We start from the raw sequence: 57,041 nt of genomic DNA on the forward strand, positions 1-57,041 counted from the left end.
GGTGGTTTTTTGCACACCTATCCGCAAAACAGCGGGGTCGAGCCGCTCGACTATGTCCAGCGAAACGCCGAAGTACTGGTGGTCGAGGGGGCGAAAACGCGTACAGACCTGCTCCCGTTGATTGCCGATGATGTCAGCATCCTGGTACTCAAACTGGGTCAAGGTTCAACGACCTGTCGGCTTACCAGAGCCGCGTGGTTGAAACTTGAATCGGTCATTGTCGATTGCCGCCATTCGCTCGACCACTCGCCCTCGGTTCCGGGAAAACTGATCTGGGATATCGTGGTTGCGGATCAGTTGTGGGCGAGCCGGGTCGATGAGCACTTGGTGATTGTGGATGCGGACAGCGGACACAGTTTGATCTTTCGCGACGTATTCTCGAGCGATGTCGTTTTGCAACGGAACGTATTTCTGACGATGAGCGGCTATCAGTCCTTCGCGGTGTCAACACTGGTGAGTGCCCTGGCCAGGAAGGGCAGTGTGTTACTCAAAGATATTTTGCCCACCGCAATAGTTGAAAAAATAGAAGGTTGAGTTCTGACAGCCACTGACACATTGCGCCTGTTCGATGTGTGAGTGGCTATCGGCTCTTTTTTTCTAAAGGACGAGGACAGGCAGCTTGCCGCGCTAATGACGAAGGTGGGTGTCACGGAACCAGATAGCCCTTCACCCCGGTAAAGATGATCTGCGCCGCCAACGCGCAGACGAACAACCCCATCAACCGGCTGACGATCTGCAAGCCCTGGTCACCGAGAATGCGCTCGATGCGGTTGGACAGATAAAGCACTACGCCGACGGTGAAACTGGCCAGGGCAATACTGAGAATGGCCGTGAGTTTGTCGTCCCAATGAGGCTGACTCACGCCCATCACCAGCAAGGCGCCGATGGTGCCGGGGCCGACCGTCAGGGGAATGGTCAGCGGGACGATGGTTACGTCCTGCTGCACGTTGTCGGTTTGCACCGCCGACTTGCCCTGTGCCATGCCCAGCGCCGAGATAAACAACACACTGCCGGCGCCGATGCGGAACGCGTCCACGGTGATGCCGAAGACACTGAAAATCACCCTCCCGAACAGGTACAGCAAGACGCTGGAGACCAGGGTGGCAGTCGCCACTTTCCAGGCCAGTCGACGTTGTTCCTTGCGCGAATAACCACGGGTCAGACTGATGAAGCAGGACAATACGAAGAACGGGCTGTAGAGCACCAGCATCTTCAGGTAAACGCTGAACAATACGTGGAGCATGGTTTCGACTCGCGGCATGAGAGGGTTGTAGCGGAGTCTATCAGTCGAATTAATCTTTGGGGCGGTGAACTGAGAAATCGCTCTATTTGTTTCGTGGTCTTGAAGTGTCAGTATTAAGTTTTAGGGGGGGTGAAGTATTAGTTGTTTGATTGCTTACATTAATAATGTTACATGTTCTTGTTTGAGGTTTCTGTTCTGTTTGGATATTGTTTTCTCGCGGGTTCAAGAGGAACTCGTCTAATTAATAAGGATTGATAATGATTGTTCATAATATTGAAGAGTGTAAAATTGCTGAGTGTGTACGCCGTCTGGAAGGCTATGAAGTGGATAATGTTTCCGCCCTTCGTGTACGCAGTTTTTCGGCGCCTGTTATTGAAGCGCCTGCCAAAGGCTCCGTTGTCGGTGAAGGTATCTTGTCGTTCACCGGAAATCTGAGTGATCAAAACCGGGAAGATGTTCAGCATGCCTTTCTTTTTGCAACGCTGGTAGCGAACAAGAAATACCCATACGAGTATCAGGGTAAAGAATGGTATTACCTGTTTGTGCAAGTCTTGACCGATGCGGGCTGGCTACCGACCCAGAAGTATTACAACGACATGAACATCGGCGGCAACACCGTGCGGATGGATCAACTGGTGCTGGAAATTCTGGGTGGCGTCATTGCCGGTATCGCCGTGCCGGGCTCGACTTCCGCCTTGATGCTGAAGGTGGCAGGGGACGCCATCACCGCGCTGAAAAAACGTGAAACTGCCTTGACCCTTTATGAGCGCAACCTGCTGGAGCACGGCGTGGGCGGTATTGCTGCCGGCACGTGTACCGAAATCAATAATGAAGTCACCCTGGCGCTAGGCACTGTCCGTTTCATTCGCAAAAACACCGCAACGCAAGTGCTGTTCGCGGATTGGGATTCACGCGAAGTGAAACTGTATCGCGGCGATTCGGTCTTCAGGAAAGTCCCTGCATTGGTGGAACAGACCCGTGCGACTATTCTCACGAAATTGGGTTTGAACGCAAAAACCAAGATCGATAACTACGATATTTGATTCGCTGTGTTTAAAGGGCGGCCGTTTACACGGCGGCCCTTTTTTCAGGCAAGGAATGTTTATGGTACGTCAATGTACTTTAATGGCTGTTGGTAATGCAGTTATTGCTGTCTCGAAAGTTGAAGGGCGTGAAATGTATGATGATCTCATTAACTCAACTCTGCTTGCGCAACTGGTGGCCAATAAAAAGATCGAGAACAAAACAGCGGATCAGTGGTATGACGCTTATGTGGGCGTGCTTGACGACTTCTGGATACGCAACTTGAAGTTTCGTCTGGATTTATCGCTTGAAAGTAATCCTGACGCCTCGCCGCTGGAGTGGGTAGTTGCCGCCATGCAGGGCAGCGGTGCGCAAGATCAGACTTTCGATAATTTTTTGCGGTACGCAGCCCGGATACCGCGCTCTGTACCCGCGATCAATGTTCTGTGTGACAACGCGCAGGAGTATTCCGGTGAAGAAGATGTGTCGCCTCGCCCACCCCTGAAGGCTGTGCGCTTGCTCGCGATCCTGGCGCAAAATCCGACGTCGTTCACGAGCGTGTATGTCGACTTTCAGACTCGGCAGGAGCTGACTCCGAACCCATGGTCGCAGCGCCTGAAGGTCGAAGAAATGCAAGGCCCCGTCTGTGTGCGTTACGCACGGGCCAATCTGTCCGAAACTCTTTACGCGCTCGCCCGCGAGACGCTTGCCCTGAAGATCAGGGATCGATTGCCTGACCACGTGACGACGCTGGTAAAAACTGCCGATATTGCTTTCTAGTGCCGCCCTCATCGCTCGATGCCTGATCAGGTCATGGCGCTAAGGCGGCTATACCCGCTTGCTCAAAACGTAGAGGCCGTGCGGTTCTGCTGATCGCGCTGCGCAACCCAATGCTCGATCAGGTCGCGCAGTTGCGACAGCTCGACCGGTTTGGCCATGTGCCCGTCCATACCGGCCTGGCGTGCACGTTCTTTGTGCTCGGCGAGGATGTGCGCGGTCAGTGCCACCACCGGCGTGCGAATCCGCTGATTACCGACTTCCCAGGCACGTAATTGCTGAGTCGCGGAGAAGCCGTCGAGGATCGGCATTTCGCAGTCCATCAGGACCAGGTCATACCGCTGGGCTTTCATCGCCTGCAAGGCTTCTTCGCCATTGCTGGCGGTATCCGGTTGCAGGTTGAGCTTGCCTAGCATGCCGCGAATCACCTTGGTCGAAATGCTGTTGTCTTCGGCCACCAGGATGCGGAAATCGCTTGGCACTTTCACCGGTAAAGTGGGGCCGATGGTCAGGTGCTGCGAGATGGAAAGGCCCTTGTTCCGCTGGTTCAGCTCATCGGCCAACGTCGTCTTGAGGGTATAGCCGGCCACCGGTTTGGCGAGGATGCGTTTGATCCCGGAGTTGCGCGCGATGATCTTGCTGGGCGCATTGCTGATGCCGGTGAGCATGATCAGCAGGATGTCGTGGTTCAGGCTCGGGTCTTCCTTGATCTTGGCCGCCAGTTGCATGCCGGTCATGCCGGGCATGTTCTGGTCCAGCAGGACCACGTCGAAGTAATCGCGCAAGTGAGCCTTGGTGCGCAGCAGCGCCAGCGCTTCCTTGCCGGAGGGTACGGCGCTGACATTCAGACCCCAGGCGCTGCACTGCTGCACCAGCACTTTGCGACACGTGTCGTTATCGTCCACCACCAATACCCGTGCACCCTGCAGTGGGCCATCAAGGTCAGACGTCGGGTGTTCGAGGCGGTCAGGGTCCAGCGGCAGGGTCAGCCACAAGGTGCTGCCCTGGTTGGCACCGCTCTTGATGCCGAACTCCCCTTGCATCAAGCGAATCAGCTGACGGGCGATCACCAGCCCCAGGTTGCCTCCCAAGCGGGTGGCCGAGAGGAAGTGCTTACTGTGCAGTTCGGCGTGCATCAATGCGTCGCGCTCTTCGGCGTCCATCGGCTCACCGCTGTCCTGCACGGCAATGCGCAAGCGCGGTTTGGCACTGCGCTCATCGAGCGCGACGACGATCAGGATTTCGCCTTCGTCGGTTTTCTTCAGGGCGTTTTCCAGCAGGCTCAGCAAGGTCTGACGCAGGCGCGTCGGGTCACCGCTGATGACGCGCGGCACTTGCGGCTGGATAAAGCTGATCAGCTCGACGTTCTGCTGTTCGGCCTTGGCGCGGAAGATGCTCAGGCAGTCTTCGATCAGCGCGTTGAGGTCGAACTGCACATCGTCCAGTTCGATCTGCCCGGATTCGAGCTTGGAGATGTCGAGAATCTCGTTGATCAGTGTCAGCAGTTCGTTGCCGGCACTGTGGATGGTCTGTACATAGTCGCGCTGCTTGACCGAGAGCGGCGTGCCCAGCAGCAGCTCGGTCATTCCCAGCACGCCATTCATCGGGGTGCGGATTTCGTGGCTGATTTTTGCCAGGAATTCGGCCTTGGCGTTGATCTCGGCGTTGCTGGCGGCCAGGTCGCGGCTGACGCTGAAACGGTCTTCGGTGATGCTGCGCTGACGTTCGCTCAAGGCAATGCTCATCAACAGGCCGCTGATACAGATGAACACCAGCAACGTGGTGATCAGGCCTTGAGGCTCCACCAGGGTCAGCCCCAGCAGGGCGGGCAGGATAATCAGCGTACCGGCGTTGAACACCACCATTGCCGCCACGAAAAGACGCGCCGGGCGATAGCCTTTTTGCCAGTGATAGGCGCTGACGAACAACATGGTCAGTCCCGCGAGGGCGACCAGCGCGTAGGTGATGATGTTCAGCGGCAGCGTGTTGACGAACAACAGCAGCAAGCCGCAGACACTGATGAACAGGATGTCGCCCAGCAGCAGCTTGTTCAGCGGGTGCGGGCCGAGCGGGGCGAAGAACCGGTAGGCGAACATAAGGCCGCAGGGTGCCGTCAGCAGCAGGGCGAGGTAAGCGCCCGGTGTCTGGACCGCATGCCAGTCCGGCAACCACGGGCCGGCCATGTTCAGCAGCAGGACCAGGCTGAGCATCAACAGCCCTTCGCAGCCCGCCAGCCAGAGACTGCTGCGTGAACGGGTGTAGGCATAACGAATGAGGTTGTGCAGGATCAGCATTGCGATACAGCCGAACAACAGTCCGTAGATCAGGGTCTGATTCTGATTGGCCGCGGTCATGACCGCCGACTGCAGGGTGATGTAAGGCCTCAACTGATGGTCGGAGACCAGTCGCAGGTAAACATCGAGAGGTTTTTCGTTTTGCGGCAGCGGCAACATGAAATCGCTGCTGGGCAGTGGCCGTTCAGCCTGGGGCTGGCCGGTGCCGGTGTTCAGTTGCTCGATCAGCGTGTCGCCGTCCAGCACATACAGATTGAGGTGGGACAGGTCGGGAGCGAACACCCGCAGCAACTGTTCATGCTTGCCGGGCGCGAGTCTGAAACGCAGCCATAACGCGCCATCGGGCTCGGCGGCGGTGAGGCGGTCGAGTTCAATGGGGCTGAATTGATTGGTGTAGCGAGCGGATCGGATGTCGCTGAGTTGCAGGTCGCCCTGTTCGTCGAGCAATACCGCCCAGCCACTGCCTTGCGCGGCCTGGGCCGGGAGCATGCAGAGCAAGGTCAGCAGAGTGACGGTGAATCCTATGGCAATCCTGAGCCAGCGCACGGCGAAATCCCTTCGTAGGTTGATGCCAGAATATAACTATGCGCGGCGCCGGAATAGTCCGGCAAGGGCCCGAAGCCCTTGCCTGGCCCAATGGCGTTCTTATTCCTGATTTTCGCCACGCTCGCGGGCAATGGCACGGTAGCCAATGTCCTTGCGATAGAAACAGCCTTCCCAGTCAATTTTGGCCGCCAGCTTGTAAGCCTGCTGTTGAGCGGCATCGACGCTGGCACCCATTGCCGTGGCGCAGAGTACCCGACCACCGGCCGTCACCACTTGACCGTCCTTGAGTGCAGTACCGGCGTGGAAGACTTTGCCTTCCAGTGCTGCAGCTGCATCGAGACCGTTGATGGCAACGCCTTTAGCGTAGTCACCAGGATAGCCGCCAGCCGCCAGCACGATGCCGACGCTCGGACGCGGATCCCATTGTGCTTCGACCTTGTCCAGGGCTTGCGCCAGCGCTGCTTCGACCAGTAACACCAGGCTCGACTGCAAACGCAGCATCACCGGTTGGGTCTCAGGGTCGCCGAAACGGCAGTTGAATTCGATGACTTTTGGGTTACCAGCCTTGTCGATCATCAGACCGGCGTACAGGAAACCGGTGTAGACATTGCCTTCCTCGGCCATGCCGCGCACGGTCGGCCAGATCACCAGGTCCATGACGCGCTTGTGCACGTCAGCGGTCACGACCGGGGCAGGGGAGTAGGCACCCATGCCGCCTGTGTTCGGACCGGTATCGCCGTCGCCGACGCGTTTGTGGTCCTGGCTGGTGGCCATCGGCAATACGTTCTTGCCGTCGACCATGACGATGAAACTGGCTTCTTCGCCGTCCAGGAACTCTTCGATCACCACGCGCGAACCGGCATCGCCGAAGGCGTTACCCGCCAGCATGTCGCGTACGGCGTCTTCGGCTTCGGTCAACGTCATGGCAACGATCACGCCTTTACCGGCGGCCAGGCCATCGGCCTTGATCACGATCGGTGCGCCTTTTTCACGCAGATAAGCCAGGGCTGGCTCGATCTCGGTGAAGTTCTGGTAGTCGGCCGTCGGGATCTTGTGGCGCGCCAGGAAATCCTTGGTGAAGGCTTTCGAGCCTTCCAGCTGAGCAGCGCCAGCGGTCGGACCGAAGCAGTCCAGGCCACGGGAGCGGAACAGATCGACGACGCCGGCGACCAGTGGCACTTCCGGGCCGACGATGGTCAGGGAAACATTCTTCTCGGCGAAGTCTGCAAGCTGTTCGAGTGCCAGCACGTCGATAGCGACGTTCTCGCACTTGGCTTCAATGGCGGTGCCGGCGTTGCCCGGGGCAACGAAAACCTTCTGCACGCGCGGATCCTGAGCCACTTTCCAGGCCAGGGCGTGTTCACGGCCACCGCTGCCAATGATCAAAACATTCATTTCAAAAACCTCAAAAATCTGTAAAGGCGCTGCAATCCCTTGTAGGAGCTGTCGAGTGCAACGAGGCTGCGATCTTTTGATTTTGCTTTAGAAAACCAGATCAAAAGATCGCAGCCTCGTTGCACTCGACAGCTCCTACAGGGGCGCGGTGTATCAGTGACGGAAGTGGCGCATGCCAGTAAAGACCATCGCGATGCCAGCCTCGTCGGCTGCAGCAATCACTTCGTTATCACGCATCGAGCCGCCTGGCTGGATCACCGCGGTGATGCCGACCTTGGCCGCGTTGTCCAGGCCGTCGCGGAATGGGAAGAACGCGTCGGAGGCCATCACCGAGCCTGCCACCTGCAAACCAGCGTGTTCAGCCTTGATCGCAGCAATGCGCGCGGAGTTCACGCGGCTCATCTGGCCGGCGCCGACACCGATGGTCTGACGGTTCTTGGCGTAGACGATGGCGTTGGACTTAACGTATTTGGCTACTTTCCAGGCGAAGATCAGGTCGTGGATCTCTTGCTCGGTCGGGGCGCGCTTGGTCACGACTTTCAGGTCGTCGGCACCGATCATGCCGATGTCGCGGCTCTGTACCAGCAGGCCACCGTTGACGCGTTTGTAGTCCCACGCAGCACCGCGATCAGCCGACCACTCGCCGCAGGCCAGCAGGCGCACGTTGGCTTTTGCCGCCACGATGGCGCGAGCTTCTTCGCTGACGGACGGGGCGATGATCACTTCGACGAACTGACGCTCGACGATGGCCTTGGCCGTTTCAGCATCCAGCTCGCGGTTGAAGGCGATGATGCCGCCGAACGCCGACTCGGTGTCGGTGGCGTAGGCCAGTTCGTAAGCCTGACGGATGCCACCTTCGGCGTCCGGGCTGACGGCCACGCCGCACGGGTTGGCGTGCTTGACGATCACGCAGGCCGGTTTGACGAAGCTCTTCACGCATTCCAGCGCGGCGTCGGTGTCGGCCACGTTGTTGTACGACAGCTCTTTACCTTGCAGTTGGGTCGCAGTGGCGATGCCAACTTCGGCAGGCTTGGCTTCAACGTAGAACGCCGCGCTCTGGTGCGGATTCTCGCCGTAGCGCATTTCCTGCGCCTTGACGAACTGGCTGTTGAAGGTGCGCGGGAATTCGCTGCGGCCTTCAGTGCTGAGGGTGTCAGCCGCCTGGTTCACGGTGCCCATGTAGTTGGCGATCATGCCGTCATAGGCGGCAGTGTGTTCGAAGGCCTTGAGCATCAGGTCGAAACGCTGAGCGTAGGTCAGACCGCCGGCCTTGAGGCTTTCAAGGACGCTGGTGTAGTCGCTGGCATTCACCACGATGGCCACGTCTTTGTGGTTTTTTGCAGCCGAACGGACCATGGTCGGGCCGCCGATATCGATGTTCTCGATTGCGGTCGGCAGGTCGCAGCCTGGCTTGTTGATGGTGGCTTCGAACGGGTACAGGTTGACCGCGACCAGATCGATCGGCTTGATGCCGTGCTCGTTCATGATGGCGTCGTCGATACCGCGACGACCGAGGATCCCGCCGTGGATTTTCGGGTGCAGGGTTTTTACCCGGCCGTCCATCATTTCTGCGAAACCGGTGTAATCCGCGACTTCCACTGCGGCAACACCGTTGTCGCGCAGCAGCTTGAACGTTCCGCCGGTGGAGAGGATCTCGACGCCCAGGGCTTCAAGCTCTTTGGCGAATTCGAGGATCCCGGTCTTGTCGGAAACGCTGATCAAGGCGCGGCGGATCGGCAGGCGGGTAGTCTGGTCGGTCATTTCAATTTCCATCAAAAGCAAAGGAGTCAGCAAAAAAGGCGACCGTTTTTACGCGGGCGCCTTTCTGGTTTGATTGAATGCTTACAGCAAATCGTACTGCTTGAGCTTCTTGCGCAGCGTGCCTCGGTTCAGTCCGAGCAGCTCGCTGGCCTTGGTCTGGTTGCCCTTGACGTAGTTCATCACGCACTCGAGCAGGGGAGCCTCGACTTCGGAGAGCACCAGGTTGTACACATCCGTGACGGCAGCGCCCTCAAGGTGGGCGAAATAATTGTGCAGCGCCTTCTCGACACTCCCGCGAAGGGTCTGACCTTCTTCGCTAGGCGTATTGAGGTGCTGTTTCAAATTCACGTTGTCGCTCACGGGTGTTGTTCCACTCACTAAAGTCTCGGTCATCATCGTCATGCGGCCACCTCGTCTCCGTCCCCTGTCAGGCTCTTGTAACGTTCGGCGAAGAAGCCCTGAACGTTGGCGCATTGTGCTTCCGTATCTTCCAAACGATTGAAGTGGGCGCGAAACTCCCTGGCGCCCGGCAAGGTTGCGAGATACCAGCCCACATGCTTTCGAGCAATGCGTACGCCCATGACGTCTCCATAGAAGACGTGCAGCGCAGCCAGATGCTCTAGCAGAATGCGTTCCACCTCGATCAGCTCCAGTGCCGGGAGTTTCTCGCCGGTACGCAGAAAATGATCGATCTCGCGAAAAATCCATGGCCGCCCCTGGGCGGCCCGGCCTACCAGCAGGCCATCGGCACCGGTCGCATCGAGCACGTACCGGGCCTTCTCTGGCGAATCGATATCGCCATTGGCAAAGACCGGAATAGACACGGCCTGCTTGATTGCGGCAATGGTGTCGTACTCGGCTTCGCCGGTGTACAGATCGGCACGGGTGCGGCCATGGACCGCCAACGCCGTAATGCCTGCCTGCTCGGCGATCTTCGCCACGGTCAGGCCGTTCTTGTTGTCCCGGTCCCAGCCGGTGCGGATCTTCAGGGTCACCGGCACATCAACCGCAGCCACTACGGCCTGCAGGATCTCGGTCACCAGTGCTTCATCTTTCAACAGTGCGGCCCCGGCGGCCTTGTTGCAGACTTTTTTCGCCGGACAGCCCATGTTGATATCAATAATCTGTGCGCCCAGTTCTACGTTGGCCCGGGCCGCATCCGCCAGCATCTGTGCATCACCACCGGCGATCTGTACCGAGCGGGGCTCGGGATCACCTTCGTGGATCATGCGCATCCGTGATTTGCGGGTGTTCCACAAGCTCATGTCGCTGGTGACCATTTCCGAGACTACAAGTCCTGCGCCCAGTCGCTTGCACAGCTGACGAAAGGGTTGGTCTGTGACCCCCGCCATCGGGGCGAGAATCAAGCCGTTGTGCAATGTGTAAGGACCGATGCGTACCGCCGACATAGGACTTCCCTGTTGTGGGGTCGGATCATGAGAGTTCGAAAAAGGGTTGGCATGATACCCGCTCTCGATGACTGGATAAAGGCTGAATTGAACAAAATCTGAACAGTTATTCTGTTATCGCCAGCGGTTTGGTATGAGCGGTCAAAGTCAGAAATATGCCGTCAAACCCGTAACACTGAACCGTTTCACTCGGGCGAATGAAAGCTCAGGCTGTAATTCACCGCTTTGGCGCCTGGATCGAGGATATCCAGTGCAATGTGGATCGGCGTTTGCGGAGGCATCTCCGCCATCCCTTCGAGATCGCCGTTGAGGTACTCGCCGGGTTTGAAGCGACGGCTGGCGATCAGGTGGCCGTTGAGGTCGGCAAAACGCAACTCCAGCAGCGGGAAAGGCTGGGAGAAGGGGGCGCGGTTGTAGATGATCGCGTCGACCACCAGTGCACCGCTGAAGTCCGGGTGGCTGCGGACCACCAGGTTGCTGCTTTTGATTTTGGCGATGTCGACTTTGGATGGCACGGTGCAGCCGATTTGCGGGCACAGTTGCTGGAACCACGGACGGTACTGGTCCTGACGCGCCAGTTCTTCGAAATGGTAGGCGATGTACTGGCCGGCGAGCGCGGCAGCGCCGAGCAGGATCAACAGCAGCCAGAAAAATCGGCGACCCCAGGGTGAGCGGCGCTTTTGCCAGTCCAGTTGCAGTGGGTCATCGGTCAGGTCTTGCAGGGCTTCAGCCCGGACAGCCGGCTCACGCTTTTTGCGCGGAGGCTCGATCGAGGGCAGATCGTCGTCGATGTCATCGGTTGCCGACAGGCGTTCGTGATGCATCGGTGCGTCGAGTGGGTCGTGCAGGCGCAGCTGTGGCGGCAGAGACTCGTCGTCCAGTTCCACCGGCTCCAGGGACAGCGAAGGTTCGGTGCGTGAGTATTTGCTCGGATCGAGTTCCAGCTCCGGCAAGTCGGCTTCAGCGGTCTGCGCACGATCGGCGGCCGATTCGCTGAACAGGCTGTCAGGCCACGGCGCTTCTGCGTGCTCGACGGTATCCCGGCTGGCACTCAGGTTGTCTTCGCGCTGTCGGCCGAATTCCGTGGTCGGCTGGATCTCCCGTTGTTCGAGGCGGGCGAGCTCTTCGTCCAGGTCCAGACTGTCCAGATCCAGCTCGGCCGCGGTCCATTGCTTTTGGCTGATGGCTCGCGGCTCCGGTGGTTCGACGATGGCCGGGGCAGCCGGCGTGATCGCGTCCTTGCCGGCCCGTTGCTCAAGTAGCTGCTTGGCGGCGTTGAACACCTGCAAACACGAGCCGCAACGAACCACTCCGCGGGCCACGCTCAATTGAGCATGGCTGACGCGGAAGCTGGTTTGGCAATGCGGGCACTGGGTGACGAAGCTGTCGGTCATGCGGCGATCCGGTTTATGCAGGCGCTCATTCTAGCGCCGACGGCCAGTGATGCGCACCCAGCCATCGCGATTGGCGATTGGGTCCAGATCGAAGTCCTGAGCGTAGGCTTTGGCGACGTCTTCACCTTGTTCGGCGAGGATGCCCGACAGCGCCAGACGACCACCGGATTTGACCAGGCTGGACAATTGCGGTGCCAGGGAAACCAGCGGGCCGGCAAGAATGTTGGCCACCAGCACGTCGGCCTGAACTTGCGGCAGATCTTGCGGCAGATACAGCGGGAAGAGTGCTTCGGCAATGTTGTTGCGCCCGGCGTTATCGCGGGAGGCTTCCAGGGCTTGCACGTCGATATCGGTACCGACGGCTTGCTTGGCGCCCAGCAGCAGGGCGGCAATCGCCAGAATCCCCGAGCCGCAGCCGAAGTCCAATACGTTGCAGTCCTTCAGGTCCTGGCCGTCGAGCCATTCCAGGCACAGCGCGGTAGTCGGGTGAGTGCCGGTGCCGAATGCCAGGCCCGGATCCAGCAGCAGATTCACGGCATCAGGCTCGGGCGCTGCGTGCCAGCTTGGAACGATCCACAGGCGCTGGCCGAAACGCATCGGCTGGAAACCGTCCATCCAGCTGCGTTCCCAGTCCTGGTCTTCGATGACTTCGCTGTGATGCTCGGGTAGCGGGCTGCCGGTCAGCAACTCAAGGTGGGCCAGCACGGTGACGGCTTCGGTGCCACCTTCGAACAGGGCCAGCAGGTGCGTGTGCGACCACAGCGGCGTGGTGTTGAGTTCCGGCTCGAAGATCGGCTGATCTTCGGCGTCCATGAAGGTCACCGATACGGCGCCCACTTCAAGGAAAGCGTCTTCGTAGGTTTCGGCTTGTTCTGGGCTGATGGCGAGACGGACTTGCAGCCAAGGCATGGCGGGCACCTTTGAAAAATATTAATTGCAGCCTAGCGGGCTGCGAGAAGCGCGCAAGTTTACGCGAGCGCGGAGGGTTTGTGGGAGTGGCTTGGCCTGCATCCACTGCACGGCTCCTGATTCACACCGAACCCTGTGGGAGCGAGCTTGCTCGCGATGATGGCGGCACATTCAGCAAAGACGTCGGCTGACACACCGCCATCGCGAGCAAGCTCGCTCCCACAGGGGATGTGTGCTGCTTGATGAAATGTCCAGAAACAACAAAGCCGCCCGAAGGCGGCTTTGTTGATTGGGTCGAAGCTTAGTGCTTTTCGCCAGCCAGCTTGTGTTCCAGGTAGTGGATGTTGATTCCACCTTTGCAGAAGCCTTCGTCGCGGACCAGATCGCGGTGCAGCGGGATGTTGGTCTTGATCCCGTCGACAACGATTTCGTCCAGCGCATTGCGCATGCGCGCCAGGGCTTCGTCACGGGTTGCGCCGTAGGTGATCAGCTTGCCGATCAACGAATCGTAGTTCGGCGGAACGGCATAGCCACTGTACAGGTGCGAATCGACGCGAACGCCGTTGCCGCCTGGTGCGTGGAAGTGCTTGACTGTGCCTGGGCTCGGCATGAAAGTTTTCGGGTCTTCGGCGTTGATTCGGCATTCCAGTGCATGACCGCGGATAACCACGTCTTCCTGGGTGTACGACAGCTTGTTGCCAGCGGCGATGCTGAGCATCTCCTTGACGATGTCGATGCCGGTGACCATTTCCGAAACCGGGTGCTCAACCTGAACGCGGGTGTTCATTTCGATGAAATAGAACGCGCCGTTCTCGTACAGGAACTCGAAAGTACCCGCGCCACGGTAATTGATGTCGATGCAAGCCTTGACGCAGCGTGCGAGGACTTCAGCCCGTGCCTTCTCGTCGATGCCCGGTGCCGGCGCTTCTTCGAGAACTTTCTGGTGACGACGTTGCAGCGAGCAATCGCGGTCGCCCAGATGGATGGCGTGGCCCTGGCCGTCGGAAAGTACCTGAACTTCCACGTGACGTGGGTTGGTCAGGAATTTTTCCAGATAGACCATCGGGTTGCCGAACGCCGCGCCAGCTTCGGAGCGGGTCAGTTTCGCCGAGGAGATCAGGTCTTCTTCTTTATGCACAACGCGCATGCCGCGACCACCACCACCGCCAGCGGCTTTGATGATCACCGGGTAACCGACTTCGCGACCGATGCGCAGAGCGGTTTCTTCGTCTTCAGGCAGCGGGCCGTCGGAACCCGGAACGGTTGGAACGCCCGCAGCGATCATGGCGTGCTTGGCCGATACCTTGTCGCCCATCAGGCGAATGGTGTCGGCTTTCGGGCCAATGAACGCGAAGCCGGAGTTCTCGACCTGTTCAGCGAAATCAGCGTTTTCCGCAAGGAAGCCGTAGCCTGGGTGAATGGCGGTAGCGCCGGTCACTTCGGCCGCGGCGATGATTGCCGGGATGTGCAGGTAAGAGTGCGCGGCCGAGGCCGGGCCGATGCAGACGGATTCGTCTGCCAGACCCAGGTGCATCAGCTCTTTGTCGGCCTTGGAGTAAACGGCGACAGTCTTGATGTCCATCTCTTTGCAGGCACGCAGAATCCGCAGGGCAATCTCACCGCGGTTGGCGATCAGAACTTTTTCCAACTTCGCAGTCATCAAAGTCTCTCCGCGGTTCAAACGATGGTGTACAGCGGTTGGTCATACTCAACCGGCTGGCCGTCTTCGACGAGGATAGATTCGATCACACCGCTGGTTTCAGCTTCGATGTGGTTCATCATCTTCATGGCTTCGACGATGCACAGGGTGTCGCCTTTCTTCACGGTCTGGCCGACTTCAACGAAGGACGGCGAGGATGGCGAAGATTTGCGATAGAAGGTGCCGACCATAGGCGAACGGGCAACGGTGCCGTTCAGAACTGGCGCAGCGGGAGCCGCAGGTGCAGCAGCGGCAACCGGGGCGGCAGCGACAGGCGCCGGCGCCGGCGCATGCATTGGAGCCGGTGCATAGTACTGCTGAGCCGGGGTCTTGCTGTGACGGCTGATGCGTACGGACTCTTCGCCTTCCTTGATCTCGAGCTCGTCGATGCCGGACTCTTCCAGCAGTTCGATCAGTTTCTTAACTTTACGGATATCCATGAATCATCAACTCCCAAGGGTCGGTCAGGGGCGTTTAACGCTTGTTGTTCAAGCCGTTGCCTGTCTTTCAAGCTGCTCTAGTGCGGCCTCCAGGGCCAGTCGATAACCGCTGGCGCCAAGGCCGCAGATCACTCCCACCGCTACGTCGGAGAAGTAAGAGTGATGGCGGAAAGGTTCGCGTTTGTGCACGTTAGACAAATGCACTTCGATGAATGGGATGCTCACCGCCAGCAGCGCGTCACGTAATGCGACACTTGTGTGCGTAAAAGCTGCTGGGTTGATCAGAATGAAGTCCACACCTTCGCTGCGGGCAGCGTGGATGCGGTCGATCAATTCGTACTCGGCGTTGCTTTGCAGGTGCAGCAAATGGTGGCCGGCTTCACGGGCACGGCGTTCCAGGTCCTGGTTGATCTGCGCCAGTGTCGTAGCGCCGTAGGTGCCCGGTTCACGGGTGCCGAGCATGTTCAGGTTGGGTCCGTGCAGAACCAGTAGCGTCGCCATCTGCTGTTCCTTGTTATCTGTGTGCAATTGTCAGAACCCGGCGACTATGCCGCAAAGCCTTTGTGACTGTCCAGTTCTATGCAATAGCCAGCACGATGGCCGATGTTTGCGCGAAATATGTGACCGGGTTATTAAATCCGGTCATTTGCTTTCGCAACACGTTCGGCGAAGTCGGTGGCGTTGATCTCGCCGATCACTCGCACATCGGTGTGTTCGACGCCGTCCTTGCCGAATAACATCAGCGCTGGCGGGCCAAACAATTTGTAGCGGTCAAGCAAGGCGCGTTGCTCGGCGTTGCTGGCGGTGATGTCGAAGCGAATCAGTCGATAGCCTTTGAGGCGTTCGACGACCCTGGCGTCGTTGAGCACCTTATGTTCGATGACTTTGCAACTGATGCACCAGTCGGCGTACCAGTCGAGCAGCAGCGGGGTGCCCGATGATTTGGCTTCGGCGAGGACGCGGTCCAGGTCTGCCGGGGTGCTGACGGTTTGCCAGGCGCTGCTGTTTTGCGGTTGCTCATTGCCGGCAATCGTGCGCGGCTGGCCAATCGGATTGAGCGGATCGGTCTGGCCGCTGAACGCTCCAAACCAACACGCCAGCGCATAAAACAGCAGGAACATCCCCAGCAACTGACTCAGGCGTTTTCTCGGCGGTTTGTAGACGAACTCCAGCGCGCCCATGAACAACCCGACGCCACCGGCCAGCAAGCCGATCAGCAGCAACGTGATCTGGCCCGGCAGTACTCGACTGAGCAGACCGATCGCCAGCCCCAGCAACAAAACGCCAATCGCGTTTTTCACATAGATCAGCCAGGGTCCGCTTTTCGGCAGCCAGGCGGCGCCACCAGTGGCGACCAGCAACAGCGGTGCACCCATGCCAAGGCCGAGCATGAACAATTTCAGACCGCCGCCCAATGCATCGCCACTGGCGCTGATGTACAGCAGCGCGCCGGCCAGCGGTGCCGAGACGCAGGGCGACACCAACAGGCTGGAAACCACGCCGAGCACGGCGGCGCCCCACAACGAACCGCCTTTGGTGCGACCGGCGATCCGATCCAGCCGACTGCTGATAGCGTGAGGCAGCTTGAGTTCGAAGACGCCAAACATCGCCAAGGCAAACAGCGCAAAAAACATCGCGAATGGTACCAGCACCCACGCCGATTGCAGCCGCGCCTGAAGATTGAGTTGTGCGCCGAACATCCCCATCAACGCCCCGAGCAGGGCGAAGCAGGCGGCCATTGGCAGCACGTAGGCCAAAGATAGATTGAAGCCGCGTAACCCCCCCGCCTGACCACGCAACACCACGCCGGACAGAATCGGCAGCATCGGCAGCACGCACGGTGTGAACGTCAGGCCCAGGCCAGCAAGGAAAAACAGCGCCAGTTCGCGCCAGCTCCAGGCCGGGGGCGCGCCTGTGCGGCCATCAATACTCAGGCGCTCGGTCTCGGGTGGATAGCACAAGCCTTTGTCGGCGCAACCCTGATACGTAACCACCAGGGTGAAAGCGCGTTGATCGGTGCGTGGCAGTTCGACTTCGAGAATGCCGTGGTAGACCTCGACATCACCGAAATACTCATCGTGCTTCTGTTCGCCCTTGGGCAGTTGCGCGGCGCCCAGGCCTGCATCGGCCGGGTCGGCGCGAAACTGAAAGCGGTGCCGGTAGAGGTAATAGCCTTCGGTGGCAACGAAACGCAGCTTGATCGATTGCGGTGTGCTTTCTACCAGGCTCAGCTGAAAGGCTTCACGCACCGGCAGGAAGTCGGCGCTGTTGTTGATCGAGCCCAACGTCGAGCTGGGCCGACTGTCCAGCAAACCGGCGGCGGCGGTGGCCGGCAGGGCGAGCACTAAAAACAACAGGCAGAGCAAACGGCGCATGACAATCTCGCGTATCGAAAGTGAAGGCATGATAGCGGACAGTCGGCGGGCGTGCAGGGCCGGGAATTCTGTGGTGATTGTTCTGGCGCTATCGCGAGCAAGCTCGCTCCCACAGGGGAACGCATTCCAAATGTGGGAGCGAGCTTGCTCGCGAAGGCGATCTTTCAGACGCGGAAGGCTTGGACGGCTGTATGCAGTCGTCCACCCAGCACCAACAAATGTTCCCCTTGCTCACGCCCCTGACCAATGCGCAGCAAGTTATCCCCACCCAATTGGTGAATCCGCTCACTGTGATCGCGGATTTCGCTGACGGCGCCACTCTGCTGAGCGGTGACATCAGCGATGCGTACGGCGGTGTCGGAAATGGTCTGGATCGCGCCGACGATTTTATCCAGCGCACCGTCGGCGGCCTGGGCCTGATTGGCAGTGGCTTCGGCGTGTTCGACCTGGGCGCGCATGCCTTCCACCGATTGTCGCGCCGCGGTTTGCAAACCGGCGATCAGGGTCTGGATTTCTGCCGTGGCGCCAGCGGTGCGTTGCGCCAGTGAGCGAACTTCTTCGGCCACCACCGCAAATCCACGGCCCATTTCCCCGGCACGAGCCGCTTCGATCGCGGCGTTCAGAGCCAGCAGGTTGGTCTGGTCGGCAATCGAGCGGATCACTGTCAGCACGCCGCCAATGGTTGCCGACTCTTCGGCCAGGTGTTCGATCATTTGCGCGTTGCCTTGCACTTCGCCGACCAGCGCGTGCAGCCCGGTGAGGCTCAAGCCGATGACTTTCTGGCCGTGCTCCACCGCCAGCCCGGCATGGCGGCTGGCGTTGGCCGCCTGGCTGGCATCGCCGGCAACCTGTTGAATGGTCGCTTCCAGTTCGCCAAGAGAATCACGGATCAGCGCCGTGTCACCGGCCTGATGTTCGGCGCCGCTGTGCAGGTCATTGCTCAACTCGGCCAGGGTTCGGCTGCTACCGGCGACCTGCTCGGCGTTGAGGCGAATGGTCCCTACCAGGTCGACCAGATAGGCGCGCAAGCGATTGAGCGACGCTTCAATGTCGTGCAGTTCACGATTGGTTTTACCCAGTTGAATGTCCTGGCTGAAGTCGCCTTCAGCCCAGGTCGAAAGGGCCGGGGCGAGGTTGGTCAGCGTCCGGGCCAGTTTCCGTTGCAAGGTGTCGATCAGCAAAGCAATCAGCAGAATCAGGCCAATCATCACGCCTTGCATCAGCCGCACTTCGCCCTGGATCTGTCCGTGCTGGGCGCGAACCACCGGCTCCAGTCCGGCGATGGCCTGCTGCACGGCTGCGATTTTCAGGTGAGTGGCGGCGCTGAGGTCGGTGCGTTTCTGGATCTGGTCACGTGTGCGCGCCAGTTCGGCCGGGTAGCGAGTGAGGAGGCTGTTCAGTTCACGCTTGAGGCCGACGCCAGCATCCTCGGCAACGGCTTTTTCAGTGTTCTCCAGGCCCATCATCGCCGCGAAATCATCCGTGTTCGATTCACTTTTGCTCGTCACGCCCAGCAGCGGCAAGGCGTTCAGCAGCTCAGCCTGGGTGCGGATGTTGCTGACTTCACGCTCGACATCGGCGGCCAATTCGCTGCGGCTGCTGCTGACCAGTTTGTCCCGGGCCAGAGACAACTTGCCCAAGTGCTGGGAGGCCGCGAGCAACGGCGTCAGATACGCCGCGTTAGCGCTGGCGTACTGGCTGAGCTGATCGAGGCTGGCGCCGAGTTCGCGTTCGGCCTGAAGCAGCAGCGCTTGCGGATCGCCCGCGAGTTTGCCGGCGGCCAGCAGGTCGGTTTTGCTGAATTCTTCGAGGTTCGACAGGCTCGGGCGCAAGGTGTCGGCCAAGGCCGGCGGCAACTCGCCGAGTTCCTTTTGCACACCGTCGATGGCCTGGCTGGCGCTGCTCAGGCGCAGGGCATCGCCGCTGGCGAGGTAGTCGTCGATGTTGCGCGCGACTTCATTTTGAAATTGCTGGGACAAGCCCAGGTAACGCTCCATCAAAAGATAGGGGCGCTCCAGGGCCTTTTGCGACCACCACAGTGTGGCGCCAAGGGCCACGCACACGGCGACTAAAAGGAGGGTGTTGAGATTGGTCAGCAGCTTCAGGCGCATCGCGGGTCTACCAGCGGCAGAATGGTAAGCGCCTGAATTTATTGCGTTTGTGTTACAGGGTTATGACCGAATCGGTCGATTCCGATGAAAAAGTGGCACTTTGCTTTGACGTCCGCGCAGCCTGCACGCGGTTGCGTCCGGCGTCTTTTGCGCGGTACAGCGCTTCGTCTGCCTGGCTGGCCATCATCAGGCTGTCGGAGTTTTCACACAGTTCCACCACGCCGGCGCTGAACGTGCACCAGAGGTCCTGCGGCTGAGCCGGGTAGTGAATCTCGGCAAAACGTCGACGGATTTCGTCGAGCACTTTATGGGCCGATTCGAGATCGGTGTCTGGCATCACGATGGCGAACTCTTCACCGCCGTAACGGCCGATGAAATCGGTTTTGCGCAAGCGTTGCTTGAGAAACAGCGCCAGGCTCTTGATTACCCGATCGCCCATGGGGTGGCCGTGGCTATCGTTGACCCGTTTGAAGTGGTCGATGTCAAGCATCGCAAAGCTCAGCGGCTTGCTCTCGCGGCGGGCGCGGAAGCTGCAGTCTTCGAGCAATTGCAGAATGTGCGTGTGGTTGTACAGCCCGGTGAGGCTGTCGCGGACCATCCGCGCTTTCAGATTGCGTGCTCGCGCTGCGCGGTTGCGCACGGTGGTGATCAGGTGCCGGGGCTTGATCGGTTTGGTCAGGAAGTCGTCGCCGCCCTCGCTCATGGCGTCGAGCTGTTTGTCCAGATCGTCTTCGGCCGACAGGTAAATGATCGGCACGCTGACGTAACGGTCGTTGTGGCGGATCACTTTGGCCAGCTCAGTACCGGTACAGGCCGGCATGTACATGTCGAGGATGATCAGGTCTGGCTGGAAATCCGCGAGTTCGGCCATGGCCTGGATCGGCTCGATCAAGGTCCGCGTGACGATCCCGGCGCTATTGAGCAGGCGCTCGGTGTGCAAGGCCTGGGCGCGGGAATCGTCGATGATCAGCACTTTGTAAGGTTCGTACTGGGCGACGCAGGTCAGGACTTCGATTTTCTCCAGCAGGTTCGAGGCTTCGAGGGTGCCAGTCAGGAATTCCTGGCCACCGGCACGCACGGCGGCGAGGCGGGTCGGGGTGTCGGTTTCGTGCAGGCTGAAGAACAACAGCGGCAATTGATGATCGAGGCCTTCCTGGGCTTCGGCAGCCAGTTTCAGGCCGATGCCGGCGCCACTGAAGTCCACGTCCATGACGATCGCCGCAGGCAAGCGCTCGATCATCGAAGAGCGGAACGCCGCAACGCTGTCGAGGGCTTGAGCGCTGAGCCCAAAAAATTCCAGCTGCTTGGCCAGACGCTCGGCGCGGTCGTAATCCTGCAGCATCACGTAGATCGGCTTGCGCAGCGGCGGCAGAAAGGTCTGGTCCAACTGATCGCCATGGCGCAAGCCGGTGCGTGACAGGCGCTGCATCAAACGATTGAGGTCAGTGATCAGTCCGCTGCTCAGGCGTCCGCGATTGGCGTCGACAGCCTCCAGCGACTGACCGATGTAGCGCGCCAGCTGGGTGTGTTCAGGTTGCTCGAAGCGCTCGGCGAAACGCAGCAGGCGCAGGTTGGCCTCGCTCAGTTCCGATAAGTCGGTGGTGGACCACTCGCTGCGTTGCAGGCGTTGCCATATCTCAAGAATTTGACGTGCCTGATGAATTACCCGCTGGGCAAAGTGGTGCTTGAGGCGCTCACGGCTGGGGTCTTCTGGCTCGGTCATATCCTGACTACTAGTTAGGGTGCATGCTGAGATCGACTGGTGGCTCTATGCTAGCACCTCTTTTCCATCGCATTAGTGTTGTGTGTCAATAATCTGCAAAGCAGCATCATTCAGTTTCTGACTGACTGGTCGGATACGCTCGTGTAGCAGCTGGCGTAGCCTGCGTTCGGCTGCGCAGCAGTCGTGAAATCAGGCGGTGCGGTTTTTCAGAAGGCCCTCGCACTCAGGTTTTACGACTGCTGCGCAGCCGAACGCAGGCTACGCTAGCTGCTACAAAGGTGTGTGCTTCATTTATAGTGGCGCCTCGACCAGATTAATGCGCGGAAAACGAGGCACGATGGCGTAGGGTTGTGGTCGAACCGATGAACTCAAGTGATTGAAAGGATATCGCCATGCTGGACTGGAAGAACCGCGCGGGCAGCGCCCCTGAACGTGCCGCTGAACCGAAATCGGCCACCCGTAGTTACTTGGGTGGCTTGTTGTTCAGCCGGGCACTGGCCACTCTGATTGGCCTTTACTTGCTGGTGGCTATTGCGCTGGGCTGGTACTGGAGCCAGGAACCTGCGCTGTTCCCGGTTCAGCAGAATGCGCAGATGGCCGCCGAGAAAGAAGGCAAGCAAATGGTCATCGGCTACACCACGGTCGAAACCCTCAAGACCGTCGCCGGTACTTTGCTGACCAAACCGGGTGGCTATATTTCCAACGACCGCTTCCCGCCGGGCCTGTGGATGGATAACACGCCGAGCTGGGAATATGGCGTACTGGTCCAGGTCCGCGACTTGACGCGTGCCTTGCGTAAAGACTTTGCTCGCTCGCAATCGCAATCTGCCGAAGACTCCGATCTGGCCAAGGCCGAACCGCGTTTCAACTTCGACAACAAAAGCTGGGTGCTGCCATCCAGTGAGTCCGAGTACCAGGAAGGCATGAAATCCCTGAGCCGTTATCAGGCGCGCCTGTCCGATCCGTCGCAGAAAAATGCGCTGTTCTATGCCCGCGCCGACAACCTGAACAACTGGCTGGGCGATGTCGGTACCCGTCTGGGTTCACTGTCGCAACGGCTGTCGGCCAGCGTTGGCCGGGTCAAACTCAACACTGCGCTGAAAACCGAAGTCGTCGCCCCGGGTCAGGTGCCGCAGGTTGACGAAGAAATCGTCGAAACCCCGTGGATGCAGATCGACAATGTGTTCTACGAAGCCCGCGGTCAGGCCTGGGCCTTGTCCCATCTGCTGCGCGCCATCGAAGTCGACTTCGCCGATGTGCTGGCCAAGAAGAACGCCACGGTCAGTGTGCGTCAGATCATTCGTGAGCTGGAAGCCTCGCAGGAACCGGTCTGGAGTCCGATGATCCTTAATGGCAGCGGTTTCGGGGTGCTGGCCAACCACTCGCTGGTCATGGCCAACTACATCTCCCGGGCCAACGCCGCAGTGATCGATTTGCGTCAATTGCTCAATCAGGGCTGAGTCATGGTCGATAGCGCCAGAGAGGTCGCGCACCGCGCGGCCTCGGATGCCGAACAGATCGCCTGGGTTGACGAACAGGACAACCTGCTCGGCGCCCTGGTCCGCTCCGACCTGCGCGAACGCGGGCTGATCGGACGCGGCACTTACATCATGCTGTTCAATTCCGCCGGTGAACTCTGCGTGCATCGACGCACGCTGAGCAAAGCCATTTATCCAGGTTTCTGGGACGTGGCGGCGGGGGGCATGGTGCTAGCGAGCGAAACCTACGCCGAATCGGCTGCCCGCGAGCTGGAAGAAGAGCTGGGCGTGAGCGGCGTGGAACTGACCGCCCATGATCACTTTTTCTTCGAAGACACCGGTAATCGGCTCTGGTGTTCGGCGTTTTCGGCGGTGTGGGACGGTCCATTGATCCTGCAACCCGAAGAAGTCCTTGAAGCGCGCTTTATTCCCGTTGATCAAGTCCTGCTGGAAATCCAGCAAAAGCCTTATTGCCCGGACTCTCTGGCCGCGTTGAAGCGGTATCTTTGTTCTCGGACGAATGACGTCGCAAAAGAGGCATAAATTGGCGCCGATTGGCTCTTAGCAATCGGCGTTTTTGCCGTTACACTGCGCGACCTTGTTGGAGCTGACGAGTGCAACGAGGCTGCGATCTTTTGACTTTGCCGTTGAACCAAGATCAAAAGATCGCAGCCTCGTTGCACTCGTCAGCTCCTACACAGGGTTTTCCGTTTCAGTAGCGCTGCCCCTGCCTGAGTGGGGCTTCGCGGTCGATGGCACTTGCCGAAGTTGCCGCGACCAGTCTTTGTCCTCCCAAGAGGATTGCCGGTGGCCAAAAAAGCCGCATCCTTCGCCGCCCTTGGTGGCCTGGTATTTTCCACCGACGCAGGTCGTCATTGCCCGGATTGCAGTCAACCGGTGGATGCCTGCATCTGCAAACAGACCGTTATCCCGGCCGGCGACGGCATTGCTCGCGTGCGTCGCGAAAGCAAGGGGCGTGGCGGCAAGACGGTGACTACCATCACCGGCGTGCCGTTGGCCGAAGACGCACTCAAGGACCTGGCGACCACGTTGAAGAAACGTTGCGGGACCGGTGGTGCGTTGAAAGACGGAATCATTGAAATCCAGGGCGATCATGTCGAGCTACTCTTGGCCGAGCTGATCAAACACGGTTTCAAAGCGAAGAAGTCCGGCGGCTAGCAGCCTCTGTGAAAACCACCCTCGGCTTGATCCAGTCCTGACAGCAGGTCTGGCGTCGTCTACATGGTTTTCACAGAGCCTGTTCTGACCAGTTTCTAAACTCACTGCGGTCAGCGAGGTCTATCCCCTCGTTGACGAACCGTCATTTTCATTCTTTAGACTGCGCCGGCCTGAACCCAGGCGACGCTCTATGACTTCTTTATAGGGGACTTCAATGTCCGTACGACGCACACGCAAAGACGATGGCAGCCAATGGACAGTTGCGGACAGCCGCAGTGTTTACGGGATTCGTCATTGGGGGGCCGGGTACTTCGCGATCAATGACGCCGGTCGCGTCGAAGTTCGTCCGAACGGTCCGACCAGTTCGCCTATCGACCTGTTCGAGCAAGTCGACCAGCTGCGCAAAAGCGGCCTGTCCTTGCCGTTGCTGGTGCGTTTCCCTGACATTCTGCAAGACCGCGTGCGTCAGCTGACTGGCGCCTTCGACGCCAACATCGAGCGTCTGGAATACCAGAGCAAGTACACCGCGCTGTACCCGATCAAGGTTAACCAGCAAGAAGCGGTGATCGAGAACATCATTGCGACCCAAGACGTGTCCATTGGTCTTGAAGCCGGCTCCAAGCCTGAGCTGCTGGCCGTGCTGGCCCTGGCGCCGAAGGGCGGCACCATCGTCTGCAACGGTTACAAGGACCGCGAGTTCATTCGCCTGGCGCTGATGGGTCAAAAGCTCGGCCACAACGTGTTCATCGTGATCGAGAAAGAATCCGAAGTTGAGCTGGTGATCGAAGAAGCGGCCTCGTTGAAGGTCAAGCCACAGGTAGGTCTGCGCGTGCGTCTGTCGTCCCTGGCGTCGAGCAAGTGGGCCGACACCGGTGGCGAGAAATCCAAGTTCGGTCTGTCGGCGGCGCAACTGCTGTCGGTGGTCGAGCGTTTCCGCGCGGCTGGCCTGGATCAGGGCATTCGCCTGTTGCACTTCCACATGGGCTCGCAGATCGCCAACCTGGCGGACTACCAGCACGGCTTCAAGGAAGCGATTCGTTACTACGGCGAACTGCGCAACCTCGGCCTGCCGGTGGATCACATCGACGTCGGTGGCGGTTTGGGCGTGGACTACGACGGTACGCACTCGCGTAACGCCAGCTCGATCAACTACGACATGGACGATTACGCCGGTGTTGTAGTCGGGATGCTCAAGGAATTCTGCGACGCGCAGAACCTGCCGCACCCGAACATCTTCTCCGAAAGCGGCCGTTCCCTGACTGCTCACCACGCCATGCTGGTGGTGCAAGTGACCGACGTCGAGAAACACAACGACGACGTGCCGCAGATCGACAACAAGGAAGAACTGCCGGAAACCGTGCAGTGGCTGGTTGACCTGCTGGGCCCGACCGACATCGAGATGGTCACCGAAACCTACTGGCGCGCCACGCACTACATGAGCGACATCGCGACCCAGTACGCCGATGGCAAGTTGACCCTGGCCGAGAAAGCCCTGGCCGAGCAATGCTACTTCGCGGTGTGCCGTCGCCTGCACAACTCGTTGAAGGCGCGTCAGCGTTCGCACCGTCAGGTGCTCGACGAACTCAACGACAAGCTGGCCGACAAGTACATCTGCAATTTCTCGGTATTCCAGAGCCTGCCGGACACTTGGGCCATCGGCCAGGTCCTGCCGATCCTGCCGCTGCACCGTCTCGACGAAGAGCCGCTGCGCCGTGCGGTGCTGCAAGATCTGACTTGCGACTCCGACGGCAAGATCAAGCAATACGTCGACGAGCAGAGCATCGAAACCAGCCTGCCGGTTCACGGTTTGAACGACGGTGAAGACTACCTGCTGGGTATCTTCCTGGTCGGCGCCTACCAGGAAATTCTCGGCGACATGCACAACCTGTTCGGTGACACCGACTCGGTGAACATCTACCAGAACGCTGACGGCAGCGTGTACCACGCGGGTATCGAAACCCACGACACTATCGAAGACATGCTGCGTTACGTGCACTTGTCGCCGGAAGAGTTGATGACCCACTACCGCGACAAATGCGCCAGTGCCCGCATCACCGCCGCCGAGCGTACCCAGTTCCTCGACGCACTGCGTCTGGGGCTGACCCGTTCCTCTTACCTGTCTTCTTGAGGTAAGGCACCGCTCTCATCAGGTTGTCTGAAAATGTTCCGCACGTAGCGGAAATTTCAGATGACTTGGTGAGATGCCTCTCTGATTTCAAGCGAAATGACTTACATTCTTGGCCATCCAAGCGATGTGGTCTTCTTTTCGCGTAGGTCATTTCCTAAGTTGTACTTCGGCACTCTACTCGGCTAACTCTCTCGGAGAGAATCCCCGACCGCCCCTCCTGTAGAGAATCGCCGATGTTCGATCCAGTCAACGAGCCGTCATTTCGTCTGGATGTAGAGGGTCTGCCCGACCCCTTTGAGGTCTTGGCCTTTACCGGTAGAGAAGCCATCAGCGAGCCTTTTGTGTTCGACGTGGATCTGCTGATCGATGACCCGACACTCGACCTTGCAAGCCTGCTGTACCGTCCGGCCTTTTTGCATGTCGGGCCTGCGGGAAACGGCTTCCACGGACAATTGCATGAACTCGTCCAGCGTGACCATGACTTGGCTGTCAGGCTCTGTCGCGTACGTCTGGGTCCGAAGCTGGCGTGCCTTTCCCTGCGCTTGAGCCAGCGAATTTTCAGCGCGCGCTCGGTGCCGCAAATCCTCAGTCAGGTGCTCAAGGAACACGGTATTGCCGGCAAGAATCGGCGTTTGGAGCTGAGTGGCGATTACCCGCCTCGTGATTTCTGTACGCAGTACCGGGAATCAGACCTGCAATTTATCCAGCGTCTGTGTGCTCAGGAACGGCTTCACTACCATTTCGAACACTGCGCTCTCGGACATTGCGTGGTCTTTGGTGAGGGGCAGGGGCACTTTCGTTTCGGTGAGCGCGCGGTCTTCCAGGTCGAGAGCGAGCAGCCGGCCGTGCGTCAGTTCAAGGTTCAGGGTTGCGCTGATGCAGCCCGAGAGGGGCAACGAACCGCGCAGACTGCAGAAGGTCGCACGGACCTGACGACGCTGCGCAGCGGTCAACTGATGCGGCTGTCCGGCCATCCGATCGCCGACTGGAACCATCTCTGGCTGCTGACCCATATCGAGCATCAGGGCAGCCAGGATTTAACGGCGTCCTACAGCAACCAGATCCGCGCGATTCACGGGGAGGTGCCATTTGTGTCACCTCATTCTGCAGTGAAACCCAGAATGCACAGCCTGCAACGGGCCTGGGTGGTCGACATCGATGAGTCGCGCCCCGATCCGTCCAGGCCGGTGGCCGTGCAATTTGACTGGCTCTATCAGGGCGAGGGTGCGGCGCCCAGCCACTGTTGGCTGCCGTTGGCCGCTGAACTGGGCGACGCGGCAGTCACGCAGTTGAGTGAGGGGGCCGAGGTGGTGGTGAGCTTTATCGAGGGGGATCCGGATCAGCCGCTGATTACCGGGTTTCTTCACGTCCCTTCTTCCATTGAAGAGGCTGAGGAGATCGGCCCGCCGCGCACATCCGCGACAGATGATGTTGGGGGCTTGCTGGGGCTTCTGCAATCGAGCGAACCATTGATGCTGCTATGTCTGCTGCCCGGTGGTGGCAGTTTCAGCCATTGCACGCAGGCCCTCTGCACCTGCCGGGCGGCGATGCGGTTTGGCCAGAGCGGTGCGGCATGATCGCCGAGACCCCGCAATGGCTATTGCTGGATGTACCGGGTGCGCCACAGGCGGGGGTGATGCTGCAACAGCAGTTTGCGCATGCCCGGTGGTTCTGGTTGTTCGAAGGCACTGAGTGGCATGCGTTACGTGAACACGGCCCGGCCCTGATCGACCTTCGGACTTGCCCTGCGCTGACCGGGTTGTGCGACAGCGAAGTGCCCCTGTGGCGTGGCTTGCTGTTGGCCAGCGAGGTGTCATCGTCGCAGTTGCTGGAGCATTTACGCCGCATGCTCACGGTCACGTTCGGTCTGCATCACCGAGCCTTGTTGAGTTACTACAACCCGCAAACGGCCAGTTACTTGTTCGATGCCTGCGATGCGCAGGAGCTGAGTCGCTGGCTGGGTCCTGTCAGCCATTTGCGCTGGTTCGGCGGGACGTGGGCCGACCGCGCGATCGGCAGTCAGGGCTGGCAGCAGCTGGTCAATCCGGGGCTTGCCGTCAGCCCTTTGGCGGTTGAAGAAAACCTCAGTCCTCGTCAGCAGGAAAAACTGCAAACCTGCCTGCTGGAGCAACATGCCTGGCACTGGAGCCGATCCACCAGGACTGACTACAACACGCTGTGGTCCCACGTGCAGGAAGGGCTGGCGCTGGATTTTACCGAGCGCCCGGTACTCGATGACTGGTTATGGCTACGCTTGCAGTACCCCGGCGCTTTGCCTGGGCACGCATTGCCGGGACTCACCCAGCAGGAGCGTCTCGATAGCCTGCGCAACCTGTGGCAGAACGATCAACCCTGAATACGAGGTTCGACATCGATGGCGAGCACCACGCGGCGCTTGTTCAGCCTGATAATCGGCGGTGCTTTGCTGGCCGTGATGACGGCGTGCTCGCCGCTGAAGTTGCTCAATGCGCTGACCCCCGACACAACCTGCGACAAGACCGAGGGCATTGCCTATGGCCCTGATCCGCGGCAAAAACTCGATGTGTATGTGCCGCGCCCGCCCATGAAAAACGCCCCAGTGGTGGTGTTTTTCTACGGCGGCAGCTGGAACAGCGGTTCACGCAGCGATTACGCTTTTGTCGGCGAGGCCTTGGCGTCCCGGGGAATTGTGGCGGTGCTGGCGGACTATCGGTTGTATCCGCAGGTGCGTTATCCGCTGTTCCTTGAAGATGGCGCCCGGGCCGTGGCCTGGACCCATGAACACATTGGTCAATATTCCGGGAACCCGCAGCGGTTGTACCTGATGGGCCACAGTTCAGGGGCTTACAACGTCGCGATGCTGGCGCTGGACCCCGGGTTACTGGGGGCGGTGGGCCTGTCGCCGCACAACCTAAGCGGCTGGATCGGCCTGGCCGGGCCTTATGATTTTCTGCCGATCAAGAATCCGCAGGTGCGCCCGGTGTTTTTCTGGCCGGATTCACCACCCCGGTCGCAGCCGATCAACCATGTCAGTCGTGGCGCGCCGCCGGCCTTGTTGATCGCGGCGAGCGACGATGAGCTGGTCAACCCGGCCCGCAACACCGGTGGTCTGGCGCGCAAACTGCGCGAGGCGGGCGTGCCGGTGCAGGACCTGTATTTCTCGCGCACCAGCCACGCCACGCTGGTGGCGACGCTGTCCCGGCCGATGCGCGGTTTGGCTCCGGTGCTGGATGTGGTCACGGCCTTCGTCAAAACCACACCGACTCAGTGAGCTTTGCCTGCGAACCAGCCGTCGTTTTTATGCAGGTACCAGGCAAACGCGCCCAGAGTCAGGCTGCGCAGCAACATGAACAATAGAAAGGTTATCCACAGTCCATGGTTGCCCAAACCTTGCAGCGCCCAAGCGAGCGGCAGCAACAAAATCACCGTCAGCAGCATGCCGTTGCGCATTTCCCGGGCACGGGTGGCGCCGATAAACAACCCGTCGAGCAGGTAACTCCCGACCGCAATCAGCGGGAGCGCGGCGAGGTAGGGCAGGTAAATGAACGCCGTGTCGCGCACGCTCTGAATGTCGGTCTGCATCTCGATAAACAGATGCCCGGCGAACAGGAACAGCACGGCAAAGCCCAGACTCGCCAGCAACGACCAGCCGCAAGCCACCACCAATGAGCGGCGCAGGGCCTCTCGATCGCGAGCACCAATGGCATGTCCACACAGGGCCTCCACCGCGTGCGCCAGGCCGTCCAGCGCATGGGCGGTCAGCAGCAAACCGTTGAGCAGCAGCGCGTTGGCGGCGACGGTGGCATCACCCAGTCGCGCGCCTTGTACGGTGATCAGAAAAAACACCGATTGCAGCGCCAGGCTGCGGATGAAAATGTCGCGGTTGACTGCCAATAGTGGGCGCCAGCTCTGCCACAACGCCAGCGCGGTCCAGGCGATGTGACCGGGATAGGCACGCAGGGCGTTGCGGGTCATCAGCAGACCGATCAGCGCGCCGGTCCATTCGGCGATCACCGACGCTCGGGCCGCACCGACCACACCCCATTCCAGCCCGAGGACGAACCACAGGTTCAGCGCGATGTTCACCAGGTTGGTGCTCAGCAGAATGGCCAGCGGCGCCCGGGCGTTCTGAGTGCCGAGGAACCAGCCGACCAGCGCATAACTGGCCAGTGCTGCCGGCAGACCGAACAGGCGCGTGTGGAAAAACTCGCGGGTCAGCTGATCCAGCTCCGCCGACGGCTGCATGAAATGCAGTGCGACCCCGCTCAACGGCACACCCAGTGCTCCCAGGACAATGGCCAGGCCCATGGCCAGCAACAGACCCTGCAGCAAGATCTGCCGCAATGCCGCGCCGTCCCCACGCCCGGCGGCCTGTGCGGCGAACCCGGTGGTGCCCATGCGCAGAAAACCCATGGCCCAGGCGAGAAAGGTATACAGGCTGGCCCCGACCGCGACGGCGCCCAACTGATGGGCGTGGGGCAAGTGGCCGATGACGGTACTGTCGACCAGCGCCACCAGCGGTACGGAAATGTTCGAGAGAATCATCGGCGCGGCGAGCGCCCAGACTCGGCGATGGGTAGGGCGGTCGCGCCAGTCGGCGATCAGGTTGGACATGCAGGCTCCTTGGGGGAGCGGCATTGTAGCGACACATTTGAAATGACCGCGATCCAATGTGGGAGCGAGTCTGCTCGCGAAGGCGGCGTGTCAGGCGACATCACTATCGATGGGGCGACCGCTTTCGCGAGCAGGCTCACTCCCACAGAGGGCAGTGGTGTTAGTGGATTATCCAGCTCAACAACCACAACCCCAGCATCAACCAGATTATCCCCATGATGATCGACGCATTCATGAACGCCCGAATCGCCGACCACAACAGCATCAACCCCAAAATCAGCGCAATGATGCTGATGATCGACGCGTCCATGCCCAGCGTACGGGACAGCCCTTCGACAAAGTTGCTGCCGGCGTGGCTCAACAGATTGAACAAGCCACTGAGGCCGTCAACGATGAAGCGGATAACCGAACCGAGTGCCTGGCCGAGCCATTCGAAAAAACTTTCTACCTGCATGTCTTGAGCGTCCTTGATGAAAGTGGTGGCGTGGTTGCCGGACTTGAGCCTTGGGCTATCGAGCAGGGTGCCGAGTTCCCGTAGGAGCTGCCGCAGGCTGCGATCTTTTGATTATGGTGTAAAGATCCGCGTCACACCGAGACGCTTGCCTTCCCCCGTCATCCCCCCGAAGCTATACGCCTTCAGGAGAGCCCGATGAACCTTGTTGAACTGACCGAACGCCTGCACGCCATCCGTGACCGCAATGACTGGCGGCAATTTCACAGCCCGAAAAACCTGGCCATGGCCGCGAGCGTGGAAATGTCCGAGCTGGTGGAGATTTTCCAGTGGCTGACCGAAGACCAGTCGCGCCAGTTGCCGGCGGACGCACTCGCCCATGCCGGGCAGGAAATCGGTGACATCGTGCTCTATCTACTGCTGCTGTGCAGCGAGTTGGGGTTGGACATGAATGAAGTGGTGCGCAGCAAACTCGCGGACAGCGAACGGAGGTTCAGCTGATGAGCGACCGTCATTTCGATCAACTGGCGACCCGCTTCGCCGAAAAAATCTACGGCGGTGCCAAAGGCGCGATCCGTCTGGCGGTGCTTCAGGCCGACCTGGCCGAAACCCTGCCGGACCGACCGTTGCGCGTACTGGATATCGGTGCTGGTCTGGGCCACATGTCGTTGTGGCTGGCCGAGCGTGGTCATGAGGTCACGCTGGCCGAGCCCGCCGAGCCGATGCTCGAGGGCGCCCGTCAGCGCTTTGGCGACGCCGGGCAAACAGCGACGTTCATTCAGGCGCCGTGGCAGGATCTGCTCGGCCAACTCACCGAGCCCTACGACCTGGTGCTGTGCCACGCCGTGCTGGAATGGCTGGCCGAACCCCACGCGATCCTGCCGGTGCTGCATCAGTTGACCAAGCAGGATGGCTGGTTGTCCCTGGCCTTCTACAACCGCGATGCGTTGATCTATCGCAACCTGCTCAAAGGCCACTTCCGCAAGATGCGCAAGAACGACATGGCCGGCGAGAAACAGAGCCTGACTCCGCAGCAGCCGCTTGATCCGCGCGAACTGGCGGCGCAACTTGAAGGCCTGTGGCAGGTCGAAACACAGAGCGGGGTGCGGGTTTTTCACGATTACATGCCGGTGGAATTCCAGGCCCGCGCCGAACTGGTGGATTTGCTGGAAATGGAACTGGCTCACCGTCGTCACCCAAGCTTTGCCGGGCTTGGGCGCTACTTGCACTGGATCTGTCGGCCGGTCTGATCGGAGCGCGAAATGAACAGTCGTTCGGGGTTATTGGTGATCTGTCTCGGGTTGGCGGCCTGTCAGGGCAGCAACCCTTATGTGGCGTCATCCAACCCCTTGCCACCCGCGCCGCCTCAGGCGGCCAACACCTTTGACCGCAGCGCCTACCCGGCCCCGCCGCGCGACTACGGGCGTTACCGCAGCTGGGCCTGGCTCAACGGGCAGTTGCCGCAGGGCAGCGCCTGGGCGGATTCGGCGCAGGTCGCCGAAGCCGTCAGCAATGCGCTCGATCAACGTGGCTTGCGCCCGCTGCACGACAATCGCCCGGCCGACCTGTTTGTCAGCGCCGAGCTGCACCTGGAAACCCGCCTGCGTCAGGTTCGGGACGACTATGGTTATTACGGCGGCGGTTATGGCGGTTACAACCGCTACGGCAGCGGTTACGGCATGTACAACACCGTGCCGATCGTTCGGACTTATCAGGAACAGGTCGTGGTGGTGCGGGTTGATTTGTTTGACGCTCAGAGCGGTCAACCGGTGTGGAGTGCCAGCGCCGAAACCAGCAATCGCGGCAGTCAGAGCGAGCGTGCCGATGCGATACGGGAGGCTGTAGAAAAGGCGATGTCGGCGTATCCTCCTAGTTAGCTTCTGTCGTTAAGAAGCTTTGCGCAGGTTCATGTCTTCAACCGGAGAAATATCATGTTCCGCCGTCTCGCTTTACTGGCTGTGGCCGTGCTGCTCAGTGCCTGCGCCAACCAGGTCAATCATGACTTCGATGCCAGCCGCGACTTCGCCGCCTATCGCAGCTGGAGCTGGAAAGAACCCGCCCTGCAATATCGGCCCGATGATCCACGGATCAAGAGCGACCTGACTGAACAACGAATCCGCCAATCAGTGACCGATCAGCTGGATCAGCGTGGCCTGCGTCCGGCTGCGGGTGGCCAAAAGGGCGATTTGAGCGTGCAGACCTATCTGATCGTCGAACAGCGCCAGCAACAAGTAACCACCAACTACGGCGGCGGCGGCGCTTGGGGTAATCCATGGAACGGCTACTGGGGCGGGCCGATGTACAACGAAACCCGTAACGTCAGCTACAAAGTGGCGATCATCCAGATCGACCTGCTTGATGGCAAGGACGGCAAACTGGTGTGGCGCGGCAGTGACGAGCAGATACTCAGCCGCACAACGAACCCGTCGGATCGCAGCACGGCGATACGCGAAACGGTCGGGCGAATTCTCGCCAACTACCCACCCATATAAACAGCTGGACGATCTTTTGCTTGTGATCTGCGAGCAGCCCGGGAAAGCGCCAACTACACTGCTGTTCACCCATGGAGGTAGCCTTCGGCTGTGCACCGGCAAAGGAGTGCGCAATGTCTCCCCGTTTGCAGTTTCGCAGCCCGTCCCGGCAACGGGGGGCGATCGGTTTGATGGCGGCGCTGACATTGGGCATGGCCCTGGTGTTCTTGCTGGTCGTGGTCGACAGCGGTCGTTTGTACTTGGAAAAACGTGACCTGCAGCGCGTAGCGGACATGGCCGCACTTGAAGCGTCCACCCGAAGTGGTGATTGCGCCGCGGGCAACACCGCCACCGTATATGCCACCGCCAGCGCAAACCGCAACGACTTCACCCTTCCTGACCCCAATCGCAATCTGCTGGTCGCTTGCGGCGCCTTGACCCTGGATGCCAATAACCTTCGGGTATTTGGCGCCGACCCAAGCAAGAGCGAAGCCATTCGGGTGATCGCCAGCCATTCGGTCCAGCAGAGTTTCGCCGGCGGTGTCGGCGCCCTGTTCGGTGGCGCCCCACGTGGAGCGACCATTAACCTGACGGCCACCGCTGTGGCCGCATTACCGCCACCGCAGGCTTCGCTGACCCTGCGCAGCACGACGTTGAGCGTCGACACCAGCAAATCGGCCACGCTCAATGCGCTGTTCGGTGGTTTGCTCGGGGGCAACCTGAACATCAACGCGGCGGGCTGGAATGGACTGGTGAACACCAACATCAGCCTGCTCGGTTACCTTGACCGATTGAAGGTCGACCTTAACCTCAGCGCTGCCGGGTATGACCAGGTATTGGGCAATACGATTGCCGTCAGCCAGCTGATCCAGACCGCCTTCAATGTGCTGGACCCGGGCGGCACACTCGGTGCGACCGCAACCATTGCGAGCCTTCAAGCGCTGAAGGTCGCGGCAGGCGCAACCACCGTCGTACTCGGCAACGTGCTGCACGTCGAGGCTGGCAGCACCGTGACGGCGCTGGCGACCAACCTGAAAGTGTTCGACCTGATCGAGGCGGTCGTGCAACTGGCCAACAAGAAAAACGGCCTGGTGGCGACCCTGCCGATCAATCTGGCGGGTCTGGCGCAAATCACCGCCCGGGTGCAGGTGCTGGAGCCTCCGCAGCTGTCAGCCATTGGCAATCCGAAAAACGCCGCGCTGGCTCCACTGGGGCCCAACCGCATCTATGTGCGAACTGCCCAGATCAGGACATTGCTGTCGATCGACTTGCCGGTGCTCGATTCCATCGTGGCGCTGGTCAATGCGGCGGCTGATCTGGCAGGCCCGCTGACCAACACACTCAACGCCTTGCTCAATCTCAACCTGGTGGGAGTGCTCAATTCACTGACCTGTGCCTTGCTCGTGCCCTGCCAGACTCCCGACATCATCGTGCTGCCGCCACCGATACGTATCGACGTGGCGCTGGACGTTGCCAGCGCCAACAGCTATGTCACTGCCTACAGTTGCGTCAGTACCACCAACAAAACCCTGACCACCAACACCAGCACTTCGCTGGTAAATCTGAAGATCGGCAAGATCGATCCAGCCACCGCTTTCGGCAGCAACACCACGCCACCGGCGGTAGTGGTGCAGCCGTTGAAGGTGATCGATATCGGGGTGAAAACCTGTCTGAGGATTCTGTTCCTGCCCATCTCCTGCGACCCGCAGATTCCGGGCGTCGGCGGCGGCATCAGTATCATGGCCGACACGACCGTGGCGCAGAGCGCCAACATGCCGCACGTCTATTCCGCACCGCCGGCCACCAGCCTGCCGGAGATCAACCAGCCACCGTTCTACTATTCCTATTCCACCAGCAATATCGTCAGCAGCCTTACCGACACGGCGACCAATATCAAGGTCGACATGTACGGCCCGACGGGCAGTCTGGTCGGTGGTCTGGGGGCGATCCTCAGCACTGTCACGACATTGCTGGTCAACGCGATCAACAGCGTGCTCAGCCCGTTACTCGACACCTTGATCAATACGCTGCTGCTCAGCCTGGGGATCGATCTGAACAAGGTCGATGTCGGCGCCAACCTCAGTTGTCACTCAGGACGAGCGACGCTGGCAATCTGATCGTCGGCGGCAATCGGCAGTTCGATACAAAACCGTGCGCCCTCGACCGAGTTTCTAACGCTCAGTTTTCCGCCCATGTTCTCGACGATGCCGTAACTCACCGACAACCCGAGCCCGGTGCCGATACCCACGGGTTTGGTGGTGAAGAACGGCTCGAAAATCCGCTCCAGTAGCCTGGGATCAATACCGCCGCCGTTGTCCTCGACCCACAGCCGCACCGAATCCACATCACGTTCGGCGTACACCGCGATCCACGGTTTGAACTCGCGGTCGGCCTCGCGTTTGCCGAGCAACGCATCCCGAGCGTTGACCATCAGATTGATCAACACCTGTTCGAGCTGATCGACGTAACCGCGCACTTGCACTTCAAACCCCGTCTCGTTGACCCGCAGATCGACCCCTTTGCCGCGCATCCCTTCGGCCAGCAGCGAAAGTGTGCCTTCGATGGCTTGTGCCGGATTAAACGGATGTTGCTCGATCTCCGAGCGGCGGCCAAACACCCGCATGTGATCCACCACCCGCGCGGCGCGCTGGACCTGTGCATCGATGCGGTTGAGCTTGTCGGTCAGGTAGTCGATCTGCGCATCGCCGTTGCTCAGACGCTTGAGCACGTTGACGATGGCCATGCGCATCACATTCAACGGCTGATTGATTTCATGGGCCAGCCCTGTGGCCATTTCACCGAGGGTGGCCATTTTTGCACTTTGGGTGAGCTGCTGCTGGGCGCGGCGGACCTCGGTGTTGTCGCGACCCACGGCCTGAATCTCCAGCAAATGGCCGTGTTCATCGAACACCCCGCGATCCGACCACACCCACCAGGCATGTTCCCGTCCCGGCAGTTGCAGGTTGATTTCCGCGGTGCTGACCGGGAATTCCGGGCTGAGTCGGCTGAGCCGCTGGAGAAACGCTTCGCGCTGTTCCTGCGACATCCAGCTGCCCAGATTCACCCCGGGCAGTTGTTCGGGCTGGCATTCCAGGTAAGTCGCCAGCGGGCGGTTGCCGAAGGTCAGGGTCAGGTCCGGGCGGTAGCGGCAGATCATCGCCGGAGAGTCTTCCACCAGGATCCGGTAACGTTCTTCACTCTGCTTCACCTGTTCGGCGGCCAGGGTTGCTTCGGTGACGTCCAGCCACAGACCGACGGCTTCCACCGGCAAACCAAGGTCGTCGCGCAGTAGCTTGGCTTCATCGAGTAGCCAGTGGTAATCGCCGCGACTGTCACGCAGCCGATAACGGGAGCGCACCGAACCTTCACGCAGCAAATGTCGGGTGCGTTCGAAGTACCGATCGCGGTCCTCCGGGTGCACCCTTTCAACCAAGGCCTCGGTCGCGCAATCAGCCAGCGTCCAGCCGAGTAACGGCAGTAGGCTGTCACTGAAAAACGTCGGTTGCAGCGCACCTTCGACATAGCGCTGCACGTAGATCACCGCCGGTGAGCTGGCGATCAGATTGTCCAATCGAGCATGGGCCGCCGCGGCGTTTTGCTCCTGGTTTTTGATGTCGCTGATGTCGAGCATGAAGCCCACCAACCGCCGGCTTTTACCGATGCCCAGAACCTGGCCCTGCAGGCGATACCAGTTCGGCGTTTGTGCCAAACGCACGCACAGCAGCAGTGGAACGCCGTCGTCTTGCAAGGCTTGCAGACGACTGCTCAGCTCTTCCCGGTCGGCGGGGTGCACCCGATCAAGCCAGTCGTGCAGCGGTAAACGATCGATCGTAAGGTTCAGGTTACTGGCTAACGACGGCGCCAATTGCACCTCGCGACTGTCGCTGAACACCTCCCACCATCCGGTGCCGAGCAAGGCTTGCAGCGACTCCAGCCGTTCCAGTTGCAGATGGTGCCGGTGCTCGCGCAAGCGCTCAAGCAACGGGCCTGCCAGCGCGGCGGTCAGTTGTAACCAGTCGCGATCATTCAGGTCGGGTGCCTGTTGCTGCACCGGATAAAGGCCACACAGCAACCAGGCGACCACACCCTGAGCATCGTGATAGGGCACTGCGAACCCTTCGGCATTACCGAAGATGCCTTGCAATCGGGGATGTTCAGCGGGCGTCAGGCATTGCGGCGCAGAGCCGTTGAGGCTGTCGAGCCCCGTGCCCAGGCGCTGAGCGTTTTGCCACAGGTGGGGCGCATCGAAGGCCGTGTAATGCTGGTGAATCTGCCAGCCTTCTTCCTGTTCATCGATTAACGCCACCGCAATGCATGGCATGTGGAAACGCTGGGCCAGGCCTTGCAGCTGTTCCACCAACACCTCGGGCAGGCGCGTCAGGTTGCACCGGCGCAACTGTTCGCCGATCTGCGCTGCGAGTATTTGGCATTGCTCGCGGCTGCGTGATTGTCGACGTTCGAGCAACAAGTCGCCGATGTCCAGCAACTGCAACAGCCAGGCATCGGCCAACGGCTGGACCCAGCCACGCAGGTGCAGGGGTTGTCCGTTGAGGCTGTAAAAGTCCAGGTCCAGACTCTGTCCCTGCCAGTCGACGGGTGAGCCTTCAACGGCGAGGCAGCTGTGAGGCATGAGGAAATCGAGCAGGTGCGGTGCTTGCGCACGGGGCGTCTGCTGGGCCAGCACATGCCGCAGCGGGCCGGTCAGGTGAATCACTCGACCTTCGGCATCCAGATGCATCTGCAAACCGACACTTTGCACGCTCAGGGTGTCTGGCGTGTCCACTGGCTGAGGCGGATGGCGGTTGAGCAGGCGCCCGAAGAGTTTGTCTGCGGAACTCAAAATTGCAGGCTCGAACTGGCGGTGAGGTTTGCTGGCAGATTCGGCACTTGGCCAATTCCCGGCAAGGTCAGAAACGGGATGACCTGCTGCAGTTTGCTGGTGGGGTAGTTGATGCTGACCTTCAACACCCCGCCCACGTAGGTGGCGCTGGCGTCGGTGGCGACATTGAAATTCAGTGCGGCAGGAATCCAGGCCAGCTGTCGGCTCAGTTCTGTCGTGGCAACGGTTTTTACCGCGGTGTCGTATCCGGGGGTGCTCGGATCCAGCGCCACGCTTCGGCGCACCGCTTCGGCGGTCGACTGGGTGAACGATTGCATCAGCAACAGCGGCAAGCTGTAAGTGACAATTCCATAAAACACGGCGAAAAAGATGAGAAACACCAACGCGAATTCAATCGCTACAGCGCCTTTTTGCTTACGGGGGAGGCCTATTTTCATGACTGCGTCTACCCTGATATTCACCACGTGATATCAGCATAGAATCATTCAGCCAAAACGGACGTTTTTTACCGGATGCAGAGCTTTGTATTACTGATCTGGCTGACGCTATGCGCAGCACAGGATGCTCGAGAACGACACATCGCCAATGGCCTGACCCTTGGCGCAGCGGTGTTGGCGCTGGCGTATCTCCTGTGGACGGGCACTACCTGGCTGGGGGCCGAGGCGGTGCAGGGCGGCTGGGCTTTTTTGCTGGCGCTGGCCTTTACCTTGCCCGGTTATGCGCTGAGACGCTTGGGCGCAGGCGATGTGAAACTGATGACTGGCCTGGGTCTGGCGACGGACGGCATGCACCTGCTCGGCGTGTTCATCGGTGCCGGATTGGCCAGTGTGCTGTGGCTGCTGCTGGCGCCAAGAGTCTGGCTTCATATGGGCCAAGGGCTTAGAAATCATCTTCGATATCTGGGGCCTGGAATGTCAAAGAAACAGCCCTTTGCACCCTTCGTATTGGTGGGCCTGATGCTCACACTCGCCTGGTTGCACTAGTCGCCTGTTCTATACAGAGTCGGAAAGTACGTCTACTTTCAATTCAGCAGTTGTACAGTCTGTTGCTGTTTGTAGAGGAGCGGTCAACTTTGACCTGGCAGGGAGGCGCACGTGAACAAGCTTTTTTCGGCAGTAAAAATCCTTGTGGTCGACGACCAGCCGTTGATTGCTGCAGAGCTTTGTGAGCTTCTCGAAGGCAGCGGTTACCGTTGCGTTTTTTGCGAGACTGGCAAACAGGCCGTCGAGCGTTTCAATGAAGACGAAGCGATTGGCCTGGTGCTTTGCGATTTGCACATGCCCGGTCTGGACGGGATTCAACTGGTCCAGGAGCTGCAACGGTTATCCGGCAAGCACCGTGTGTTTGAAGCAATCATGCTCACTGGGCGTGCGGACAAGCAGGATGTGATCAAGGCTTTGCGGGCCGGGTTTGCCGATTACTACCAGAAGCCGATTAATCCGGGTGAGTTGCTCGAAGGGATTGCGCGTCAGGCAGTGGTTTTGCAGGACCGGCAGAAGAGTGTGCAGCTGGGGCATTTGGATCAGAAGCTGCAGTATCTTGCCGAGTCGATCGATGATCTGTATCAGGATCTGGATAAGGTTCGGCGTGGGCCGCGGTTATCGGTTTCCACTGATGAGGATGTCATCGCTGTGGATCGGGTTGAGATTCCGGCGATTTTCAGTCAGCTGTCGCCAAGGCAGTTGGAGGTGGCGCGGTTGGTGGGGAAGGGGCAGACCAATTATCAGATTGCCTGTGAGTTGGGAATTACCGAGAACACGGTGAAGCTATATGTGTCGCAGGTTTTGCGGTTGACGCATATGCATAATCGGACGCAGTTGGCGCTGGCTTTGTTACCCAGTCCTTCTGGATTGCGTCAGGGGGTGACTGCGCATTAGGTTTTTGTTGGCGGTAACGACCGCGATTCACTTTTTTATAAGCGCCTGGAATGTGTTAAGCCGTAACGCGATCTGTAGCAGCTGCCGAGCCCGCGAGGCTGCGTTCGGCTGCGTAGCAGTCGTAAAATCAGTCATTTGGTACGTCAGGCATACCGCGTCAGCCGGACTCACGACTGCTACGCAGCCGAACGCAGCCTCGCGGGCTCGGCAGCTGCTACAAAGAGTGTCGCGGCTGGAATTGCTTAACTGACTGGCATTACCCGGAATGCCGGCCCAAAAAAAATCAGCCCCAAAACGCTAGCCCCAAGCGTCCAACTCCCTGATCGAGACTACCCCCCCGTCCCACCGTCCACCTGCCCGCTCTCATACTGATCAAAGTACTCCGGGATCTCATGCTGATAGCTTTTCAACCAACGCTGCATGCTCAGCTCGCGTTCGGTCGCGGTTGAGGTTTGCGGTTTCTGGGAAGCCGCTTTGTTGCTTCTTTGCAGTTGCAGCCAGCCTTCGGTTTCCTGTTGTTGGGCCGAGGCGGGGCCGGGGTCAATGGCGTGAGTGGTGAGGGGCAGGGCCAGCAGGCCGATGCAGCAGAGGATGGTCGGTTTCATCAAAAGCCTCTCCCTATTGAAGCGTCGGTGTGGCGACGGCGACCTGGTTTACGGCGGTCGGGCCGGACTTGCTCGGTGTCTTGAGTCTTTGCGCGCGGGCCTGGGCTTCGGTGACTTGGGCGGGGCTCAGGCCGAGACGGCTGACGAGTTCGGCCGCACGGCTCCAGTCGTCCTGGTAGATCAGCAGTGTTACCAGATTCAATGCTGCCAGTTGATCGCTTTGCTTGAGTTCCATAGCCGTCAGGAATTCAAAGCGCGCATCCTCGACGCGTAATTGGTTGAGGTACACCACGCCGAGGTCGTTGCGGATTTTCTCGTCGGTCGGCGCCAGCCGTGCGGCCCGTTGCAAGTGGGCTTGCGCCAGGCCGTTGTCGCCCTTGGCGGCGGCGAGTTGGCCCAGGCCGTGTTCGGCTTCGGCGGCCAGGCAACTGCCGAGCAGGCTGCGGTACAACGGCTCGGCTTCGCTGCGGCCCAGCAGTCGATAGACCTTGGCCTTGCGCAGGCGCACGTCGGCCAGGTTGTCGGGCAGGCTTTGCAGGTTGGCGAGGCTGGCGTGCAGTTTGCCGTCATTGGCCATGTCATCGGCGAGGTTCAGAGACAGCTGTTCCTCGGAGGTCAGCTTGCCGCAACTGGCCGTGTTAGTCAGAGCGCTCCAGGGCGTCGCACCGTTGCTCGCGCAACCGCCTAATAACAGCAGACTCAAACCGGCAATTATTGCTTTCATAACGATCCCTCTAAGAACCAAAGGCATGGGACAGGGCGGTGAAACCCGGGCCGGCCAGTACGATCAGTAACGCCGGGAAGAGAAACAGCATCATCACGACGGACATTTTGGCGGACATCTTGGAGATGTATTCCTGCAAGCGCGTCAGGCGCCGGTCATCGAGCAATTGCTTGAGGGTCAGCAGGGATTTCATCGCACCGCCCCCCTGATGGATCAACTGCTCAAGGATGACGCAGGTGTCGGTGAACTCGTCGACGGCCAGCAATCGGGTGGCTTTGTGCAGTTCTTCGCCCAGTTCCAGGCCGGAATCGACCCGGGCCAATACCAGACGCAATTCATGGGTCAGGGCCGGCAATAATTGTTTGCCTTCATTGCTCAACACGCGCAGCGACTGCTCCACCGCCATGCCCGATTCGAACAGGATGCGCAGCAGCGGAATGAAGGTGGAAATCTCGGTCGCCAGTTGTTTCTGACGACGCTGCGCGGCAAAGGCCAGCAACCGTTTGGGCAATAGATAGCCAATGCCGGTGGCGAACACAGGGGCCATCCAGTGGTTGTCTGCATGAGGGAAGAACACGCGCTGGATCAGCAAACTCAGGGCCAGCGCCAGCACCGGAGCGCCTATCTGGAACGCCGCGAACAGTGAACGTCGCCGGGCGCTGCGCCAGCCGAGACGGTTAAGCAATGCCTGGGTTTCGTTATCCAGGTTGACCGAGCGCTGACCGATCCGGCTGCTGCCCAGCAGCTGTAGCCACTGATTTACCCGGTTGTCGCTTGCCAGTTTGCCGTCGAGTCGTTGCGCCACCTGGCGAACCCGTCGACGGTGTTCCAGCAAACCGCTGAGCAGCAACAACGTTGCCCCCAGAAACAGCAATGCGCAGATCAGCAAAGGCACTTTCATACGCTGCGCAACATATGCCAGAGCGCCAGGCTGCCGACCACCTGCAAGCCGAACGCGGACGCGAGCATGATTTGCCCCGAATCGTCGTGCCACATGGCGAGCAAGTAATGAGGGTTGGTCGCGAGGAAATAGCCGGCCAGACCAATCGGCAAACAGCCCAGGACCCACGCGGTCACCCGGGTTTCACCGGTCATGGCCCTGAGCTGGCGCGCAGCTTGCTCGCGCTCCCGGATCATCTTGATCAGGTTTTCCAGCAATTCGCTGGCATTGCCGCCATAGCGGTGATTGACCTTCAAACCGAGCGCGAACAAGCGAAGTTCGTCTTTCTCATACAGCTCGGCGAGGTCAGCGGCGGCATCCGGCAGGCTGACCCCCAGCTGCACGTTGCGCTGAACCCGCCCCATGGCATTTTTCAGTGGGTCTTCAGCGGCGTCGATGGCGCCTAGCACCGCATCGGCCAGGGTGCGCCCGGACTTCAGACTGCGCACGGTGTGATCGAGCATTTGTGGCAGTTGTTCGATCATGCGCTGGAGTCGGCGCTGATAACGCCAATTGACATACAGACGCAGAATCAGCGGCGGTAGCAGTAACAGACCCAGCAAGCCGACCCAGCCACCGGTAGCAGATCCGAGCAAGATGCCAAAGGCCCAGAGCAGCAGGCATACCCCCAGATGCTCTGAGGGACGCCCAAGGCCGGCCCGCAGAAAGGCCCGATCCAGACGCGCCCAGGAGGTTTTCGCCAGCACCGGCTGCGGTTGCCCCTGGGTCAGGCGTCCCAGTACCCGCTCGGTGCCGGTCTGGCGCAAACCGCGATAAAACAGGCGGATCGACAGTCCGAGCAAGACCAGGCAAACGAGGATGAGCAGCACCGGTTTGAGCATGCCGTGGCCTTCAGTACGCAGAGGGAGAGAGCGCCAACTCACGGCGCAGTTTGTCGCCGGCGGGGTTGACCGCCTCGCGCATGAATCCGAAACCGCTGCGCCGGTCGAGCCGGAACAACGTGTTGGTGACATACACGTCATCACGCAAGCCGATCACCTCCACCACTTCGCTGACGCAGCGGCGGCCGTCGGGCATGCGCGTCAGCTGGATCACTACATCCAGTGCGGCGCAGATCATTTGCCGCAAGGTCCGTTCGGCGATGGTGCGGCCGGTCAGGCCCACCAGTGTCTCCAGGCGCAACAGTGCATCCTGGGCGTTGTTGGCGTGCACGGTACTCATGGAGCCGTCGTGGCCGGTGTTCATTGCGGTGAGTACGTCCACCACTTCGACGCCACGAATCTCGCCGAGGATGATTCGGTCCGGGCGCATCCGCAGGGCGTTGCGAATCAGGTCACTGGACTTCACTTCGCCGTGGCCTTCGGCATTCGGCGGTCGGGTTTCCAGACGCACCACGTGAGGGTGGCCCAGGTGCAGTTCGGCGACGTCTTCGATGGTGACGAGTCGCTCGTGAGGGTTGATCAACTGGCTGAGAATGTTCAACAGCGTGGTCTTGCCGGTGCCGGTGCCGCCGCTGATCAGGATGTTGCAGCGCTTGCCCACGGCCTCTTGAAGAAAGTCGAAGATCGCCTGATCGATGGTTTGCATCGCCATCAGGTCCGAGCTTTTGAGCATGTCCTTGCGAAACTTACGTATCGACAGGCAGGGACCATCGAGCGCAATCGGTGGAATGATCGCGTTGACCCGGCTACCGTCGGGCAGTCGTGCGTCGACCATTGGCGACGACTCATCGAGCCGTCGACCGAGGGGCGCGAGGATCCGTTGCATGACCCGTTCGACGTGATGCGCATCGATGAAGCGCAGGTCGCTTTGATGCAGTACGCCGTCGCGCTCAATGAACACCCGGTGCGGGCCGTTCACCAGAATCTCCGTCACCGCCGGGTCCCGCAGCAGCACTTCCAAGGGGCCGAAACCGGTGAGTTCGTCGACAATTTCTTCGGCCAGGCGCTCCATTTCATAGCGGGAAATCGCCAGGTGCAATCGGGCGATGTACTCGGCAACCTTGTCGATGACGAACTGCGAGAGCACCTGCCGTGAACCCTCCAGCAGGTTTTTGCCGGACTCCTCGATGGCGTCGATGATGTAGCGGTGCAGCACCAGTTTCAGACCTTCGTGGTCGGTGTTACCGCTGGTGGTGCGCACAGGGGCACCGAAGAGTTTTTCACCGCTCATTGCGCACCCCTCAACCGGTTGAACCAGCCAGACTTGGGCTTGGCCAGGCCCTCGGAGCGCTTGGCCAACCGATCGCCGAGGGCGCGCAGGCTTTGAGTCAGGGCTTCGCGGGGGGCCAGTTCAAACAGCGTCACACCTTGGTTCTTTGCGTTAAGCCGAACTTCCGGGCTGTAGACGAGGGTCGCGATGATCTCCATGCCGAAGCTTTTGCTCAGGGTGTCGGAGTCCGGTGCGACATTGCGCAGGTAGCGGTCCACCAGCAGTTTGGCGTGATCGAGCTTCATGCCTTTTTCACGCCACAGGTTGAGTACCGCCAGGTTGCGACGGCAGTCGAGTACGTTCTGATCGGTGTACCACAGCAACTTGTCGCAATGGGTGACGAAGGTGCGTAGCGCTTCGCTGTCCGGCTGGCCAGTCAGGTTCACCACGATGTGCTGGAAGTGTTGACGCAGGGCGCTGAGCAGCATGTACAGCTCGGCGGTGCTGGTGTGTTCCAGCGGCTCATCGTGGTTGGCGTAGGCGAGGATCCGCAACCCGGCGGCGCAGTTGGTGAACGCGCTGTCGATCAGCGTCGCGTCGAGGCGCCGCAAGTGCCGGAGTGCATCGCCGAAGTGGAACGAACTCTCCAGCCCGAGCAAGGCCAGGCTGTCACCGCGTGGCAGGCCCAGGTCCAGCAACAGCGTTTGCTGTCCGCTCTTTTGCACCACTTGCGCCATGTGCGTGGCGAGCAGCGCGCCGTCGGCGTTGATCTGCACCCCGTAGAGCACCGTCAGGCTACCCAGTTGGGTGCTTGGGGCTACGGGGGGCAGGCGTTTGCTCAGCCGTCGCACCAACCCCGCGACTTCACTGGAGCGCGAACCATAGGCCACGAAATCCCGTGCACCGGCGCGCATGGCATTGAGCACGAGTTGGTTGTCCATGCCATCGCCCAGCGCGACGATCGCCAGCATCGGTTTGGCTTCCAGGGCACCTTCGATCAGTGCGCTTTGGGCCACCACGTGTTCACGGTCCAGGCCGACGAACACCACGCTGGCGAAGGTCACGTCCACCAGCGCCAGCAATTCGTCGAGGCTGCCACCGCCGGCGCTGACCACTTGGCCCAACGGGGCGAGGGCGCCTTGCAGCCACTCAAGGTCAGTGCTGTTGCGCGTGATCGCGAGGAAGGTCTGGCTCAGGTTCTGGCTCTGGCTCATTGCGATAATCCGCTGCGTTTATCGAAGTTGCCGTTTTCGAGGAAGTACAGGCGATACCAGTTCGGGTCATAGTTGCGCAGCTTTTCACCCGGCAACGACGGCAGTTGTGCGTTGGCAGCCAACGGTTGGACCAGGTGCGGCGTGACGATCATCAGCAGCTCACGCTCTTCGCGGTTGACCGATGAGTTGCGAAAAAACGCTCCGAGAATCGGGATATCGCCCAGGCCTGGAAACTTGCTGACTTGCGAACTGTTGTGAGTGCTGATCAAACCGCTGATGACGAAACTCTCGCCATCGGCCAGCGAGACGCTGGTATCGGTGCGGCGAATGGTGAACGCCGGGACGGTGGTGCCGCCGATGGTCACGCCATTGTTGTAGTCGAGTTCGCTGACCTCCGGCGCCACTTTGAGGGTGATGCGGTCGTGACTGACCACGGTCGGCGTGAGCGTCAGGCGGATGCCGAATTCCTTGTATTCGATGGAGTAGCTGTCGCTGTTGGCGCTGGGCACCGGGATTGGAATTTCACCACCGGCCAGGAAGCTCGCGCTCTGCCCGCTGAGGGCCACCAGGCTCGGTCGTGCCAAGGTGTAGGCGAAGCCGCTGCCTTCCAGGGCGTTGACGATGCCGAGGAATTTGCTGCTGCCACCGCCCCAGACAATGTTGAAACTGTCGTTGAGCAACGGAATGCTGGGCACGGCGATCCGGGGATCAAGGTTGAACAGCGGCACCACGCCCGGCGTCACGGCCGTGTTGGGCACCGTACCGGGTGCGCCGAAGAGGAAGTTATTCGAGCCCTTGCCGAAAATCGACGTACCGGCCTCTTTCAGTTTGGTCCGGCTGACTTCGACGAAACGAATGTCGGTCTGTACTTGCGACGGTAGCAGTGGGTCATCAGAGGGTAACCGTGTCGCGGTGGTCATCGCCGCGGTGGCCTTGCCCTGAACGAACACCATGCTTTGGCGCGGAGCACTGGCGCAGGCGGTCCAGACCATCAGGCTGGTAGCGCCGGGGGCCATCCCGGTTAGCAAAAACGCTTGATTACCGTTGACTCGCACGTCGGCGATTTTCGGGTCACCCACCGCCACCCGAGTGATTGCTACCGGCGATTGCACCTCCTGTTGCAGCCCTTCACTGACTTCCAGCACCGCAGGCAACGAACCCAGTGCGGCGCAATTTCCGGCGGCTGCGAACGTTACGCCAAGCGGCACGCCGCTCAGTAAAGAGACCCAGAGCAGGCCTTGAAACAGGGGCATGGAACGACTGCGCATTTAGATGCGTCCTTGCTCGATTCAGGGGGTTTGTTGGGTGATTTCGTTGCCGCGGATGACTTCCACGCTCGTCTTGCGCGGTGCGGTGCCGCCGTGGGTAGCGACAGGTTTGGGTGGGGGCGTCATGGCCAGTTGGCTGAACTGGATCAACTCACGGTTGGCACTGGCAAGGTTGGCCGATGAATCGCTTTCGCCGGCCCAGTAACGAGCCAGACGTTTTTCATCGGCGCTGCGTACGGCCAGGCGCAACACACCGGCCTGGGCTGCGAGCATCAACCGACTCAGTAGTTGTTCGGGGACGGCAAGCAAGACGCTGCGGGCGCTGGTGCGCAATTGTTCCTGCCGGAGTTTTTCTTCGATGTTGCGAGCGGGGCTTGCGGGTTGGCCGTCGTTGGTCAACCCCATCTGTTCGCCCACCCCGAGCACCCGCAAGGCCGGCACCACCAGTTGCGCCGACGGCTGAAGGTTGTTGTTGTCCATGCGCAGAAACAGCAGCACATCGACATAGTCTCCCGGTGTCAGTTGCCCACCGGCATTGATCACTTCATCCACTGCGACGGCGAGGGCGCGTTCATCGGGACGAATCATCCGCGCCAGTCTGCCGCCGGCTTCAAAGCTTTCATCATTGAGCCAGGTGCCGGCACTGAGGGCGCGCCAGGGCGTTCGGCCAATCGCTTGATCGAGGCGGCTCAGGCTGCCGGCCGGGACGGCACGGAGTTTTTCCAGGGTCACGTCGGCGGCGCTGATCGGCACGAACGGTGGCACATCATGCAGCAGCACCACCACCGGTTGGCGGGAGGGGTCGTCCACGGGGGCAGGCGTCTGGGCGATGGGTGCAGGCGTGACGATCCCGGGTTGCACGACAGGCTCGGGAACGGATTGGCGGCTGAGTGTGAGGCCCCAGTAACCGGCAATAATGGCGCCCACCAGAAACAAACCGGCCAGGCCCAGAGTGATACGACTGTTCATGACGGCTCTCCCTTTCCTGCTGCTTGAGACCTCGTCGCATCCACCGAGACAACTTCGCAATCAGGCAGCTATGAACATGGAACTATTTCGCTATTTGAAGGTAGCTCAGCTAGAGCGAAACGCCATTACTGGTCTGAAAATAACTAACGAAAGTAAGCAGCCAGGGTGAAAATGTGCCTTTTTTGGCGTCAACGAAGCGACTAATACTTTAGTGATAATTCGTTCTTACAGTTGTGGGTATGAGGAATGCCGACAATGCTGATGCTGGCAAAGGGGAACCATGTTGCGACCGTGCAACACCCGTCGTTGTCCAGGAGTACCGCCATGTCCTTTACGAAAATTGCTCAGAAGATCAAATCCGAAATCGCTTTTTACAAAGGCCTGGCCAAAGATACTGAGGGCGCTTCCGGTATCGAGTACGCGATTGTTGCGGCCATGGTTGCGGTGGTGATTGCCGGACTCAGCGCGGGAATGGGCACTACGATCACGAATATCTTTGGAAAAATCACCACTGCATTGGGCGGCACACCGTAACTTGCTAATGCGCCTAAGGGGTTCTAACGTCAGCGCTTCGTCCATTACAGGTGTTGCTTATGAACTTGCCTGCATCGCCACGCCAACAACTGCTTCTGGTTGATGATGAAGAGGACGCGTTGCTGGAACTGGCGGAGTTGCTGGAGGGCGAGGGCTTCAATTGCTTTACCGCCACCTCGGTCAAACTCGCGTTGCACCATCTGACGCACCATCCTGATATTGCGTTGGTGATTACTGATTTGCGGATGCCGGAGGAGAGCGGCATGTCGTTGATCAAGCGGTTGCGCGAGCATACGTCCCGCCAGCATTTGCCGGTGATTGTGACGTCGGGGCATGCGGACATGGAGGATGTCAGTGACATGTTGCGGTTGCAGGTGCTCGACCTGTTTCGCAAGCCGATTTATCACGTGCGGTTGTTGGAAACTTTGAATAATTTGTTTCCGCAGCCTCGCATGGAAGTTAGTCAGTAATGACAGCTTGATCGTTCCCACGCTCTGCGTGGGAATGCAGCCAGAGACGCTCCTCGTCCCAAGAGCCGAACGCAGAGCGTGGGACCGTTCGGGTCAGGCAACCGGCCGCCAATGCCCCGCCATATGCTCCAAATCCCCTGCACCCACCAACCTTAAATCCCCACTGGACCCCGCCGCACTGGCCAGCAATGTCACCTCACTGGGCAATCGCACCGGTTTGCGGAATTGCACCGCAATCTCGACATTCGCCGCCGGCAGATGATCGGCAAGCGCCGCCAGGGTTCGGGCCTTGTTCCACAACCCATGGGCGATGGCCGTCGGGAAACCGAAGAGTTTGGCGCTGACGGCACTCAGGTGAATCGGGTTGTAGTCGCCGGACACTTTGGCGTACTGCCGCCCAATGTCCGACGGCGCTTTCCAACGGGCCACTTCCGACATTTCCAGTGTCGATACCCACACGTCCTCGACGGGCTCGCCTGCGAGTTTGACCCCTCGGCACAACATCTGGCTTTCAGCTTCCCACAACGCCCCCAACTGATCGTCGAGCGTGATCACAAGGTCGAACGTCGCGCCCTTTTCATGTGGTTGAAGGTTTTGCACTTGAACGCTGACCCGCACGCGATTCACGCCGCCCATTGGGCGAAAGATGCGAATGCGGTTGCTCAGGTGAATCAACCCCAGCAGCGGAAATGGAAACTCCTTGGCCGTCAGCAATTGCATCTGCAAGGCGAACGCGAGGATGTGTGGATAGGTTGGCGGCAACAAACCGTTTTCGGCAAAACCGCAGACCTTGCGATAGTCCGCCAGGCGCTTCGGATCGACATTGATCCAGCAGCGCAAACCCGAATCGGGCAGGGTGGTGCCGGTGATTTTGCGTCGCGTCGCGGCCCGCACGTACAGTCCCGACAGGCTTGGTTCGCGGTTGAGTATGTGCCAATCGATGATCATGCCTAAGCTCCCAAAACACTTTGTCCGCACACTCGCAACGCTTGCCCGGTAAACGCGCCGGTGCCCGGTTGAGCCAGCCACGCCACCGCTTCGGCGACGTCTTGCGGCAGGCCACCCTGGCCCAGCGAACTCATGCGCCGCCCGGCCTCACGCACGCCGAACGGCAGGTGCGCGGTCATCTGGGTTTCGATGAACCCGGGTGCTACCGCATTGATGCTGATGCCGCGCTCATTCAGCAGCGGCGCCCAGGCTTGGGCCAGACCGATCAGCCCGGCCTTGCTCGCTGCGTAATTGGTTTGCCCGCGATTGCCGGCGATGCCGCTGATGGACGCCAGCAGGATCACCCGGCCGTTGTCGTGCAGGGTGCCGCTGTCGAGCAGTGCCTTGGTCAGCACTTGCGGCGCATTGAGGTTGACCGCCAGCACCGCGTCCCAGAATTCCGGGGTCATGTTGGCCAGGGTTTTATCCCGGGTGATGCCGGCGTTGTGCACCACGATGTCGATGCCGTCGGGCAGTTGCTCGATCAACTGCGCGGCGGCATCTTCGGCGCAAATATCCAGGGTGATGCTGCGCCCGCCGAGGCGTGCGGCGAGGGCTTCGAGGTCAGTCTTGGCCGGTGCTACGTCGAGCAGGATCACTTCAGCCCCGTCGCGGGCCAGGGTTTCGGCGATGGAGGCGCCGATGCCGCGTGCAGCACCCGTGACCAGTGCCTTGCGGCCGGCCAGTGGACGAGTCCAGTCCGTCACCTGTGTGTCGCAGGCATTCAAGCGAATCACTTGCCCGGAAACGAACGCACTTTTGGGCGAGAGGAAAAACCTCAGCGGGCCTTCCAGTTGATCCTCTGCCCCTTCGCCGACATAAATCAGCTGCAAGGTGCCGCCGCTGCGCAGCTCTTTGGCCAGCGAACGGCTGAAACCTTCCAATGCTCGCTGGGCGCTGGCGGCGAACGGATCGCTCAAGGTCTCCGGCGCGCGCCCCAGAATCACCAGGTGCGCGCTGTGATCGAGGTTTTTGATCAGTGGCTGGAAGAACGCGCGCAGCTGTTTGAGTTGATCGGTCTGCACCAAGTCACTGGCGTCAAACACCACGGCTTTGAGTTTGGGGCCGTGGCCGGGAATCCATGCGGTGGCCAGCGAAGGCTCGGTGCCGTAGCTGTAAATCGCGTCGGTCAGGCGGTTGGCGAAGGCACTGACTTTTTCCGTCAACGGGCCACCGCCGATCAACAGCGCCCCTTCGACAGGCCGCAGCCGGCCTGCTTGCCAGCGCTCCAGCCGAACCGGCGACGGCAGACCCAGGGCCCCGACCAAACGATGGCCAATGGACGAATTAGCGAAGTCGATATAGCGGTCAGACATGGAACGCGCTCCAGCAGCTGGGGTTCAAAGTGTGGACCACGAATGGCGTTTAGTCGTTCGATCCACGAGATAAGGCCTACGCTTGATCATTGTAGGAGCTGCCGAAGGCTGCGATCTTTTGATCTTGATCCCAAAAAACAGAGTCAAAAGATCGCAGCCTTCGGCAGCTCCTACAGGGGGCGGTGTTCACAATTGGATATTTCATCAGGAGCTTTTCATGACTCAGCTGCGCCGCATTGCGATTATTGGTGGTAACCGTATCCCCTTCGCCCGTTCCAACGGGCCGTACGACACCGCCAGTAACCAGGCGATGCTCACCGCCGCGCTCGAAGGCCTGATCGAACGCTACAACCTGCACGGTTTGCGCATGGGCGAAGTGGTGGCGGGGGCAGTGCTCAAGCACTCCCGGGATATGAGCCTGACTCGCGAATGTGTGCTCGGCTCGCGGCTGTCGCCAACCACCCCGGCCTACGACATTCAGCAGGCGTGCGGCACTGGTCTGGAAGCGACGTTGCTGGTGGCGAATAAAATCGCGCTGGGCCAGATCGAATGCGGCATCGCTGGCGGCGTCGACACCACCTCCGACGCGCCGATCGGCGTCAACGAAGGCCTGCGCAAAATCCTCCTGCAGGCCAACCACGCCAAAACCACGGCCGAGAAACTGAAAACGTTCCTGCAACTGCGCCCCCGTCACCTGATCCCGGATCTGCCACGTAACGGCGAGCCACGCACTGGCCTGTCGATGGGCGAGCACTGCGAGATGATGGCCCAGACCTGGAACATTCCGCGCGACGAACAGGACCAACTGGCGTTGGAAAGTCACCAGAAAATGGCCGCGTCCTACACCGAAGGCTGGCACAACGATTTGATGACGCCGTTCCTCGGCCTGACCCGCGACAACAACCTGCGCCCGGACCTGACCCTGGAAAAACTCGCCTCACTCAAACCGGTGTTCGAGAAAAGCGCCAAGGGCACCCTGACGGCGGGCAACTCGACGCCGCTCACCGATGGCGCGTCGCTGGTGCTGCTGGGCAGTGAAGAATGGGCCAAGGAGCGCGGCCTGCCGATCCTTGCCTATTGGCGTGACGGCGAGACGGCAGCGGTGGACTTCGTCAACGGTGCGGAAGGGCTGTTGATGGCGCCGGTGTATGCGGTGCCGCGTTTGCTGGCGCGCAACGGCCTGACCTTGCAGGACTTCGATTACTACGAAATCCACGAAGCCTTCGCCGCGCAGGTGCTCTGCACGCTGAAGGCGTGGGAGGACCCGCAATATTGCAAAACCCGCCTCGGTCTCGATGCGCCACTGGGCTCCATCGATCGCAGCCGCCTCAACGTCAAAGGCAGTTCACTGGCGGCGGGGCATCCGTTTGCCGCGACCGGCGCACGCATCGTCGCGAGCCTGGCGAAGTTGCTGGATGCGGCGGGGCAGGGGCGAGGGTTGATCTCGATCTGCGCCGCCGGTGGCCAAGGGGTTACGGCGATTATTGAGCGCTGAGGATCGCGGCGCTTTGCTGTGCGGCCAGTTGCCGGTTGCGGTTGGCATAACTCTCGGCCATGACCGAGCAGACGATCAGCTGCAACGGGTGGTAGATCATGATCGGCAGCAGGATCAGCCCGAGCCCTGGGTTGGCGCCAAAGATCAGCGCCGCCATTGGCGCACCGGCGGCCAGGGATTTCTTGCTGGCGCAAAATACCGCGGCGATTTCATCGGCCGGGCTGAATTTCAATGCGCGAGCGGTGCGGGTGGTCATCCACAGGATGATCGCCAGCAGGATCGCACTGCCGATCAGTGCCGTTAGGATCACGCTGTTGCCCTGCTTTTGCCACATCCCCGAGACCATCGAATTGCAGAACGCCGCGTAGACCAGCAACAGAATCACCAGCTTGTCGACGATGTTGGTGTAGCGCTTGTGGCGGGCGAAGAACTTGCCCAGGAATGGCCGCAGCAATTGGCCGAGCACCAGTGGCAACAGCAACATGGCGCAGAGGTCGAGCAGGGTTGAGCCCAGATCGATACCGCCCGCGCCGCTGCCAACCACGAAACTCACCAGCAACGGTGTCAGGAAAATCCCCAGAACGCTGGACAGGCTCGCGTTGAGAATCGCCGCCGGTACGTTGCCGCCTGCGCTGCCGGTCAGGGCCACGGACGAGGAGATGGTCGAGGGCAGGGCGCAGAGGTACAGGAAACCCAGCATCAGCAGTGACGGAATGTGCGAACCCAACAGCTTGTCACTGAGCAGCCATATCAGCGGAAACACCGCGAAGGTGAAACCCTGGACCATCACGTGCAGCTTCCAGTTTTTCAGACCGTGAGTGATCTGCTCGCTGGACAGGTTGACCCCGTGCAGGAAGAACACCAGGAACACGCCGATGTTGATCACGTATTCAGCATGCATTCCGCCGCCGGTGGCACCAAAGGTCGGGAAGAAATACGCCAGCAGCGTGGCGATCAACATGCCACACAAGAACCAGTCGGTGACCACGCGTTTGAGGTGTTTGAAGGCATGCATAACAGGCACCGAATACATTTGTAAGAATTGGTGACTTAGCCTAACGTCGGCGTCATCAGCCGTCTTGCGACATAAGGCCAATCAATGCCGACTAACGGACAACTTTCCCTCGAACGGACGATTCCGACGCTGACGGCGTTGCCGCGTCCGCTGTATGCCCGTGCGGAAAGTCTCAACGCCGGTTCATGGACGCCGCCGCATCGACACGATTGGGTGCAGTTTTCCTACGCGATCAGCGGCGTTCTCGGCGTGCACACCGCCGAAGGCAGTTTTTTTGCGCCGCCGCAGTGGGGAATCTGGATTCCGGCGGATCTTGAACACCAGGTGGTGACTTCAATGCGCGCCGAGATGCGCAGCCTCTATGTGCGCCGCGAGGATTGTGAATGGGCGGACGGGCGTTGCCGGGTGCTGGAAGTGACGCCGTTGGCCCGGGAGCTGATCAAGAGTTTTTGTTTGCTGCCGGTTGAATATCCACAGGGCGACAGCCAGGCATCGCGGCTGGTGAGTGTACTGCTGGATCAGTTGGCGCATCTGCCGGAAGTTGGCTTCTCGCTACCGTTACCGCGCCATGAACGGTTGCTCGGGTTGTGCAACGAGCTGATCGAAAGCCCTGAGCGGAATGTGACGTTGCAGGAGTGGGCCGAGCGGTTGGGGACGTCGGAGAAGACCTTGATGCGGCTCTTTCAGCGTGAAACCGGGTTGAGCTTTCGAGGGTGGCGACAACGGATGCGGTTGCTGTCGTCGTTGAGTTTGCTGGAGGAGGGGGACAGCGTGACCAACGCCGCGCTGTCTTGTGGGTATGACTCGACTTCGGCGTTTATTGCGGCGTTCAAAAGCCTGTTCGGGTTTACCCCGGGAGAATTGTTCAAGCAGTGACGACGCTAAAAGATCGCAGCCTGCGGCAGCTCCTACAGGATGTACGCCGATCCCCTGTAGGAGCTGCCGAAGGCTGCGATCTTTTGATCTTTAGGTTCTAAAGCGCCGAACCAACCCATCCAGCTCATTCGACAACCCCGCCAGACTCTGCGAATCCAGCCGCGCCGAGTTCGCCAGTTCCGCCACCAACTGCGCATCACCATGAATCTGGTTGATGTGCCGATTGATGTCTTCAGCCACCTGATGCTGTTCTTCCGCCGCGGTAGCGATCTGGGTGTTCATGTCGCGAATCACGTCCACCGATTCCCGAATCAGCCCGAAGCTGCTGCGTGCTTCACCGATCCGCGTCACCGATTGCTGGGACACTTCCAGGCTCGCATGCATTTGCTGTGTCACCTGACTGGTACGTTTGGCGAGGTTGCCCAGCAAACCGTCGATTTCCGCCGTGGAATCCGCCGTGCGTTTGGCCAGCGCCCGAACTTCATCGGCCACCACCGCAAACCCTCGACCCTGTTCACCGGCCCGCGCCGCTTCAATGGCCGCGTTCAGCGCCAGCAGGTTGGTCTGTTCGGCAATCGAGCGAATGGTCCCGAGGATTGACTGAATGTCGTTGCTATCGCGCTCAAGCTGTTGCATCGACTGGGCCGACTGTTCGATTTCCTGGCTCAAGCGATCAACGCTGGTCACGGCCGCATCAATCTGCTGCTGACCTTCACGCGCCTGGCGCTGGCCGCTGTCGGCCGATTCCGCCGCCTGGCTGCAAGAGCGCGCGACTTCGTTGGCGGTGGCGACCATTTCGTGGAACGCCGTGGACACCATGTCCACCGCTTCACGCTGGCGCCCGGCGGCTTCGGCCATGTCGCTGGAGACTTGGGTCGAGCTCTTGGAGGTCGCGAGGATCTTGGTCGCGGCGCCACCGATGCTCTGGATCAGGTTGCGAATCGCCGTCAAAAACTGGTTGAACCAGTTGGCCAGTTGCGCGGTTTCGTCGCTGCCACGGATTTCCAGGTTCTTGGTCAGGTCGCCTTCACCTTGGGCGATGCCTTCCAGACCGCTGGCCACGCTGCGGATCGGCCGCACGATGACGCTGGCGAAACTGGCGCCGAGGATGGCGAAGAACACCGCCAGCACAGCCGCGATGATCGCGATCAGCCAGGTCAGTTGGGTGGCCGAGCTCATCACGTCGGTTTGCTTGATCAGGCCGATGAACGTCCAGCCCAGTTGCTCCGACGGCCAGACGTTGGCCATGTAGCGCTCGCCGTTCAGCTCGACTTCCACCAGACCTTTGCCGGCCTTGGCCAGTTGCGCGTAGCCGTCGCCGAGGCTGCTCAGCGCTTTAAAGTTGTGTTCCGGTTGCTTCGGATCGACCAGCACGGTGCCGGTGTTTTCCAGCAGCATCAGGTAGCCGGTTTCACCGAGCTTGATCTGTTTGACGATTTCAGTGAGCTGCTTGAGCGTCACGTCGATGCTGACCACGCCGCCATGGGTGCCCAGTTTGTTGTCGATGGTGCGCACGGTACTGACGTACGTCGCGTCGTCCTGGGCCCAGTAATAGGCCTCAGTGCGGAACGGTTTGCCCGGTTTGGCCTGGGCAGCCTTGTACCAGGGGCGTTGGCGCGGGTCGTAATTGCTCAGCTTCGCATCGTCCGGCCAGGATACATAACCGCCCGCCGCGGTGCCGAGGATGGCATAGGCGTAGGACGGGTGACTGTTACCCAGGTCCTGAAGGAGGCCGAAGACCTTCTTGTCCATCTCGCCTTGAGGAATGCTCTCGGCGTTGGCGCTCATATAAGTCTTGAGGCTGTCGTCGGAATTCTTGATCAACGGTTGGGTCGCCAGGTAATCCACGTTCTGGCTGATGCCGTCAAAGAACAGTTGCATGGCGTTGCTGACCTGACGAATTTCGCGGCCACTGCCGTCGACGAAACTGTCCTTGGCATCACTGCGCAAGTTCAGCACAACCAGGGTAGCGACCAGCACCACCGGCAAGCAGGCGATGATTGCAAACGCCCAGGTCAACTTCTGTTTGATGTTCATCCGCGCTCCAGATTTTTCTTGTAGGCCCACGCAGTGCAGATGACTCGCGGATTATTGGCAGAACGATTGTCGGACAAGTCAATTTGTCTCTGATGACTTCGGCTGGCCGAGGCGGAAATTGAGGCCTGTTGAGAAAAATCCTACGAAGGGTATGAATCGAGATGTCAGCTTCTGTCGCAAATACCCGCTTAGCCCTTCAGCAACAAGTGACGCAGGGTCAGCTATGATCTGTTGCGGCCGATCACGACCGGCGGTTGTTGACCGATTAATCCGGCACATTGTGTGCTTGTTGACGGTCACAGGAACGTTCATAGGTCGGCAACCCCTCCCCCGAATGAGTGGATTGCCGTATAACGAATGACT

50 protein-coding genes and 2 pseudogenes are annotated in these 57,041 nt (G+C 60.0%); 21 read left to right on the top strand and 31 right to left on the bottom strand.

Going from position 1 to position 57,041, the window contains the following annotated elements; all coding sequences use genetic code 11:
• Positions 1-534: hypothetical protein (locus tag WLY71_RS05920; RefSeq protein WP_347802853.1), on the top strand; the 534-nt coding region annotated here is incomplete at its 5' end.
• 112 nt (positions 535-646) lie between these two features.
• Here the strand turns inward: WLY71_RS05920 and WLY71_RS05925 are convergent.
• The gene (locus tag WLY71_RS05925) at positions 647-1,243 is read right to left on the bottom strand and encodes a MarC family protein (RefSeq protein ID WP_007937197.1); all 597 of its coding nucleotides are present in this window, start codon (positions 1,241-1,243) and stop codon (positions 647-649) included.
• 257 nt (positions 1,244-1,500) lie between these two features.
• On the opposite strand from WLY71_RS05925, the gene WLY71_RS05930 reads away from it, so the two are divergent.
• Positions 1,501-2,286, top strand: coding sequence for a hypothetical protein (locus WLY71_RS05930; RefSeq protein WP_347802854.1), 786 nt, complete (start codon positions 1,501-1,503; stop codon positions 2,284-2,286).
• Between the two features lie 61 nt (positions 2,287-2,347).
• A complete protein-coding gene (locus WLY71_RS05935) occupies positions 2,348-3,046 on the top strand; it encodes a hypothetical protein (RefSeq protein WP_347802855.1) in 699 nt (232 codons plus the stop codon).
• 62 nt (positions 3,047-3,108) lie between these two features.
• Here WLY71_RS05935 and WLY71_RS05940 read toward each other — a convergent pair whose 3' ends face one another.
• The 13 genes and pseudogenes from WLY71_RS05940 to gcbA form a co-directional block, all read right to left on the bottom strand.
• Positions 3,109-5,883 carry a hybrid sensor histidine kinase/response regulator gene (locus WLY71_RS05940; protein WP_347802856.1) on the bottom strand — a complete coding sequence of 925 codons (2,775 nt, stop codon included), beginning with the start codon at positions 5,881-5,883 and terminating at the stop codon, positions 3,109-3,111.
• 99 nt (positions 5,884-5,982) lie between these two features.
• On the bottom strand, positions 5,983-7,278 hold the full coding sequence (purD, locus tag WLY71_RS05945) for a phosphoribosylamine--glycine ligase (RefSeq protein ID WP_201183679.1): 1,296 nt from the start codon (positions 7,276-7,278) through the stop codon (positions 5,983-5,985).
• 153 nt (positions 7,279-7,431) lie between these two features.
• Complete coding sequence (gene purH / locus WLY71_RS05950) at positions 7,432-9,039, bottom strand: bifunctional phosphoribosylaminoimidazolecarboxamide formyltransferase/IMP cyclohydrolase (protein WP_347802857.1); 1,608 nt, start codon at positions 9,037-9,039, stop codon at positions 7,432-7,434.
• Between the two features lie 81 nt (positions 9,040-9,120).
• Entirely contained in the window at positions 9,121-9,441 is a 321-nt protein-coding gene (gene fis, locus WLY71_RS05955; protein WP_007907419.1) for a DNA-binding transcriptional regulator Fis, read from the bottom strand.
• On the bottom strand, positions 9,438-10,448 hold the full coding sequence (dusB, locus tag WLY71_RS05960; protein ID WP_347802858.1) for a tRNA dihydrouridine synthase DusB: 1,011 nt from the start codon (positions 10,446-10,448) through the stop codon (positions 9,438-9,440). The genes fis and dusB overlap by 4 nt, the downstream gene beginning before the upstream one ends.
• 185 nt (positions 10,449-10,633) lie before the next feature.
• Positions 10,634-11,842, bottom strand: a complete 1,209-nt coding sequence (locus tag WLY71_RS05965) for a DUF3426 domain-containing protein (protein WP_347802859.1) — start codon at positions 11,840-11,842, stop codon at positions 10,634-10,636.
• A 30-nt stretch (positions 11,843-11,872) separates the two neighbouring features.
• Positions 11,873-12,751: a 50S ribosomal protein L11 methyltransferase gene (gene prmA, locus WLY71_RS05970; protein WP_347802860.1), complete on the bottom strand. Its 879-nt coding sequence runs from the start codon at positions 12,749-12,751 to the stop codon at positions 11,873-11,875.
• 301 nt (positions 12,752-13,052) lie between these two features.
• Positions 13,053-14,411 carry an acetyl-CoA carboxylase biotin carboxylase subunit gene (gene accC / locus WLY71_RS05975; RefSeq protein WP_347802861.1) on the bottom strand — a complete coding sequence of 453 codons (1,359 nt, stop codon included), beginning with the start codon at positions 14,409-14,411 and terminating at the stop codon, positions 13,053-13,055.
• 17 nt (positions 14,412-14,428) lie between these two features.
• Entirely contained in the window at positions 14,429-14,890 is a 462-nt protein-coding gene (gene accB, locus WLY71_RS05980; protein WP_347802862.1) for an acetyl-CoA carboxylase biotin carboxyl carrier protein, read from the bottom strand.
• A 48-nt stretch (positions 14,891-14,938) separates the two neighbouring features.
• A complete protein-coding gene (aroQ, locus tag WLY71_RS05985) occupies positions 14,939-15,391 on the bottom strand; it encodes a type II 3-dehydroquinate dehydratase (RefSeq protein WP_017336343.1) in 453 nt (150 codons plus the stop codon).
• 131 nt (positions 15,392-15,522) lie between these two features.
• Positions 15,523-17,265 carry a protein-disulfide reductase DsbD gene (locus tag WLY71_RS05990; protein ID WP_347802863.1) on the bottom strand — a complete coding sequence of 581 codons (1,743 nt, stop codon included), beginning with the start codon at positions 17,263-17,265 and terminating at the stop codon, positions 15,523-15,525.
• 164 nt (positions 17,266-17,429) lie between these two features.
• A pseudogene (locus WLY71_RS31280) lies at positions 17,430-17,936 on the bottom strand (methyl-accepting chemotaxis protein); the annotation flags it as partial.
• 1,492 nt (positions 17,937-19,428) lie between these two features.
• Entirely contained in the window at positions 19,429-21,099 is a 1,671-nt protein-coding gene (gene gcbA, locus WLY71_RS06000; RefSeq protein WP_347802865.1) for a diguanylate cyclase GcbA, read from the bottom strand.
• A 392-nt stretch (positions 21,100-21,491) separates the two neighbouring features.
• Here gcbA and WLY71_RS06005 point away from each other — a divergent pair, with 392 nt between their 5' ends.
• The 7 genes from WLY71_RS06005 (at position 21,492) to WLY71_RS06035 (ending at position 29,134) form a co-directional block, all read left to right on the top strand.
• Positions 21,492-22,559: a DUF2333 family protein gene (locus WLY71_RS06005; protein WP_347802866.1), complete on the top strand. Its 1,068-nt coding sequence runs from the start codon at positions 21,492-21,494 to the stop codon at positions 22,557-22,559.
• A 3-nt stretch (positions 22,560-22,562) separates the two neighbouring features.
• Positions 22,563-23,120: an NUDIX hydrolase gene (locus tag WLY71_RS06010; RefSeq protein WP_347802867.1), complete on the top strand. Its 558-nt coding sequence runs from the start codon at positions 22,563-22,565 to the stop codon at positions 23,118-23,120.
• A gap of 264 nt (positions 23,121-23,384) precedes the next feature.
• A complete protein-coding gene (locus tag WLY71_RS06015; protein WP_007907444.1) occupies positions 23,385-23,756 on the top strand; it encodes a translation initiation factor Sui1 in 372 nt (123 codons plus the stop codon).
• Between the two features lie 214 nt (positions 23,757-23,970).
• On the top strand, positions 23,971-25,884 hold the full coding sequence (gene speA / locus WLY71_RS06020) for an arginine decarboxylase (RefSeq protein WP_283182796.1): 1,914 nt from the start codon (positions 23,971-23,973) through the stop codon (positions 25,882-25,884).
• 233 nt (positions 25,885-26,117) lie between these two features.
• Positions 26,118-27,461 carry a contractile injection system protein, VgrG/Pvc8 family gene (locus WLY71_RS06025; protein ID WP_347802868.1) on the top strand — a complete coding sequence of 448 codons (1,344 nt, stop codon included), beginning with the start codon at positions 26,118-26,120 and terminating at the stop codon, positions 27,459-27,461.
• Positions 27,458-28,240, top strand: coding sequence for a DUF4123 domain-containing protein (locus WLY71_RS06030; protein ID WP_347802869.1), 783 nt, complete (start codon positions 27,458-27,460; stop codon positions 28,238-28,240). The genes WLY71_RS06025 and WLY71_RS06030 overlap by 4 nt, the downstream gene beginning before the upstream one ends.
• 18 nt (positions 28,241-28,258) lie before the next feature.
• The gene (locus WLY71_RS06035) at positions 28,259-29,134 is read left to right on the top strand and encodes an alpha/beta hydrolase (RefSeq protein WP_347802870.1); all 876 of its coding nucleotides are present in this window, start codon (positions 28,259-28,261) and stop codon (positions 29,132-29,134) included.
• On the opposite strand, the gene WLY71_RS06040 is transcribed toward WLY71_RS06035, so the two are convergent.
• Both WLY71_RS06040 and WLY71_RS06045 read right to left on the bottom strand, forming a co-directional pair.
• Entirely contained in the window at positions 29,128-30,477 is a 1,350-nt protein-coding gene (locus WLY71_RS06040) for an MATE family efflux transporter (protein WP_347802871.1), read from the bottom strand. The genes WLY71_RS06035 and WLY71_RS06040 overlap by 7 nt on opposite strands.
• A gap of 160 nt (positions 30,478-30,637) precedes the next feature.
• The gene (locus tag WLY71_RS06045) at positions 30,638-30,931 is read right to left on the bottom strand and encodes a hypothetical protein (protein ID WP_347802872.1); all 294 of its coding nucleotides are present in this window, start codon (positions 30,929-30,931) and stop codon (positions 30,638-30,640) included.
• Positions 30,932-31,126: 195 nt separating this feature from the next.
• Between WLY71_RS06045 and WLY71_RS06050 the strand changes: the two genes are divergently transcribed.
• The 5 genes from WLY71_RS06050 to WLY71_RS06070 all read left to right on the top strand — a co-directional run bounded on the left by WLY71_RS06050 (position 31,127) and on the right by WLY71_RS06070 (position 35,516).
• On the top strand, positions 31,127-31,429 hold the full coding sequence (locus WLY71_RS06050; RefSeq protein ID WP_347802873.1) for a MazG-like family protein: 303 nt from the start codon (positions 31,127-31,129) through the stop codon (positions 31,427-31,429).
• Positions 31,429-32,178 carry a methyltransferase domain-containing protein gene (locus WLY71_RS06055; RefSeq protein ID WP_347802874.1) on the top strand — a complete coding sequence of 250 codons (750 nt, stop codon included), beginning with the start codon at positions 31,429-31,431 and terminating at the stop codon, positions 32,176-32,178. The genes WLY71_RS06050 and WLY71_RS06055 overlap by 1 nt, the downstream gene beginning before the upstream one ends.
• Positions 32,179-32,190: 12 nt before the next feature.
• Positions 32,191-32,805: a DUF4136 domain-containing protein gene (locus WLY71_RS06060; protein WP_347802875.1), complete on the top strand. Its 615-nt coding sequence runs from the start codon at positions 32,191-32,193 to the stop codon at positions 32,803-32,805.
• A gap of 54 nt (positions 32,806-32,859) precedes the next feature.
• Positions 32,860-33,420, top strand: coding sequence for a DUF4136 domain-containing protein (locus WLY71_RS06065; protein ID WP_347802876.1), 561 nt, complete (start codon positions 32,860-32,862; stop codon positions 33,418-33,420).
• Between the two features lie 113 nt (positions 33,421-33,533).
• Complete coding sequence (locus WLY71_RS06070; RefSeq protein ID WP_347802877.1) at positions 33,534-35,516, top strand: pilus assembly protein TadG-related protein; 1,983 nt, start codon at positions 33,534-33,536, stop codon at positions 35,514-35,516.
• Here the strand turns inward: WLY71_RS06070 and WLY71_RS06075 are convergent.
• A complete protein-coding gene (locus WLY71_RS06075) occupies positions 35,486-38,239 on the bottom strand; it encodes an ATP-binding protein (protein WP_347802878.1) in 2,754 nt (917 codons plus the stop codon). The genes WLY71_RS06070 and WLY71_RS06075 overlap by 31 nt on opposite strands.
• The gene (locus tag WLY71_RS06080) at positions 38,236-38,676 is read right to left on the bottom strand and encodes a TadE/TadG family type IV pilus assembly protein (protein WP_347802879.1); all 441 of its coding nucleotides are present in this window, start codon (positions 38,674-38,676) and stop codon (positions 38,236-38,238) included. The genes WLY71_RS06075 and WLY71_RS06080 overlap by 4 nt, the downstream gene beginning before the upstream one ends.
• Positions 38,677-38,751: 75 nt before the next feature.
• Between WLY71_RS06080 and WLY71_RS06085 the strand changes: the two genes are divergently transcribed.
• Complete coding sequence (locus WLY71_RS06085) at positions 38,752-39,222, top strand: prepilin peptidase (RefSeq protein WP_347802880.1); 471 nt, start codon at positions 38,752-38,754, stop codon at positions 39,220-39,222.
• Positions 39,223-39,333: 111 nt separating this feature from the next.
• Positions 39,334-40,116 carry a response regulator gene (locus WLY71_RS06090; protein ID WP_347802881.1) on the top strand — a complete coding sequence of 261 codons (783 nt, stop codon included), beginning with the start codon at positions 39,334-39,336 and terminating at the stop codon, positions 40,114-40,116.
• 329 nt (positions 40,117-40,445) lie between these two features.
• Here WLY71_RS06090 and WLY71_RS06095 read toward each other — a convergent pair whose 3' ends face one another.
• From WLY71_RS06095 to cpaB, 8 genes are read right to left on the bottom strand one after another with little or no spacing between them, the layout of a single operon-like run.
• Entirely contained in the window at positions 40,446-40,721 is a 276-nt protein-coding gene (locus WLY71_RS06095; protein WP_347802882.1) for a DUF3613 domain-containing protein, read from the bottom strand.
• Between the two features lie 13 nt (positions 40,722-40,734).
• Complete coding sequence (locus WLY71_RS06100; RefSeq protein ID WP_347802883.1) at positions 40,735-41,445, bottom strand: tetratricopeptide repeat protein; 711 nt, start codon at positions 41,443-41,445, stop codon at positions 40,735-40,737.
• Between the two features lie 10 nt (positions 41,446-41,455).
• Positions 41,456-42,346, bottom strand: coding sequence for a type II secretion system F family protein (locus WLY71_RS06105; protein WP_347802884.1), 891 nt, complete (start codon positions 42,344-42,346; stop codon positions 41,456-41,458).
• A complete protein-coding gene (locus tag WLY71_RS06110; protein ID WP_347802905.1) occupies positions 42,343-43,227 on the bottom strand; it encodes a type II secretion system F family protein in 885 nt (294 codons plus the stop codon). The genes WLY71_RS06105 and WLY71_RS06110 overlap by 4 nt, the downstream gene beginning before the upstream one ends.
• A 10-nt stretch (positions 43,228-43,237) precedes the next feature.
• Entirely contained in the window at positions 43,238-44,518 is a 1,281-nt protein-coding gene (locus WLY71_RS06115; protein ID WP_347802885.1) for a TadA family conjugal transfer-associated ATPase, read from the bottom strand.
• On the bottom strand, positions 44,515-45,711 hold the full coding sequence (locus WLY71_RS06120) for a CpaE/TadZ family protein (protein WP_347802886.1): 1,197 nt from the start codon (positions 45,709-45,711) through the stop codon (positions 44,515-44,517). Before WLY71_RS06120 ends, WLY71_RS06115 begins: the two co-directional genes overlap by 4 nt.
• A complete protein-coding gene (locus WLY71_RS06125) occupies positions 45,708-46,979 on the bottom strand; it encodes a type II and III secretion system protein family protein (protein ID WP_347802887.1) in 1,272 nt (423 codons plus the stop codon). The genes WLY71_RS06120 and WLY71_RS06125 overlap by 4 nt, the downstream gene beginning before the upstream one ends.
• Positions 46,980-47,000: 21 nt before the next feature.
• A complete protein-coding gene (cpaB, locus tag WLY71_RS06130) occupies positions 47,001-47,948 on the bottom strand; it encodes a Flp pilus assembly protein CpaB (protein WP_347802888.1) in 948 nt (315 codons plus the stop codon).
• Between the two features lie 324 nt (positions 47,949-48,272).
• On the opposite strand from cpaB, the gene WLY71_RS06135 reads away from it, so the two are divergent.
• Together WLY71_RS06135 and WLY71_RS06140 are read left to right on the top strand one after the other, a co-directional pair.
• Positions 48,273-48,482 carry a Flp family type IVb pilin gene (locus tag WLY71_RS06135; RefSeq protein WP_347802889.1) on the top strand — a complete coding sequence of 70 codons (210 nt, stop codon included), beginning with the start codon at positions 48,273-48,275 and terminating at the stop codon, positions 48,480-48,482.
• 59 nt (positions 48,483-48,541) lie between these two features.
• Positions 48,542-48,952, top strand: coding sequence for a response regulator (locus WLY71_RS06140; protein WP_347802890.1), 411 nt, complete (start codon positions 48,542-48,544; stop codon positions 48,950-48,952).
• A gap of 93 nt (positions 48,953-49,045) precedes the next feature.
• Here the strand turns inward: WLY71_RS06140 and WLY71_RS06145 are convergent, their stop codons facing one another.
• Both WLY71_RS06145 and WLY71_RS06150 read right to left on the bottom strand, forming a co-directional pair.
• On the bottom strand, positions 49,046-49,900 hold the full coding sequence (locus WLY71_RS06145) for a MaoC family dehydratase (RefSeq protein ID WP_347802891.1): 855 nt from the start codon (positions 49,898-49,900) through the stop codon (positions 49,046-49,048).
• 2 nt (positions 49,901-49,902) lie between these two features.
• Positions 49,903-51,255, bottom strand: a complete 1,353-nt coding sequence (locus WLY71_RS06150; protein WP_347802892.1) for a 3-oxoacyl-ACP reductase — start codon at positions 51,253-51,255, stop codon at positions 49,903-49,905.
• A 217-nt stretch (positions 51,256-51,472) separates the two neighbouring features.
• Between WLY71_RS06150 and WLY71_RS06155 the strand changes: the two genes are divergently transcribed.
• Positions 51,473-52,750 carry an acetyl-CoA C-acetyltransferase gene (locus WLY71_RS06155; RefSeq protein ID WP_347802893.1) on the top strand — a complete coding sequence of 426 codons (1,278 nt, stop codon included), beginning with the start codon at positions 51,473-51,475 and terminating at the stop codon, positions 52,748-52,750.
• Here the strand turns inward: WLY71_RS06155 and WLY71_RS06160 are convergent.
• Positions 52,737-53,765, bottom strand: a complete 1,029-nt coding sequence (locus WLY71_RS06160; protein WP_347802894.1) for a bile acid:sodium symporter family protein — start codon at positions 53,763-53,765, stop codon at positions 52,737-52,739. The genes WLY71_RS06155 and WLY71_RS06160 overlap by 14 nt on opposite strands.
• An 84-nt stretch (positions 53,766-53,849) precedes the next feature.
• On the opposite strand from WLY71_RS06160, the gene WLY71_RS06165 reads away from it, so the two are divergent.
• Positions 53,850-54,641 carry an AraC family transcriptional regulator gene (locus WLY71_RS06165; RefSeq protein WP_347802895.1) on the top strand — a complete coding sequence of 264 codons (792 nt, stop codon included), beginning with the start codon at positions 53,850-53,852 and terminating at the stop codon, positions 54,639-54,641.
• Positions 54,642-54,731: 90 nt separating this feature from the next.
• Here the strand turns inward: WLY71_RS06165 and WLY71_RS31285 are convergent, their stop codons facing one another.
• A complete protein-coding gene (locus WLY71_RS31285) occupies positions 54,732-55,499 on the bottom strand; it encodes a methyl-accepting chemotaxis protein (RefSeq protein WP_403142472.1) in 768 nt (255 codons plus the stop codon).
• Positions 55,500-55,589: 90 nt separating this feature from the next.
• Positions 55,590-56,678: pseudogene (locus tag WLY71_RS31290) on the bottom strand (cache domain-containing protein); the annotation flags it as partial.
• Positions 56,679-57,041 lie beyond the last annotated feature (363 nt).

The sequence above is a fragment of the Pseudomonas rossensis genome (genome assembly GCF_039888995.1).
GTDB lineage: Bacteria > Pseudomonadota > Gammaproteobacteria > Pseudomonadales > Pseudomonadaceae > Aquipseudomonas > Aquipseudomonas rossensis.

Excerpts from the sequence above, each read along its gene's own strand:
- WLY71_RS05990 (WP_347802863.1), bottom strand. The coding sequence starts at position 17,265 with ATGCGCCGTTTGCTCTGCCTGTTGTTTTTAGTGCTCGCCCTGCCGGCC.
- WLY71_RS05930 (WP_347802854.1), top strand. The coding sequence starts at position 1,501 with ATGATTGTTCATAATATTGAAGAGTGTAAAATTGCTGAGTGTGTACGC.
- WLY71_RS06120 (WP_347802886.1), bottom strand. The coding sequence starts at position 45,711 with ATGAGCCAGAGCCAGAACCTGAGCCAGACCTTCCTCGCGATCACGCGC.
- WLY71_RS05935 (WP_347802855.1), top strand. The coding sequence starts at position 2,348 with ATGGTACGTCAATGTACTTTAATGGCTGTTGGTAATGCAGTTATTGCT.
- accB (WP_347802862.1), bottom strand. The coding sequence starts at position 14,890 with ATGGATATCCGTAAAGTTAAGAAACTGATCGAACTGCTGGAAGAGTCC.
- WLY71_RS06140 (WP_347802890.1), top strand. The coding sequence starts at position 48,542 with ATGAACTTGCCTGCATCGCCACGCCAACAACTGCTTCTGGTTGATGAT.
- WLY71_RS06105 (WP_347802884.1), bottom strand. The coding sequence starts at position 42,346 with ATGAAAGTGCCTTTGCTGATCTGCGCATTGCTGTTTCTGGGGGCAACG.
- fis (WP_007907419.1), bottom strand. The coding sequence starts at position 9,441 with ATGACGATGATGACCGAGACTTTAGTGAGTGGAACAACACCCGTGAGC.
- WLY71_RS06050 (WP_347802873.1), top strand. The coding sequence starts at position 31,127 with ATGAACCTTGTTGAACTGACCGAACGCCTGCACGCCATCCGTGACCGC.
- WLY71_RS06150 (WP_347802892.1), bottom strand. The coding sequence starts at position 51,255 with ATGTCTGACCGCTATATCGACTTCGCTAATTCGTCCATTGGCCATCGT.
- WLY71_RS06100 (WP_347802883.1), bottom strand. The coding sequence starts at position 41,445 with ATGAAAGCAATAATTGCCGGTTTGAGTCTGCTGTTATTAGGCGGTTGC.
- WLY71_RS06070 (WP_347802877.1), top strand. The coding sequence starts at position 33,534 with ATGTCTCCCCGTTTGCAGTTTCGCAGCCCGTCCCGGCAACGGGGGGCG.
- cpaB (WP_347802888.1), bottom strand. The coding sequence starts at position 47,948 with ATGAACAGTCGTATCACTCTGGGCCTGGCCGGTTTGTTTCTGGTGGGC.
- WLY71_RS06060 (WP_347802875.1), top strand. The coding sequence starts at position 32,191 with ATGAACAGTCGTTCGGGGTTATTGGTGATCTGTCTCGGGTTGGCGGCC.
- WLY71_RS05965 (WP_347802859.1), bottom strand. The coding sequence starts at position 11,842 with ATGACCGACAGCTTCGTCACCCAGTGCCCGCATTGCCAAACCAGCTTC.
- WLY71_RS06110 (WP_347802905.1), bottom strand. The coding sequence starts at position 43,227 with ATGCTCAAACCGGTGCTGCTCATCCTCGTTTGCCTGGTCTTGCTCGGA.
- WLY71_RS06025 (WP_347802868.1), top strand. The coding sequence starts at position 26,118 with ATGTTCGATCCAGTCAACGAGCCGTCATTTCGTCTGGATGTAGAGGGT.
- purD (WP_201183679.1), bottom strand. The coding sequence starts at position 7,278 with ATGAATGTTTTGATCATTGGCAGCGGTGGCCGTGAACACGCCCTGGCC.
- gcbA (WP_347802865.1), bottom strand. The coding sequence starts at position 21,099 with ATGACCGAGCCAGAAGACCCCAGCCGTGAGCGCCTCAAGCACCACTTT.
- WLY71_RS06010 (WP_347802867.1), top strand. The coding sequence starts at position 22,563 with ATGGTCGATAGCGCCAGAGAGGTCGCGCACCGCGCGGCCTCGGATGCC.
- WLY71_RS06085 (WP_347802880.1), top strand. The coding sequence starts at position 38,752 with ATGCAGAGCTTTGTATTACTGATCTGGCTGACGCTATGCGCAGCACAG.
- purH (WP_347802857.1), bottom strand. The coding sequence starts at position 9,039 with ATGACCGACCAGACTACCCGCCTGCCGATCCGCCGCGCCTTGATCAGC.
- WLY71_RS06145 (WP_347802891.1), bottom strand. The coding sequence starts at position 49,900 with ATGATCATCGATTGGCACATACTCAACCGCGAACCAAGCCTGTCGGGA.
- WLY71_RS06095 (WP_347802882.1), bottom strand. The coding sequence starts at position 40,721 with ATGAAACCGACCATCCTCTGCTGCATCGGCCTGCTGGCCCTGCCCCTC.
- speA (WP_283182796.1), top strand. The coding sequence starts at position 23,971 with ATGTCCGTACGACGCACACGCAAAGACGATGGCAGCCAATGGACAGTT.
- WLY71_RS06160 (WP_347802894.1), bottom strand. The coding sequence starts at position 53,765 with ATGCATGCCTTCAAACACCTCAAACGCGTGGTCACCGACTGGTTCTTG.
- WLY71_RS06115 (WP_347802885.1), bottom strand. The coding sequence starts at position 44,518 with ATGAGCGGTGAAAAACTCTTCGGTGCCCCTGTGCGCACCACCAGCGGT.
- WLY71_RS06135 (WP_347802889.1), top strand. The coding sequence starts at position 48,273 with ATGTCCTTTACGAAAATTGCTCAGAAGATCAAATCCGAAATCGCTTTT.
- WLY71_RS06125 (WP_347802887.1), bottom strand. The coding sequence starts at position 46,979 with ATGCGCAGTCGTTCCATGCCCCTGTTTCAAGGCCTGCTCTGGGTCTCT.
- accC (WP_347802861.1), bottom strand. The coding sequence starts at position 14,411 with ATGACTGCGAAGTTGGAAAAAGTTCTGATCGCCAACCGCGGTGAGATT.
- WLY71_RS06165 (WP_347802895.1), top strand. The coding sequence starts at position 53,850 with ATGCCGACTAACGGACAACTTTCCCTCGAACGGACGATTCCGACGCTG.
- WLY71_RS05925 (WP_007937197.1), bottom strand. The coding sequence starts at position 1,243 with ATGCTCCACGTATTGTTCAGCGTTTACCTGAAGATGCTGGTGCTCTAC.
- WLY71_RS06155 (WP_347802893.1), top strand. The coding sequence starts at position 51,473 with ATGACTCAGCTGCGCCGCATTGCGATTATTGGTGGTAACCGTATCCCC.
- WLY71_RS06040 (WP_347802871.1), bottom strand. The coding sequence starts at position 30,477 with ATGTCCAACCTGATCGCCGACTGGCGCGACCGCCCTACCCATCGCCGA.
- dusB (WP_347802858.1), bottom strand. The coding sequence starts at position 10,448 with ATGTCGGCGGTACGCATCGGTCCTTACACATTGCACAACGGCTTGATT.
- WLY71_RS06080 (WP_347802879.1), bottom strand. The coding sequence starts at position 38,676 with ATGAAAATAGGCCTCCCCCGTAAGCAAAAAGGCGCTGTAGCGATTGAA.
- WLY71_RS06055 (WP_347802874.1), top strand. The coding sequence starts at position 31,429 with ATGAGCGACCGTCATTTCGATCAACTGGCGACCCGCTTCGCCGAAAAA.
- WLY71_RS06005 (WP_347802866.1), top strand. The coding sequence starts at position 21,492 with ATGCTGGACTGGAAGAACCGCGCGGGCAGCGCCCCTGAACGTGCCGCT.
- WLY71_RS06030 (WP_347802869.1), top strand. The coding sequence starts at position 27,458 with ATGATCGCCGAGACCCCGCAATGGCTATTGCTGGATGTACCGGGTGCG.
- WLY71_RS06065 (WP_347802876.1), top strand. The coding sequence starts at position 32,860 with ATGTTCCGCCGTCTCGCTTTACTGGCTGTGGCCGTGCTGCTCAGTGCC.
- WLY71_RS06045 (WP_347802872.1), bottom strand. The coding sequence starts at position 30,931 with ATGCAGGTAGAAAGTTTTTTCGAATGGCTCGGCCAGGCACTCGGTTCG.
- aroQ (WP_017336343.1), bottom strand. The coding sequence starts at position 15,391 with ATGGCGACGCTACTGGTTCTGCACGGACCCAACCTGAACATGCTCGGC.
- WLY71_RS31285 (WP_403142472.1), bottom strand. The coding sequence starts at position 55,499 with ATGGCCGAAGCCGCCGGGCGCCAGCGTGAAGCGGTGGACATGGTGTCC.
- WLY71_RS06035 (WP_347802870.1), top strand. The coding sequence starts at position 28,259 with ATGGCGAGCACCACGCGGCGCTTGTTCAGCCTGATAATCGGCGGTGCT.
- prmA (WP_347802860.1), bottom strand. The coding sequence starts at position 12,751 with ATGCCTTGGCTGCAAGTCCGTCTCGCCATCAGCCCAGAACAAGCCGAA.